Raw genomic sequence first — 50,753 nt, 5'->3', positions numbered from 1 at the left:
CGATCACTTAGCGTAAAAAGAGGGTTATGAAAAAGAACGGCTAACAGGTGATCGGATAACTCCGGAATCGCTGTTCGGAATCACCGAAATACGCAGAAGTGATCCATTAGAACAAGCTAGCCAAATATCGAATGAGTTACAACCAGTAATGACGCTTCGCTCTAGGGTGATTGCTATGCGGGAGATTGAGGCTGGCGCTTCAGTTGGTTATGGAGGTCGTTGGAAAGCATCTAAACGAGCTCGTATTGCTGTTGTAGCAGGCGGTTATGGGGACGGATATGACCGACATGCAGTCAACGGTACTCCAGTATTGATTCAGGGGAAAAGGGCGCCGGTCATAGGACGAGTTTCTATGGATATGATTACTGTGGATATTTCTCATTTAGACGATGTGTATATTGGTAGTGAAGCAGTGCTCTGGGGAATGGCATCTTGTGGAGCTTACTTATCGGTTGATGAAGTTGCTCGCTATTGCAATACGATAAGTTATACATTATTGACGGGGGTGATGCCGCGCGGGTCCCCCGAAAATACATATCATCAAAATCTTAGATATCACGTTTTATTCGTTCAGTTATTTTTATAGGTATGAGGCTCAAAAGTGACATCCGTTAGTGGTTACACTGAAAGAAAAAATGCTCTATGAAATCAACTTTTCGTAAATACGGTATTCCTCACTGAAATACGCGCGCTCTTTATCGCTTAACTCGGGGGCGGGCTGTTTGTTTTGGCTTGAGTTCAACTGTTGAGTGGGCAAAGGTTTTTGCATCAGTTCTTCGAGTCGTTTCAAGTCCTCGTTATAGCGTTCAGTTGAGCCAACAAAATAGAAAAACTTTTTGTTAAATGTTTTATAGTCGCGTTTGTAGATATTAAAAAACGTTGCGGTACCCTTGTTATTAAGCATTGTTTTAAACAACTCTTCTCGGTCAGTGATGCCACGATCCAAAAAGTGAGTCTTTATAAACTGGTAAACGTTGTCATTGTTTTGTACATCAAGCGTGTGATTTAACAATGACCAAGCACGTTTTATCGGGTCTCGCATCCATGTAATCCGCTTGCCATTGGGAAATAACTGTTTGTGCCTTGAGTGAGGTCTGAAATGGCCATGAATGACTTGCGTTGAAGCGGGCAACCAAATAGGCTCTCCGCGACTCAGCTCGTTCGCGCCTGAAAATTCATAGACTGCAAAAAAAGCCTGCTGGCCAAATGCCGTTTGCAGGGCTGAACGAAACGACGTGCCCGCAGTTTTGGGAATGTGATAAGACACCCAGTTCACACGAGCCGCGTTGGCCAGTATTCTTCGACGAGTGCGCTCAGCCAATGCCCGTTCCATTTTTTCCCGCCAACTGAGCTTATTAACGTTATCCATACTTTTAATACTACGCCTGTATTTAAATGCGTGAAAGATACCGCAAATGAACGCCTTATGAAATTGGTATCTTACTTTCGTGTTAAAATAGCTGGAAATGACAACAAAATGAACCAGATGTTATCATACCGTTAAAATTAAGGTCTCGGAGAAGGGCGATGAAAATTTTAGTGACGGGTGCGAACGGGCAAGTCGGTTTTGAACTTGTGCGCAGCTTATCGGTTTTTGGCGACGTGCTGGCCCCTTCGCGCACCGAACTCGATCTGAGTGATGAACAAGCGGTTGCTCAGTACCTTGAAGACCACCAGCCGCAATTTATAGCGAATGCGGCTGCCTATACAGCGGTTGATAAAGCCGAGCAAGAGCCAGAACTAGTGGATCGTTTAAACCATCTATTGCCAAAACAGTTTGCAGACTATGCTTTACACAGCCGTGGTTCGCTTATTCACTTTTCTTCTGATTATGTGTACCCCGGCTCTGGAGACACGGCATACAGCGAGGAGAGTAAGGTCGGTGCTTTGTCTGAATATGGACGCAGCAAGTGGGCGGGTGACCGCGCCGTGATGGGCAGTGGTTGTAATCACATCATTTTACGTACTAGTTGGGTGTACAGTGCGCGCGGTAATAACTTCATGAAGACCATGCTGCGTTTAGCCGCTGAGCGCGAGCAACTGAGTATTGTGAATGACCAAGTGGGGGCGCCCACGCCGGCTCGCTTGCTGGCGCAAGTGGCGAGCTTATCGGTACGCCCCCTACTAGAACATGAGCTCACAGGGGTGTACCATGTTGCGCCGCGAGGCGAGGCAAGTTGGCATGGCTTTGCACGAGCTATCTTTGACGGTGCAAATGCATATGGAGAAACTCTGGCGGTAAAGCAGGTAGATGGTATTCCCACGTCAGCCTATCCAACGCCTGCTAAACGTCCGTTGAACTCACGCTTAAATATCAACAAAATTGAGCGGGCATTAAAAATCACTTTGCCCAGCTGGCAGACCTGCCTAGAACAGACATTAACGGAGTATCTGGATGGCCTATAAAGGAATCATATTAGCCGGCGGCTCGGGAACCCGATTGCACCCGATAACTCGGGGTGTGTCTAAACAGTTGCTACCCGTTTACGATAAGCCGATGATTTATTATCCCATATCCGTGCTTATGTTAGCAGGTATCCGCGACATCTTGATTATTTCTACGCCCGAGGATATGGAACAATATCAGCGCCTGCTGGGTGACGGCAGTGCATTTGGTGTCTCGTTTTCTTATAAGGTCCAAGCATCGCCCGACGGGCTCGCACAGGCATTCACCATTGGTGCTGATTTTATTGGTCAGGATCCTGTCTGCTTAGTATTAGGGGATAACATTTTTCATGGTCAGTTTTTCTCTGACCAGCTTAAACGAGCTGTTAAGCGCGAGGCCGGTGCGACGGTTTTTGGTTACATGGTGAAGGATCCTGAGCGTTTTGGCGTGGTGGAATTTGATGCCGAGGGTAAGGCTCTATCAATCGAAGAAAAGCCAGCCGAACCCAAGTCGGATTACGCAGTGACCGGACTCTATTTTTACGATAACGACGTGGTGGATATTGCGCGTAACGTAAAGCCGTCAGCGCGTGGTGAGTTAGAAATCACGAGTGTTAACAATGCATACTTAGAACGGGGTGATCTGCACGTTGAACGTTTAGGCCGAGGCTTTGCATGGCTCGATACAGGCACACATGACTCGCTGCTCGAGGCAAGCTCTTATGTGCAAACGGTTGAGCACCGTCAAGGTTTAAAAATTGCCTGCTTAGAAGAAATAGCATGGAAAAACGGCTGGATAACTGATGCAGAGCTTGAAACCCACGCCAATGCCTTAGATAAGACACAATACGGGCAGTATTTGCATGAGCTGTTGAGCTAACTTTTAGAGGAACAACATGAAGTATCAACCCCTGGCGATTGCTGATGTAGTGTTAATGACACCGCAGGTGTTTGGTGATGAACGCGGTTTTTTTATGGAAACCTTTCGTCAGAACGAATTCGAGGCGCACTGCGGTAATTATTCGTTTGTGCAGGATAACCACAGCAAATCACGACGCGGCATTTTGCGCGGCTTGCATTACCAGCTAAAGCAGCCACAGGGGAAACTCGTCCGTGTGACTCAAGGCCGAGTTTTTGATGTCGCGGTTGATCTTCGTCGTGACTCTCCAACATTTGGTGACTGGGTGGGTGTTGAGCTCAATGATGAAAACCGACAGATGCTTTGGGTTCCCCCAGGGTTTGCGCACGGATTTTATGTATTGAGTGAGACGGCAGAATTCTCTTATAAATGCACCGATTATTATGCGCCAGATGATGAATACAGTCTGAGGTTTGATGATCCGACGCTCGCTATAAAGTGGCCGTTTGATGGTGAGCCGCAACTGTCCGATAAGGATCGCCGAGGACTCGCACTCGCCGACTGCCCTACCTATGATTAATGTTGTTATGTTCTGGAAACAGAACGACTCCGAACTCTATGGTCGCCGCAGTGATATGGTGGCTAAGTACTTAGCCAGCCGAAGCGATGTAGGTAAAGTACTGGTGCTTGATGCGCCGATTGACTCAGATGCGCTCGAGCAACGAAATTCGGGCGAGCGATTTGATCAAAACCCGTTTGTTTATGAAGGCACCAAGGCGATCGCCGATAACGCTCGCGACCACGGAAAACTGTACCGTCGCGTGTTTGTTTATGACAAAAGCAAACAAGGTATTGCAGACTACTTAACGTTTTTAGAGCAGTGTTTCAAAGCGCTCGATATTGATCCGGCAAAGAGTGTTTTTTGGATGTACCCCAAGTTATTATGGGGCGAGCAGCTTATTAATCACTTTAAGCCTGCCAAAAAAGTCATGGATGTTGTCGACGACCATCGTGCTTGGCCCAACGTGAACGATACCAAGCGTAAGCAATTAAATCAGCATTATGAGGCGATGCTCAGTAACGCTGATAAAGTACTGACCAACTGTTTGCCAGTAAAATTATCGATGTATGAGTTTAACCAAAATATCGCACTCGTGCCGAACGGCTGTGATATCAACCCGCCTATTACGTTGCCCGAGTCTAACCAACATTACCAACGTATTGCCTCGCATAAAGGCCCTGTTTTGGGGTTTGTCGGCAATCTAGAGGCAAAAATTGATGACGTATTGCTGCGTCGATTATCCACCGAGATGCCCGATGCGCTAATTGTATTAATTGGTTCAACGCATGCTAACCCCAGCATACGCGCATTAGAAGCGCTTCCTAATGTCGTCATGACAGGTGTTGTGCCATACCCATATATAGGAGCCTTTGTCAGGTTGTTTACTGTGGGAATGGTGCCTCATAAGCGGATGGATCTGACCGAGAATATGAACCCATTAAAGGTTTATGTTTATTTAACACATCATGTCCCCGTGGTTGCGACAGACGTACCTAATATCGCTGTGTGTGATTACGTTTGGCAGAGTTCATCGCACGACGCGTTTATTAATAATGTTAAACAAGTCATAATTCAGCGCAGCCTTTTAAATAACGAAGTGTTTGATAGCTTTACTCATTGTAACAGTTGGCAGATGCGCCTAGCCGTAGTGACCGATAGTTTATTGGATGATCGAAACAGTCAATCAGCTAACGAGGATGCTAAGCCGAATTTGCTCAGATTAGATGGGCAGGAATCTAACGCATCGATTTTTGTCATTGATAAGTCTGCGTTAAGTGATAGTTTGAAACCCTCTGGAAAAAAAGTAGCTGCAATAGTATTTACAGATGAAGCCGAGCAGGCTCTTGACTCTGCACGCCTTTTTGCCCAGCGAGCTAACCATGAGTTGGATGTGTATGTGGTGCCTGTACATCCAAATGAAGAAAAAGATGTACTGCGGCAAATATTACGCTTCACGAGCTACCGTTACATTATGTTGGCAGATCAAAATGCGTTTCCTTGTCGAGACTGGCTTCAGTTTGCGTATAATGCGCATTTAAATAGTGATGGCGCTATTGTTAGAGCGGCTTCAGGCGGCAGCCTCAACGAAAAACACAACTACCTGTTCTCGTCATGCTCTGTATTGCGTGCGATGTTATCGGGAGAATCGGTCAAAGAGGTAACCGACGCTCGTTTTCTTGTCGCTGACCTAACGTTATCGACGGATAAAGGTAGCCCGAGTGATTCGACGCCGATCTCAGTGATTGATGTTAACTCACTTGCTTCTCCAGCCCCCCAGTTTGAGCGTGATATCTGTGTTGTAATGCCTTGCATTAACGAGCAAGAGGGTATCGAGGCAGCTAAGTTATTAAAACGTACCTCCGGTATTGACGCCGACTTTGTCGTAGCGCTCGATACTCAGTATCAGGGATTCATTAAAACATTAAACCAGACAGCGCGATTATCTGCGGCAAAGTATATAGTTTACCTCGCTGAAGATGCTGTGCCAGGTCATCACTGGCTCAGAACTGCGTACGAAAAGTTAGAGCAAGCGAATAAGTCGGTGTTGGCATTCAATTGTGGTAAGTGGCATGGTCGTATAGCGGCGTTTGGAATGGTCCGCAAGGATTGGGTATACCAGTACTACGGTGATTGCATTTTATACGAAGGTTATCGGTCGCATCGAGCAGACAACGAGTTGACGGTTATTGCAAGAGCGTGTGATCAATTTATTTATGCTCCAGACGCGATTCTGTTAGAAAATGATAAGCTCAAAGACTTTAAGAAGAATGAATCTGAAGCGAGCAACTTTACTGAAGAAGATAAAAACCTATTTAAAAAAAGGTTCAAAAATGGGTTTGGTGGACTCTTAGATTATTCGTTATATGAGGCCCTTCACGACGAATATTTACGTCGCAAAAAGTTTGCAAAGTCGCAAGCTGTTTTGGTGATTGAATGATAGCTTACTTCCTATTTACCTCGGCATCGAATTTGAGATGATTGATATCGGGCGTTGTAATTAGTAGCCTATTAAAAAATTTTCGACCACAAAGGTCAATTAAATACAGGTAGTTAGCTTATGCCAACAAGTGAGGAGTTAATGCGTGAAAATGCTGAATTGCGTGAAGAAAATGAGGCGCTTAGAAAGCAAATTAAACAGCAGGCAAAGGACAACGCTAGGCTGACGGCATTCTTAATTGAATTACCTGAACACTCCCCAGCATCGCGTTTGGTAAGCAGTGAAAATGATGCGCACGCGAAATCTTCAAACCGACCAATTTTTAGCAAAATAAAGAATGTTTTGAAAAAAAAGCAACCCGACAATAGTCTTCCATCGTCAGATGTTGAGTTGTTACGGACATCTGACTTGTTTGATGCTGAATGGTATTTACTAACTTATCCAGACGTAAAGCAGTCGGGGATTACAGCAGAGCTACACTACGTTATACATGGCTCACAAGAAGGAAGAGACCCGTCGCCTTATTTCAATTCTCGATGGTATCTCGGCTTTCATAAAGATGTTGCTCAACAGGGATTAAACCCTTTAGTTCATTATCTGCGCCAAGGAATAAATGAAGGTCGAGCAATTCAACCGAGTGATAAAGCTGACTCATGAACGCAATTGAAATACTAAAAGAGTCGGGTTTTGTTCAGCGCGACTGGTACATAAAAAAATACCCGGATGTTGGTCTATTGGGTATGCACCCTGCCGAGCATTACTACAAAATTGGTGCTCGGCTGGGACGAAACCCCGGCGTAAAGTTTGATACTGAGTTTTATTTAGAGCGTTACCCCGATGTTGCCGAGAGCGGCATGAACCCTTTGTTGCACTATATTTTGCATGGCGCCAAGGAAGGGCGACACTCACGTGCTAATAAGCTGGACGTGTTAGAAGATAAAATATGGTCGGGGCATGCCATCAGTGCATGTCGTGAACTTACCAAAGTGCTTGAGGATGAGCGCGCACCGATACAGGAACGCCATCTAGCCGCTTGGTCATTGGCGCGTTACCGTGCTTTTACTGGCGAGCATAACGAGGCGTTGACGTTGAGCTTTAAAATGGCTGAGCTATTGCCGGCAAAGCGGTTAGATAAAACACGTGTGTTGCTTCAAGCGAATAGCCAGTTAAAGCTAGAACAACCCAATGAAGCCGCGGCGATACTGAACGAATTTTTAGCCACCGACCCCGATGACCCTGATGCACGGTTAATGCTCGCCAATACGTTTAGCGATGATGATAAGCGGTTGTCGTGTATAAACGAGATGTATCAACGGCATGGTTATTTGCCTGTCACACGGATTGATGACCAAAAACCGCTTGGCTTTAATAACTTAACCTCAAAGCCTGATATACAGGAGGGTACAGTTGCGCCTGATGAACAGCGCGAGAAAGTGTCTATCATCATGCCGATTTTTAAAGCGGAAGAGCGCATAGAAATAGCGATCAACTCATTGCTGAACCAAACATGGCGTAACATTGAAGTGATCGCAGTTGATGATTGCTCACCAGACGATACGGTGGCAGTGTTAAACAGCATTGCTGCACGCGACCATCGCGTAAAGGTAATACAACAGCCGCATAACCAAGGTGCTTATCCTGCGCGCAACAGAGGCCTAAAAGAGGCGACCGGGAACCTTATCACCACCCATGATGCTGATGATTGGTCTCACCCGCAAAAGCTTGAGCAGCAGGTTAAGTTACTGCGGGCACAGCCCGATGCGCAGGGCGTTATACTGAGCTGGGTTCGCGCAACTGACGATTTGCACTTTACCATTAACTGGCGACCTTCGGACAGTATCATTCATTACAGCCACTCCTCGTTTATGTTAACGCGAGCCGCCGTATCGAGTATTGGAAACTGGGATGAAGTGCGTATCAGTGCGGATACTGAATACATTTGGCGTGCGCAGCACCGATTTGGTAAAGAAGCGATATTACACGGGCTTGCTGAAGTGCCTATGGCGTTTGCTTTAGATGATGAGAGTTCGTTGACACGTACTAAAGCAACCCACGTGAGTACCGTCTACTTTGGACTTCGCCAAGTATACCGTGAAATATGCCGTTGGTATCATAAGCAGGGCTTGGATCCCACTGCAAAAACGTCTATTCCTCAGGCAATGCTGCACAAACGCGGTGATCATCAGGTATTTGATACCGTTATCGTTGCCGACTTTTTAAGTAAACGAAACAGCCGCGATGTGCTTATAAAAGCGCGCATGCTTGCTGAGCGGGGCGAAAAAGTTGCGCTGTTGCATTGGCCGAGTTTTACAAGCAAACAGTATCGTTTTGCTAGCGAGTATTGTGAGTTACTCCATGAAGGGTTAGCCGAACCTATCGTTTTCGGTGATAAAGTGAGTGCCAAGTCGCTTATTGTTGCTGATTTTGAACTGGTTATTTACCCGGTTATTGCGACCCCAGAGTTTGAGAGCATTGAGTCTGCCGTGCTCTACGACCGTGGACGCTTGCCTGAAGGGAATTACAGAGATTCACTTGTTGAGCAGGCGAAGCAAGCGCTGAACGACACATTCAATATCGTAACAGACGATATTGAAGTCAAACCTATAAAAAAGAGTAGTTAAAGTGAAGTATAGTCTTAATACCGAATGTGACTTTAGTGAGCTATCGTCTTTAACCTATGTGATTGCGACTAAGCGTAGCGGACACCATGCTTTTATTGAGTGGATGTGTTCGCACTTGTCGGACTATTTGTATCTAAATAACGTCAATGTAAATCCCGATATCGAGCGGGATAAATATCAAAAACCACATATAGAAACAGATATCGACCTCGACTTTGCAGACGCTGACGATGACGTTGGAAATATTCACTATAAAGATGCAGAGGTTGAGCATTTAATGCTGAGCTTTGAAAACAAAGCGGTTAAAGGTGTCAGCCGTGCTGGGCGGCTTAACTCATTGGCGCATTTGTCGGAGCGTGAGTCGGTTAAAACAACAGCTGTTCTTTTTTTGCGTGATCCAATTAACTGTCTTGCATCCATTGCTCGTTACAACGAAGTTAATCCTAATTTTAAAGTATCGGTCGAACAACAAGCCGAAAAGTGGGTGGCACTGGCAAAAGACTTTTACGCGCCTGAACAAGTTGAAAATTTACTCGACGCCAAGGTAAAAACAGTGCGCTATAACGACTTTATTCGCAATAAAGTTAAAGTGGCTCATTTATTGGGAAATCATGTTGAGCAAAGCACACAGCGTATGTCGAGCTTATCGCGTTTTGGCGGAGGTGGAGACTCTAAGTTTGGTAATGCAAAGACAGATATGTCGGTTGAATCGCTTGAGTCTCGCTGGCAAATGCTTGCATCGCCTGCGTTATTAAAGGAAGTCTTTGATGATAACTCTGAGTTACGCGAACTCTCAAGACGATTTTATCAAGGCTCTAAGATGTCGGGAGCGATGAAGCTGGGTGTGGAAACGTTTTTAGGGTCGTTATGAACAAAAAGATATTTTATTTAATTCGTTACTCGGTGTTGCAAGATTCTAGGCAATGGAAGATTGCTCGGGATAATGACTACGAGCAATATAAAGCGGCGCTTTTTGATGATGAGCGATTGGCACTTAAATATCGCCTTTTTAGTCAGTTAACATTACCCAGCGTTGTGGCACAGCAAAGACCTGATGAAGCTGATAACCATGAGGTGATTTTGCTCACTTCGAGTGAATTACCGACTCACCGCTTAGCGGAACTTGAGCAACTCGCCAAACAACACGCCTGCTTGACTATTTTACCGGTCGAGCCTAACCGTAGTTTTGTTAGCGTAGCGAGTCACTATCTTAAACAGCAATTTTCAGCGGCAGCTAAAGATTGCGTATATTCAACGGTTCGGTTAGACGATGATGACATTCTGCATCGGCGTTTTGAACGCCGCTTACGCTTTTATACGGCGAAAATAAACCTCAACTATATGGTTACTTTTTCCCAAGGCTATGAGGCATTTTTGGATGGGCAACAGCATTACCAGTTGAGCCAAGCTATTGATCTTTATTATCCAAAGATTGCGTTAGGTCTCGCACAAGTGGGCTTTTATTCGGCCGAGCGTAACAAAATTATGGGTAGCAATGTACACGTTTACCAGTCTGGCAAACACACGACAGTTGACCAACGTTATCACTTGATTGAAGATAAAACGCCGAATATGTTCGTTAGAGTCAGTTATGACCTGCAAGATACGCAAGCCGAAGGCTTTAACAAACGTGTTCAATCAGCGGTTGCGACGGACCTTACGGCTTTGAGAAAACAGTTTCCGGAACTCGTGTGAAGCAGCTACTAAGCGCACTTTTTAACGAACAGCACTATAAAAGTGCATATGTTGATATTCGAGACGCAGGCTTTGATTCAACAGATAAGGCATTTCTGCACTATCTAAAGCACGGTCGGTTCGAAGGTCGATGGCCCGCAGCATTTCGTTCCGTCGACAACGCCCATGCACTGTGGAGCAGCAAAGCCGCACGTTCAACGTTGACTGACCTGATACAGCACTCTGGTGAGAATGATCAGTTGAGTGCTCAGGCTGATGCGCAGTTGGCGCGGTGGTTTTTAGCGCAGTACTACGGCTCTGTTAATGAATGGGACGCGGTCGTGCAGCTTCTCGGTAGCCTCACGCAGGCAGGTGGCTTGGCGTTATTGCGAGCGTTGGTACCACACCCGGGGCCATTTTTATGTCTTTTTAATGCCTTTCTACGTACTGAACAAATAGATGCCGCGCGAGCGCTACTCGAGAGTCCGCTTTGGCCGCTTGACCAAACGCTCTATCAACATGATCACGATTTAGCGCGTTCTATGCTGACTGCATCCACGCATGAAAAGCTTGCTGCGATTAACCGCATCTATCAATCGGCAGGTATTGCGCCGCTCACGAGCGATGCTACGACATTGAGCTTTGATACTGTATCTGCATCAAGCCATGGGTCACGTCCGCAGTTTTGGCAGCGTCAACCTAAAGTCAGCGTCATTGTCCCGTGTTATAACTGTGCTGATACGCTTGAAACTGCGGTGATGAGCCTTTGTCGACAGCGGTGGCACCGTTTACAGATTATTCTGGTGGATGACGCCAGTACCGATGCCACTTTTGAAGTCATGACGCATCTCGCACAACGGGATAAACGCATCGCGGTGCTGCAGCTCACTGCGAACGAGGGGCCTTATGGTGCGCGTAACGCGGGCTTAGGCATCGCGAAAGGGCAATTAATTACGACTCACGATTCGGATGATTGGTCTCATCCTGATAAAATTGCCTGCCAAGTTGAAGATTTACTGAGGCATCCGGGCGTTATGGCTAATCGCACTGCCTGGGTTAGAGCGGATAACGATCTCAACTTTAGTCGTTGGCGGCCGGAATCGAGTTGGATTTACCCGAATGTTTCTTCTTTAATGTTTAGAAGAGCAGTGTTCAAACGTTTGGGCTACTGGGATACGGTTAAAGCGGATGGTGATACCGAGTTTTATAATCGAGTGATAGCCGAGTTTGGCGCACACGCAGTCCGAGAAGTCATGCCCGCGGTACCGCTGGCGCTGGGACGAGTGGACACACGATCGTTAACACAAGCCAAGCCCACCCATGTCAGCAGCATGTTAGCTGGCGTTCGTAATCATTACCAACGTGCCGCAACGCATTGGCATCAGAGCACTCGGTCTCGCTATTTGATGCGGTATCCCCAACAGCGGGCGTTTTTGGCGCCTTTAACGTTGTGCCGTGGTACGCCTGCCGCACAACTTGCTAACGCGCTAGACCACCTTCAGACATCGCCGTTGTTTGATGCAGACTACTATCGTGAACGCTATCCAGATATTGTCGCTGCGGGAATCGATCCAGCGCTGCATTACTTAAAGTTTGGCGGTGGAGAGGGGCGTGACCCTTCGGCACGGTTTAGCAGTTCGGGGTACGCGTTTATACAGGCGCTGGCTTCCGATGAGAATCCATTAGTGCATTATTTGACACAGCTTGAGTCTGACAATGCTGTGGCGCAAACGCCTGAGCTTTTTATTGAGCAATCTGTAAACGACTCCTCGAAACCGACAATGATGGTGGTGGCGCATAGCACCTCGGGTAATGCCTTTGGTGCCGAAAAAAGTCTCTTGGATGTACTTGCCATGTTGGGTGAGCACTATCGATTATGGGTTGTGTTGCCGGGGGCTTTGAACTCGGCGTATGTGACGCAGGTACTACAGTTGAGCGATAAGCTCAGCTTTTTACCATTGCGTTGGTGGCAATCCACACGCACAACCGATACCTCGTTAGTTGAAACGCTTGCTTCTTGGATGGATGATGTCGATCAGGTTTATATCAACACGCTCACCTTACATGAACCCTTGTTGGCGGCTCAGCAGGCAAAGCGTCGTTGCACGGTTCATGTGCGTGAGCTACCGGAACATGATCGGGCGTTGTGTGATACCTTAGCTGCTTCTCCTGAATTAATTCGCAGGCACGTGCTGCAACATGCTGATGTCCTGATTGCCAATTCACGCGTTGTTGCGGATTCGATGCAGGCACCCGAGAAGACTTTTGTTGTCCCCAATGTGATACGCGTGGAGAACTACTCCGAAGCTCAGACTGACCTGCCGGACACCGCTGCCGGGCAGCCACTGAAGGTGGCTATGTTGAGCAGTAACTTAGCGAAAAAAGGCGTTAAGGATTTTTATCAACTGGCAGCGGCGCTAAAAAATGATGTACGATTTGAATGGCATTTATTGGGTCCTGAGACGGAAGATTTAGCCCATGCACGGCAAAGCTATCCGCACGCGCATGTAAACAGCCATGGGTATGTAGCGAATCCTGTGGATGCCCTCAAGCAGTGCGATGTGGTACTTAATTTATCTCACTTTCAGGAATCCTTTGGTCGCTCGGTGTTAGAGGCGTTTGCTGCAGGTAAATTGGTGGTTGTTTACGACTGGGGTGCTTTGACTGACTTAGTCAGTGATGACGCGGGCATTCGGGTGCCCTTGGGCGATCACGAGGCGCTTGCTCATGCGCTCGTAGCGCTTTATAACCAACCTGAGCAGATGCAGTCCTTTAGGCGCTGCGCGCTTAAGCGAGCAAAGCAGTTTGCGCCTGATATCGTTAAAGCCCAATTGCTGAGCGTACTGGCGCGATCGCACGAGTCGCATAATGAATAATAAGGATATGATGGACGTTGTTTTACATATTGGTGCGCCTAAAACAGGCTCGTCAGCTATACAGTATTTTTTACATGAAAACCGTACGCGGCTGTTAAAGCATGGCTATTATTACCCAGAACATAATTTTGACGAAAATAACGTTTCTGGGGGGCATGCGCACTTTGGTGCGGCGGTCGCCGCCAATGAGCTTGAGCAAGCCAAAGGTTTGTTTGAGCAATGGTTAAACGAAGCACAGCAACAGGGTGCCAAATTATTAATTTCATCTGAGGCGCTGTATCGTCACCCTGAACGGGTAAAGCAGCTGGTTAACGGTCACTCTGTAAGTGTATTGGCGTACTTTCGTCATCCGCTCGAGTCGTTAGTTTCTAATCACAATCAGTCAATCAAACGCCATTATTCGACACAAACGTTAGATGCTTTTTTATATAAGCAAGTGGGTGTCCTTAATCGGGGAGTCAGCGGACAGGTATTTTTTGATTGGGTTAAACACTTTGGCCGTGATGCGGTTTCGGTGCGACCTTATTTGGCGAGTTGCTTTGTGAAGCAGCAAATAGAGCACGACTTTTTACAGCGGCTGGGTATAGCGGGTTGGTCGGCGCGGCGCTTTAAACGCAACCGTGTTCGTATTAATACCAGTTATACCTATGGTGCTTTGGAGATTAAGCGCTTGCTCAATGGATTACTTGATGAGCAGACTCCGCAAGAGAGCCGACGCATCGATCGCACGTTACAAGCGTACGCAGATGCGGCAAACCGGCGCTCGGGTGATGTACCGCAGGTGGTTAGCCCTACCGTGTATGATGCGATCACCCATCGCTATCAAAATGCCTTGGAGCGAGCGCAAACGCAGTTGTTAGAACGTTGCACCGATGCGTTTTATAAGCCCGTATCGGTTGTCGCTGCGAAGGATGCGTTAACCCATCGGCAGTTGCCGGAAGTCATTGAGGTATATCAGTTTTTAGTTAAGCAGTTACCCGAGTTGATGAGCCAGCTACAGAAGCGGTTGCTTACACGTTTAAGCGAGCAGTATGGTAAAGACGCGAGCGAGCCGTTGCCGTATGCACTCCTTAAGCTTGCCGAGGTGATGGGTCTCCCTGTCCCAGAACCGACGTTGCAACCTGCGTTGCCGGCAACAACGATGGATACTTTTTTGTCAGATAAGTCGAACCGGGTTGATTATTTAATCGAGGTCGCCAAGCTGCTGGAGTCGCAAGATCATATAGAGCATGCGATTGATATCCTTGAGCAGGCTAAAAAAATTGCGGTCAGTAAAAATATGACAGGGCAGCGCCTGACGAGCATTGAGCGCTATCTTGGCAAGTACAGAGAGCGCCACGACGCGTCGGTGAAAAGAGTGATGGATGACGATGATTTTGCATCCGTGGACTCGTTGACAGAATAAGTACTGCTCTTTGTATTTTGCAGAGATAAAATCTAATTCGAACAATTTCTCACAATTTAGTACACTGGATTATATACTTAGAACTAGGGTAAAAAAGACCAATGAACGAAAAACGTTTAACCCATCTCAAGGCACTTGAGAACGAGTCGATTCAAATCTTCCGCGAGGTTGCGGCTGAATTTGATAACCCCGTGATGCTGTATTCAGTTGGAAAGGATTCTTCAGTGCTATTGCACTTGGCGCGTAAGGCGTTCTATCCCGGTAAGATTCCGTTTCCACTGATGCACGTAAACACCACGTGGAAATTTAAAGAGATGATCGAGTTCCGCGATCGCATGGCAAAAGAATACGACTTTGAGTTGATTGAATACATCAACCAAGAAGGCGTGGATGCCGGCGTTGGTCCGTTCTCTCATGGCAGTGCTAAACATACCGACATCATGAAAACACAGGCGCTTAAACAAGCGTTGAATAAATATAAATTTGATGCGGCCTTTGGTGGCGCGCGCCGCGACGAAGAAAAGTCACGCGCGAAAGAGCGTGTGTATTCCTTCCGTGATAAAAATCACCGTTGGGACCCGAAAAACCAACGCCCCGAGTTGTGGAATATCTATAACGGTAAAGTGGATAAAGGCGAGAGCATTCGCGTGTTCCCATTATCCAACTGGACCGAACTGGATATTTGGCAGTACATCTACCTTGAAAATATTCAGATTCCATCACTCTACCTGGCGAAAGAACGCCCTGTGGTTGAGCGCGATGGCACTTTGATTATGGTCGATGACGAGCGTATGCCGCTTGAGCCAGGTGAAGAACCCGAAATGAAGATGGTGCGCTTCCGTACTTTGGGCTGTTATCCGTTGACAGGGGCTGTGGAGTCGAGTGCCGCAACCTTGCCTGAAATTATTCAGGAAATGTTGCTGACCAAGACCTCTGAGCGTCAGGGCCGAGTTATCGATCATGATAGCGCGGGATCAATGGAGAAAAAGAAAATGGAAGGGTACTTCTAATGAGTCACGCATCACCCCTTATTGAACAAGACATTTTGGCTTATTTGCAGCAACACGAAAATAAAGAGCTGTTGCGTTTTATCACCTGTGGCAGCGTTGATGATGGTAAAAGTACGCTCATCGGCCGTTTGTTGCATGATAGTAAGATGATCTTTGAAGATCAGCTTGCGGCGATTACCGAAGACAGTAAGAAGTCGGGTACCCAAGGCGATCAAGTTGATCTCGCGCTATTAGTGGATGGTCTGCAATCGGAGCGTGAGCAGGGCATTACTATTGATGTTGCGTACCGTTATTTCTCGACCGATAAACGTAAGTTTATCATTGCTGATACCCCTGGCCATGAGCAATATACGCGTAACATGGCGACCGGTGCATCGACCTGTGACTTGGCTGTTATTTTGATTGATGCCAGCCAAGGCGTACAAACGCAAACCCGTCGTCACAGCTACATTTGTTCGTTGCTGGGTATTAAGCACGTCATCGTCGCCATTAATAAGATGGATTTGGTGGACTACTCGCAAGAGGTCTATAAGCAAATCCAAGACGACTATTTAAAACTCGCTGGCTCGCTTGAGATTCCGGATATTCGTTTTGTGCCTATCTCTGCGCTTAAAGGCGACAACGTCGTGAACAAGAGTGAGGCGATGGATTGGTTCCGTGGCTCAACCTTGATGGAATACCTCGAGCATGCCGAAATTGAGCGCGCGCAAGATACTGACCAGTTCCGCATGCCGGTGCAATTGGTGTGTCGTCCTAACTCCGACTTCCGCGGTTTTCAGGGCACCATCACCTCGGGCAGTGTGAAAGTCGGTGATACGGTACGTGCGTTACCGTCGGGCAAGATCAGCACCATTAAATCCATTGTGACTTTTGATGGCGAGCTGGAAGAAGCCTTTGCGCCGATGGCGGTTACCCTGACGTTAAATGACGAGATTGATATCAGCCGTGGCGATATGATCGTGCGCAAGGATAACTTGCCGCATGTTTCTAACCGTATGCGCGCAAAAGTGGTGTGGATGCATGAAAAAGCCATGGAACCACACCGCGAATACTATATTAAGTTCAACTCTAAGCTGACACGCGGCGAAGTGACTGCTGTTCATCATCAAATTGATGTGAACACCTTAAAAGAGAAAGAAGCCGGCAAGCTTGAGTTAAACGAAATTGGTTTGGTCGATGTGCATGTGCATGATCCTGTGGTGTTTGATGCCTATCAGAGCCACAAAGAGACAGGCGCGTTTGTGATTATCGATCGTATGACTAACGTCACCGTTGCGGCGGGGATGGTGGATGAAGCGCTGTCATCAGAAGAGGGTGAACGCGAGTCTACTGACTTTAGTGAGTTCGAGCTTGAGCTGAACGCTTTAATCCGTAAGCACTTCCCACATTGGGGTGCGAAGGATTTGCGCAACCTTTAATATCAGAAGAGACGCGCAACTATGGGTAATACCCTGGGATTGATCACACTGCTGGTTGTGATGGTCTGTTTATTGGTTCGCTACCAAACGCATTCGGTAACGGTGTTTGGTAGCGCCATGTTAGTGACTGTCATAGCAGGTTGGGTGAGCGCTGATGAGCTATTAGCGAATGCTGCGAACCCAGGGCTTGTCACCCTGATTATGTTAGTGCTTATCTCCTTTGCTCTCGAGAAAACCTCGTTATTGCGGCGTGTGAGCCGCTTTTTATTTACCGGCTCTGAATCTGCAAGTGTAATCCGTACTATCGGCGTCAGTGCGCTTGCTTCGTCAGTGCTAAACAACACGGCAGTCGTTGCGGCGTTACTCAACTCTGTACGCAATAACAAGCGGGTCGCAGCATCGCGGCTGCTTATTCCACTTTCATACGCCTCGATCCTCGGTGGCACTTTAACGCTTATCGGTACGTCTACGAATCTCATCGTGAACTCGATGTTCACCGATACCGGGCACCCGGGTTTTGGCTTTTTTGACTTCACGCTAGTCGGGCTTGCGGTAGTGGTGGGCGGTAGTATTACGCTGTTTATCGTAAGCCGGTGGTTGCCTAATGACGGCTGTCAGCAGAGCGATATTAAAGAGTATTATGTTGAGGCTGAGCTGGATGCCGATTCGCCGTTGGTTGGCAAACATGTTGATGATGCTGGATTACGTCATTTAGATGAGCTGTTTTTAGCCGAGATTGTCCGTAAGGGTGGGCAAGAGAACTTACGTCCTGTGGCACGTTACGATGTCTTGCAAGCGGGTGACAAACTGTTGTTTTCGGGTGACGTCACCAAAGTAAAAACCCTATCGCAATTTGAGGGCCTACGGCTGTTTGCCGATGATCACGGACTTGAGACACAAGAACTCACCGAAGTCATAGTAAAAGAAGAGTCTGTACTGATTGGAAAGACATTAAAGTCATCGGGATTTCGTGCACGCTTTGATGCGGCGGTAGTCGCCATCCGTCGCGAAGGTGAAGCGATCTCGGGTAAACTGGGTGAGGTGCAGCTGCAAGCGGGCGACTTTCTCTTACTGGCGACAGGCCCTGACTTTTCTGCGCGCACTAACATCACTAAAAACTTTTATGTGTTGAGCGGTGTTGAGCCTGATTCAATGCTCAGTGGCTGGCGCGAAAAGCTCACTCTTTGGGGTTTCTTAGGCGCAATTGCTGGCTCAGTCATAACCGGTGCATCCCTGTTTTATAGCATGCTGTTTTTATTATCTGCCTTGCTGATGACGGGTTGCTTGAATACCAACGAGATTAAACGCCGCTTTCCTATCGAAATTTGGGTGATTGTATCGAGCGCGCTGTGTTTAGCCGAGGCGATGCAGGCAACGGGAAGTGCACAGTTGCTGTCTGAGTGGGCACGGCAGACGCTAAGCGATAGTTCGCCTTATGTGCTGCTGGTGGGCGTGTTTTTGTTAACTTATCTGTTAACCGAAATAGTGACAAACAATGCCGCTGCGGCGTTAATGTTTCCCATCGCATACAGTCTTGCGACTGGCTTGGGTATTGACCCCATGCCTATCGTGCTGGGTGTTGCTTTTGCTGCTTCGGCGAGCTTTATCACCCCTTACGGATACCAAACTAATTTAATGGTATTTAACGCCAGTAATTATCGGTTGAAACACTTTGCTTTATGCGGTGTCCCTGTTGCGATTACTTATGTCATCTTAAGCCTTGTGTTCATCCCCTTAGTGTTCCCGTTTTACTAGGGGCGCGCTGGCGAGTTACTTGTCGAACGACAACCTAATATTAAAGTCCTCGTTATCGCGAGTGAGGTTAACGTTGTAGCACGGGTCGTTTTTAATTTCGGCTGACCACGTTGTTCGCATGTACTCTATTTCGCGTGCCTCGCGCGCCTGTTTTTCGGGCGTGTCATCTTTACCACGCGATTTTGATTCGTAATGGTACAGTTCGGCGTAAGGTGTCCAGATGTTGATGTACCCTAATGCTTGTACTTTTAAGCAAAAATCGACATCGTTAAACGCCACTGTAAGGTCTTGTTCGTTGAGTCCGTTTACGCGTTGATATATTTTTTTATTAACGAGTAAACATGCCGCTGTTACGGCGCTGTATTTTTGCACCGCCACTAAGCGATTCATATATCCGGGCGCATGACGTAAGAAAAACTTATGTGAGTGACCAGCAAGGCCCCACAATCCCATCACCACCCCGGCATGCTGAATGGTATTGTCATGATAGTAGAGCTTTGCGCCTACGCATCCGACATCTTCCCGTAGCGCATATTGTGCCATTTCGGTAAGCCAACCGGTGTTTATTACCTCGGTATCGTTATTAAGAAGGCAGACCCAATCGCCACTGGCGTGCGCAACGGCAAAATTATTAATCGCCGAATAATTAAAAGGCGCGTTATAGGCTAAGACTCTTACTCTTTCATCTTTGGTTATTTCGTCAAACCAAGCCAATGTGTCGGCTTCGCGACTTTGGTTATCGACAATGATGACTTCGAAATTAGTGTAGTTGGTCTTGTTTAATACGCTCTCTACGCAGGTTCGTGTGACTGCGAGTGCATCGCGGGTGGGAATAATAATACTGATCTTAGGCTGCTTGATGAGCTTAAATGACGCTTTAGTCACGCCAACCGAGTAGCCTGATTCTACCGTCACGTCTCCTAACCCTTGCTGTTGGTACCATTGCTTAACAAGTGCCTGTCGTGCTTGTGTTTGTGTGGCGTTTAACCAAATACTCTGGGTCGCTGGCAGGTGCTGTAATACCGCGCTTATATTTACAATGGTTTGCGACGATGAACGAATGTGACCGCCCACTAATAAGTTTAACAGTAGTAGGTGCGGTCGACGTTTTAGCGCTTCGTTATGACGAATAAGCTGCTTAATTACTGAGCCTTTTACCGCAAATGCCAAGTCAATATAGTCGTAACTCATAAAATAGTCTGCATCCCAGCTTGGCTTAAACTGTGGTTGGACGCGGCGCCCGTCGGCAAGGTAGTCGTGATCCCAGTAGATCACAGCCGCCTGCGGGTGAATTGTTACGGTTTCGTTGAATGCGCGATTAAATTGCCGAGCGTTGGTCACCTCATCACCGAGCGGTGTGTACCAATCCGACTCGCAGATATCATCAAGGTGTGCAAATGAATTGACTCGCACTTGATTAGATTGCGGTTGGTCTATTGCCAGTTTCGGCTCGGTATATAACCGCCAATGTTGATAAGGCTCGCACGTAATTAATTGATGGGTGAGTAGCGGTTGATATTCCTGCACTAACTTTTTAAGTGCGTGACTTGTTCCTTGCCGCTTTTGACGTGCGCGCGTTATGCGATAAATTTGCGAATGCTTTTCACCCGTGTTGGACTTTCTTTTGGCCACCGATTGCAACATAAAGAACCATGCTTTAGTGGCTGTTATCGCACGATGTTTTATCGCAAAGAGTGCTTTTTGGTTACTGAGCCCGGGGCTTTCGTCTTGCCACTCTAAAATTAAATGGCTGAGTGGATTATGGCGATAAAAGACCAGCGCTAATTTACGAGGTGATTCTTTAATCAGGGCGACGCTGGCAATATTGTCATTTTGGCGAAGGTAAAAGCTTATTTCGCCTTGCAGCTTTTTTAATGCTTCAGGTGTTTTAGCAGACACTGTGACGCGCTGCCAGCCGAGCTTTTGTGGTGCAATTGCAACGAGCTTAGCAACACCAGAAGTCAGTTTTAACTTCCAGCGTTTACTTTTTACTTCGAATTTTATAGTAGATTTAATTTTAATTCGTCTTTCCACGTTTTTATGACTTCTTGTTCAGCGCGCCAGTTATGCCTTGAAGTGGCTTGATGCGTTTTATTCTGAATATGGTAGCGAGACTGCTGGGCTGGATTATAACCAAAACCCATCGCACTTGGGCGGATGTTTGCGATTCTTTGATAATTCATCAACCAATCTAAACACGCAAATCCGGCGCTCGCAGGCGCTGCTAGCTTCTCTACACTTAACTGCCACGATGCTAATGGAATGCCTATAATCGGCACGTTAGTGTGTATGAGGTGTTGCCAGTTCTGCTGCCACCAAACCATGTTAGGTCCCGTGATGAGTATGAAACGCGCGTGCTCCGGGATAGTGCCTCGGAAACCGGGCGACATCACCCAGATATCCAATTTTTTACCGATACTTTTCGAAATATCGCTGCCATCCGTTGGAGAAAACTGGTTAAAACGAATCACTAAGTCGTGCGCGTCGATAAACTCGCCTTGGTCGGTACCGAGCAGATTAGGGCTATTGCCGACCACCACCACTGATTTCGCCTGATTAAGCTCGCTCTCGAGCGTATCGCGCCACGGTGTCTGTTGTGCGCGTAACGAAAGGGCGAACCGTCGGCTATGGGCAGGCACGCCTTGTGCCGAATGCGTATTATTTTGCAGTTCATCAGCCAGGTTATTGAGTTGGCGAATTTGATGTCGGGATAAGCCCTTTAATAAAAGTTTAACATAAGCTTGTTTTTGTAGCTTGTAAAGCAGGTGCGCTTCGCTTTTATTCAGGCTGTGACCCAGATTACGTAACATCACGGCGTACCGTAAAAACGTGCGCGCCGATTGTTTGCTCTGCCAATCGTGCTTAAATGCTTCGAGCACATGCGAGGAATAATCTCCCTCGGCGGCGGCTTTGAGCCAGTGTTGCTGTTTCATTGGTTTAACTTGCATGGGCAATAGATAGCAGATCTCGGGCATGTTGATCTGCATTATAAATGTCATTAATGAGGAAGCGATAATCGAATGCGTTTTTGCTCTTGAAACAGCGCTCAAGTGCCTTTAACCAGTCTTTGTCGCTGTTGGCGAGAATCACGCCTGCGTGCTCTAAACGCAACATATCCGGGATCGGCGTGGCAATAATTGGGCGTTGATAAAAGCCTGCTTCAATCGCCTTAAGTGCCGACTTACAGTCGTTAAAGACGGAATGTTCTAATGGTGCAATGTGCACATGCCCATCATTCACCACATGTGCATATTCACTAAATGGGCGTTTAGGCTCAAATATCAGTTGTGTTGGGTTACACTCTATACACTCTCGGATGCGCTGCTCATCGATGACACCGGTTATCTTGAGCTTGGCATTGGGGTGTTGGTTTAAAAACATCGCTAAAGGTGCGTAAACTTGCGCAAAGTCGCGATCGTGACTGCGTGTGCCTGGCAGATATTTAATGATAAACTCGTTAGGGTGCGCGGCGTTTATCTCTGCGTGCTGGCGTTGCCATGATACATGAGGTGAGTTTGGCAACAGATGCGCGTTTGCGTTTTTAACCTGTTGTTGCATCGCCTCGAGTAATGGCTGAGTGGATAAGGTAAAGGCATCAAAGTGATGCAGTGTTTTTTGGTGAGCGGCAAAGTTCTTTTGGGTTTGCTTGAGGCTCACTAGACCGTTCACGTAGCCGGGACTGAATTGCGCAAATTCGGGTGAAAATACTAAGTCATCAAAATCAGCGATTAAAAAGCTACGTCGCTTTTTTAGTCGACGGATAACGCGCCGCATGTGCCACCGTGTTCGCCAGTCGCGAATATGTGGGCGGTGGAATATAACAATATCGAAACGCTTTGCGCTGCGGGCGAGATCATGCAGGTGGATCAAGGTGACATCATGGCCTTGTGCCTCAAGCGCGAGCGCTGGGTTTTCACAGCGATAGATGAATGCAGGATCCTGTAGCATTTTGTCTTTTGCTTTGTTGCCTGCAACAAAAGCAATGGTTCGAGCGCTTTTTGACGATGGCAAAACAATGTCCTCAAACTTAGATTGATCTGCTATTTTGGTGTTCTTGCTAACAAAAGGGAAGTAAAGTTTGGAATCTCCTCAGTCGTCGCCGACATATTACACAACTTCGCGTGTCCTTAAAAATATGCCCCACCTCGCCGAGCTGCTAGGCGCGACAATTAATTACGCCGCTCCGCGGTGGTCGCGAGGAGTGACTTGCCCTGCTGAGGGCGTGTTGGCGTGGGGCTATAAACCCTCTGCCGCGAAGGCTCAGAAGTTAGCGGTTAAAACCGGCTTGCCATTAGTGCGGCTTGAGGATGCATTCTTACGTTCGGTGAAGCTTGGCTTTGAATCACCACCGCTTGGGCTCGTAGTGGATCACAGGGGTATGTACTATGACCCCAACTCAGGCTCTGATTTGTTTGCCTTGATTCCTCAAGCGTTGACCTCAAAGCAGACGGCTCGAGCCGAGGCATTAATTGAGCAATGGCGAACGGCACGGGTGTCTAAATATAACCATTGTCGATCACTGCGTGTTGACTACTCGGCTCCCTTTGTATTGGTCGTTGACCAAACTTACGGCGATGCATCGATTACTCGTGGCGGCGCAGATGCCGAACGGTTTAATGTGATGCTTCAAGACGCCAAAGCCCGCTATCCCGATCACAACGTTGTGATTAAAACGCATCCTGATGTGATATCGGGTACCAAACAAGGTCATTTTGATCCGAGCGTTCTTAAAAGTGATCCGCAGATTATATTAGAAGGGCGCTCGATACATCCGCCCGATTTGTTAGAGCGCGCTGATGCGGTGTTTTGTGTGACATCGCAGATGGGGTTTGAGGGGCTGCTATGGGGTAAACCGGTGTATACCTTTGGTATGCCGTTTTATGCGGGCTGGGGGCTCACCCAAGATTACCTTGATACACCTGCGTCGCGCTGTGCTGTCTCTCTCGCGCAACTGGTACATGCGGCATTGGTTGGGTATGCCCGTTATTGGCATCCAGAGCTTCAACAGGCGTGTGAAGTGGAGTCGTTAATTGAATGGATAGCGCGGCAACGAGATTATCGTTGTGCTTTTCCCACCCAGCTGCTCGCAGAACGCTTTCCGCGTTGGAAAAAGCCGTATATTGAACAGTATTTAGATGGCACGGACTTAACTTTTTTGCCGCGTCATGCTGAGCCTCCCGAGAATACGCCTTATGTGGGCTGGGGACGTAAGGCACAGGTAGCGCGTATTTCGGTTGAGGATGGTTTTATACGCTCGGTGGGGCTGGGGGCTGACTTAACGGCGCCTAAATCATGGGTGATTGATGACCTGGGTATGTATTACGATGCGACGCGGCCTTCGCGGTTAGAACATATCCTTGAGCATACAACCTTTAGCGAGAGCGAGCTGGCTCGCGCCCAAGCGTTACAGCACCGTTTGGTGCAAGAACAAGTGAGCAAATACAATGTGGGTGATGACACGTGGCAGCGTCCGAAATTATCAAACCGAGTGATTTTAGTGCCCGGTCAGGTTGAGTCGGATGCGTCGATTCAATTTGGTTCACCGCATTTAAAAGCCAATATTGAGCTGCTTGAGGCGGTTAGGGCTCGCAATCCTTCAGCGTATTTGGTTTACAAGCCGCACCCCGACGTTGTAGCCGGTTTGCGAAAAGCCGACCGAGCGCGACAACGACTTTATACGCTGTGTGACGCAGTTATTTTGACTGACAATATGGCGACGTTGTTGAGTAAGGTGGATGAGGTGCATACCATGACCTCGTTAACTGGGTTTGAGGCCTTGTTGCGAGATATTCCGGTAACGTGCTACGGACAACCATTTTATGCAGGTTGGGGGCTTACATCAGATATTTATCCGCCGCAAAGACGCACTCAAAAACGCACCCTGGTCGAGCTGATTGCGGCGACGCTCATTCGTTACCCTCGTTATTTAAGCCGCAAGAGTGGCGCGATATGTGAAGTCGAGCAAGCGTTGGATGAGATTGCGGAGGAGCGTATTTGGGCGCAAGATGCGAGTCATTGGGCGTCTCTACAGATAAAATTGAAGCGTATATTACTGAGAATTAAGCGATTTTAGTAAAGATGTATAAGATAATGATCATAATAAAAGGTTATTGAATGATACTTATGATTGGTGCATAGTGTTACCATACTCCATTACGTACATAGTCTTTAGAGCAAATAAGCCATTTAGCGGTTGGCTTGTGATGCAATAGTAATTTTTACACATTCATTGCAGCGACTTTAATGGAATATCCGCTATAATTGAGTAACATTTTCCGTGTGTAGCTTTGCGTTTGAGCACCTTGAGGTGATAACGCAACAAACAAAAATTAACAATGACTTGAGTTGCACCCGTTCTGTTACACATCGGTCAGTTTTAGCAAGGATTTTGAATGAGCATTGAGCATTGGCTCTCGTTGCCTGTTTGTTTCATCGTAACGGCACTTGCCATTAAGCATTTCAGACATCGCGCTCGCACTTGGGGGCTGGTTGATCACCCCAATGAGCGCAAACTTCATACCGATAAAACGCCACTTGTTGGTGGTCTCGCGATCTTTTTAGGCTTGTTATTTGCCTTTGGGGTGTGGGCGCCCGAACAAGCGACCTTCCGCTTTTTTATTCTTGCCGCCAGTTTAGTGGTTGCCGTGGGCATAGTGGATGATCGCTACGATATTAGTATTCGGATGCGTTTACTCGGGCAGGTGCTCGCAGCCACGCTGATTGTTATCTCTGGTGATGCACGCATTGATTCATTGGGTAACTTGTTGGGCAATGGAGAGATCCTATTAGGACCGCTGGCCGGCGGGTTCACTGTATTTGCCGTGGTGGGTGTGATGAACGCGTTTAACATGGTCGATGGTATTGATGGACTGCTGGGTTCATTAGTACTGGTGGCTGTAGCGGCATTTGCCGTGCTGTGTTTATCTGTGGGTAACAGTATTCTGTTTTTTGTCAGCGCGATAATTTTTGCTGCGTTAATTCCTTATTTGTACGCCAACATGAAACCCGAGGGACACAGCTGTAAAGTATTTATGGGCGACGCAGGCTCCATGCTACTCGGCTTTACGATATCTTGGCTGTTCATTATGGGCTCCCAGCCCGCGGGGCCACTCCCCCAAGTCATGGAGCCGATTACGGCACTGTTTTTTGTTGCGGTTCCGTTTTGGGATCTGCAAACGGTCGTAGCACGACGCTTAAAGCAGCGACGTAACCCATTCCGAGCCGATCGCCAACACATTCACCATCTTTACGAAAAAGCAGGCTATTCTAAACGGGTCACGTTGACCTCACTGCTGATTATCGGCAGCTTGATTGCAGGCGTCGGCATTTTCATGCAATTATTGTCGGTTTCGGAGCCTACTCGTTTGCTGGTGTTTGCCGCAATTGGCGGGGGCTTTGTTTATTTGACGAAGTTTTTAAAAGATAAAATGACTAAACAAACAAAATTACAACAGGAATAAAGGATACTGATGAAGATAGCAGTTGCCGGAACGGGGTATGTGGGTTTTTCTAATGCGGTCCTTTTAGCCAAACACCATCAAGTGACTGCGGTTGATATTGTTCAGAGCAAAGTAGACGATATTAACCAAGGGCGCTCACCTATTAAAGACCGCGATATTGATGACTTTCGTGCGCAAAATGAGCTGAACTTAACAGCCACGACGAATCCGCAAGCAGGTTATGCCGAAGCGGAATTAGTGATTATCGCGACGCCGACCGATTATGATCCCGACACCAATTATTTTAATACAAAGACTGTTGAGCAAGCGATTGCACAAGTCCGTGGGGTTAATCAGGACGCACTGATCGTGATTAAGTCGACTATCCCTGTGGGTTATACCCAGTCGCTTTGCGAACAACTCGGCGATAAGCACATTATTTTCTCGCCCGAATTTTTGCGTGAAGGCCAAGCCTTGCATGATAATTTGTACCCCTCGCGAATTGTGGTTGGCGACCGGGGTAGCAACGGTGAACTGTTTGCCAATCTGATGAAGCAGGCTGCGTTAATAAGCGATGTGCCTTGTTTATTAACCGACTCGACCGAAGCCGAGGCGATTAAACTATTTGCCAACACTTATTTAGCCATGCGTGTTGCGTATTTTAACGAGCTCGATACGTATGCCTCGACACATGGTTTGGATACTCGTCAGATTGTTGATGGCATTTGTTTGGATCCGCGTATTGGGAGTCATTACAACAATCCATCGTTTGGCTATGGTGGTTATTGTCTGCCGAAAGATACCAAGCAGTTATTGGCCAACTATGATGATGTGCCGCAGACAATGATTAAAGCGATTGTTGATGCTAATGATACCCGAAAAGATTTTATTGCGAGCGATATTCTCTCACGCAAGCCGCAACACGTTGGTATTTATCGCTTAGTGATGAAATCGGGGTCGGATAACTTCCGTGCCTCTGCAATTCAGGGCGTCATCGAGCGTTTACTCGCAAAAGGCACTCAGCTCACAATCTACGAACCTGAGTTTAAAGGTGACAAGTTTTTGAATGCCCACGTTGAAAAAGACTTTGAACGATTTAAAGCAACCTGTGATCTGATTGTCTCGAATCGCCGCGAACCGGCGCTTGAGGACTGCCGAGATAAAGTCTATACCCGAGATTTGTTTGGTTTAGATTGATCCGCTGATTTTAAGAGAAACGTTATGAATGTACTAGTCACGGGCGCAGCGGGCTACATAGGTTCGCATACCTTAATCGCGTTGCTCGAAGCCGGACATCGCGTGGTCGCGTTAGATAATCTAATTAATAGCAGCGCTGAGAGCATCAAGCGTGTTGAACATATTACGGCGGCGACGATTCCGTTTTATCAAGCGGATGTTCGCGATACTCCACAAGTAAGAGAAATACTTAACTCACACGCCATTGATGCCGTGGTTCATTTTGCCGGATTAAAAGCGGTAGGCGAGAGCGTTGAGCAACCGACAGCCTACTATTCTGCTAATGTCTACGGAAGCTTGAGTTTGGTCGAGGCAATGCATGCCGAGGGTGTCAAAACAATCGTGTTTTCATCTTCGGCGACAGTCTACGGCGAAGATGCTCCGGTGCCATATCACGAGTCGATGCCACGCGGTCGCACATCGAACCCTTATGGTACGAGTAAGGCGATGGTTGAGAAAATGCTGGAAGATATCCAGCATGCGCATCCCGACTGGTCGGTCTCTTTATTACGCTACTTTAACCCGATTGGGGCTCATCCTTCGGGTCTCATTGGCGAAGATCCCCAAGGTAAACCCAATAATCTTATGCCGTTTATTGCGCAAGTGGCTGTTGGGCGCCTACAGCAGCTGTCTATTTTTGGAAATGATTATGATACGCAGGATGGCACCTGTGAGCGCGATTACTTGCACGTTGTTGATCTCGCAGAGGGCCATAGTAAGGCGCTTATTAATGCCGCTAAACCCGGTGTTCATATTTATAACCTCGGAACGGGGGAAGGGACATCGGTGCTTGATATGGTATCAACATTTGAGCATGTTAATGGTGTGGCGATTCCGTATCAATTTGCTCCCCGTCGGGCGGGTGACTTGGCCGCATTTTGGGCGGATGCAACAAAGGCAGAACAGGAACTGGGCTGGCGCACTCAGTGCTCGTTAGAGGACATGATGCGAGACACTTGGCGTTGGCAAAAAGGTTTTCCGAATGGTTATCGAACACCTATGGAAGGTTTAAAGACGACAGAAGGGAACAGCTGATGACACAAATTAATGGCGCAGGCCTTACGTTGGATGTGGCGTTTCAGAATGAAAGTGTTGATGATCTGCTCAACACAATTAAGTTACCGGATGACTTCAAGTCGTTTCGTGAGCAGTTGATGCAGGGCACATACCTCAACCAAACTGAGCAGCGCCAAGTGGTGCATTGCTTGGAGCGGGCTGCCTCGGTCGAAGGTGAACGTGCAGCTGGGCGCGAAAAGTTTAATAACATGGTGCATCAGCTACGCGGCGGTGAATGGCTCGGCGCCACCGGCAAGCGTATTACTGCGGTGGTTAACGTAGGCGTGGGTGGTTCGGATTTAGGCCCTAATATGGGGGCCTTTGCGTTAAAGGAGTTTGATGATGGCCATTTAGAGGGCGAGCATGCGTTAGATGTGCATTTCGTATCTTCTATGGATGGTGGCCAGTTATATGCGGTGTTACCGATCATTGATCCTGAGACGACCGTGTTTATTGTAGCGTCTAAGAGTTTTGGGACAATCGATACGTTCGCGAATATTGATACGGTTCGGGCGTGGGTTAAACAACATTTTTCTGAGCAGGATTGGCTAGAACACCATGTGATTGGTGTGTCATCAAACCAGCAGAAGATGCTTGATTATGGTATTCCGCTGCCTCATCAGCTGCCCTTCGATGAAGGCGTTGGTGGTCGCTTTTCGCTTTGGTCACCGATTGGTTTGAGTATTGCGTTGAGCTGTGGGTTGCATACATTTGAGCGTATGTTGGCGGGGGCACGAGCGATGGATGAACATTTTGCCACGGCACCCGACCATGAAAATATCCCGGTGCTGATGGCGTTATTCGGTGTCTATAACCGAGAGCAACTGGGCATCAATAACCTTGCAGTGCTGCCTTATGACGGTCGTTTGCGTATGTTGCCGAATTATCTTCAGCAGCTTGATATGGAAAGTAACGGCAAGCAGGCAACAGCAGATAATAGAGCGATTGATTATGCTACCGGACCGATCATTTGGGGCGGTTTTGGTCCCAATGGTCAACACGCGTTTTTCCAACATTTACATCAAGGCTTTGATCCATTTGCCGCTGATTTTGTGTTGGTACTCGAGCGGGACGCGCCTGGGTTCTCGCACCAGGTTGCAGATAAACTCGCTGAGCAACAGCAGCTCTCGGTTGCTAACTGCCTGGCGCATCGCCAATTGATGAAGTTTGGTGATACGAACACTGAGTCACCGCGTGACCATTATCCAGGCGGTCACCCATCGAACTTACTCATGATGCAACAGCTGACACCAGAGACCTTTGGCGCCCTAATTGCTGCATACGAGCACAAGGTGTTTACTCAAGGCATTTATTGGCAACTGAACTCGTTTGACCAACCCGGTGTTGAGAAAGGTAAAAAATGTGCCATTGATATACTGGCGGCGTTGAACTCTAATGACGCGCCTCAGTTTGATGCATCGACCAACGACATTATTAAAAAGGCGCGTAATGGACACTAATATTGTTTGGCATCAAGCGGCGGTTTCGCACCACGAACGTTGTGAACAAAAAGGGCACCAGCCGGCTATCTTGTGGTTTACGGGGTTGAGTGGTTCGGGTAAGTCGACCATCGCTAATGCCGTTGACCGCATGTTATTTGAGCGTGGCTGCCATACCTATTTATTGGATGGTGATAACGTGCGCCACGGCCTAAACAAAGATTTAGGTTTTGATGATGACTCACGTATCGAGAATATTCGCCGTATTACTGAGGTGGCTAATTTGTTTGCCGATGCGGGGCTTTTGGTGAGTACTGCATTCATCTCGCCCTTTGTGTCAGATCGTGCACACGCACGTGAGCTGGCGGGTGACCGTTTTATTGAGGTATACGTTGATACACCGTTGGAAATTTGCGAGCAACGGGATCCTAAAGGCCTGTATAAAAAGGCACGTAAAGGCGAAATCCCTCATTTCACCGGAATCTCATCGCCTTACGAGGCGCCGGAAGCGGCGGAAGTTCACCTAAAAACAGCCGACATGTCGATCGAAGCTGCAGCGACACAGGTTGTCGACTACCTTACTGTGAATGGCTTTATACCGAATCAATAATTAGCAAGGAATGTTATGTTCAAGAACGATTTACTCTCTATCGCCCGTGAAGCAGGGGCGGCGATTATGGATATTTACCAGAACGATGATTTTGGTGTTGAAGCAAAAAGTGATGACAGTCCGTTAACCAAAGCTGATTTAGCCGCTCATCGGGTTATTGTTAACGGGTTAAACAATCTTGAAACCGCGTATCCAATTATTTCTGAAGAAAGCTGCGATATTTCTTGGACGCAACGCAAGAACTGGCATCGCTACTGGTTAGTTGATCCATTAGACGGAACCAAAGAGTTTATTAAGCGTAATGGTGAGTTCACCGTTAATATTGCGCTGATTGAGCATGGTGAACCGATTATTGGTGTGGTGTACGCACCGGCTAAAGATGACATGTATTATGGCGAGCGCGATTGCGGCGCGGAGCTTAATGGTGAGGCGATCTCGGTCGCCAAAGATGAGCCTGAGACCTTACGTGTTGTTGGTTCGCGTTCCCACCCTTCTGAAGAGACGATTGCCTGGTTAGAACAACAAGGTAAGCCCTATGAGTTAGTGCCGATGGGCAGCTCGTTGAAGATTTGTTTGGTTGCTGAGGGTAAAGCAGACGTGTATCCGCGCTTGGGACCGACCAGTGAATGGGATACCGGAGCCGCTCATGCAGTGCTTAATGCCGCGGGGGGAATTGTTACTGAAGTTGATGGTAGTCCACTCAAATATAATCAGAAGGAATCGTTCTTGAATCCTTATTTCATCGCTAAATCAGTAACTTAAGATAAAGACTACTCCGTTAACATCGCTTTGTTAACGGAGTGTTTACAAACTGTTACATTTTGTTGGTTTTTCTTGTTACCAAATTTTAACAAATTCATGTAGCATCGGGTGTCTGGGTAAAAACATAACAATGAGGTTCCCATGACAACCAAATCTTTTAAGCTGGCCACCCTGTCAGCAGCTGTAATGTTCGGTCTGACTGCCTGTGGTGGCGATGATGACACTAATTACGCACCTGAAGTCAGTGGCGATAATGTCGCCGTTGCTCAGCAGTGGTCGCCGGTTTCCGGTTCTGTGACCGCTACTGATGCGAATAATGACAGTCTTACGTATAGCGCAAGAGTTGTTGTTCCAGAGGATTCTGAAACCCCCGGAACGGTTTCTATCGACAGTAGCGGTCACTTCACTTATTTCCCTATCACGATGGATCCTGCCACCATCGAAATTTCTGTAAGCGACGGTGAAGCAACCACTACTGCTCAAGTAATGATTGAGAGCGTTGAAGGTGATCCGCTGGCTACGCAGCAGTGGCACTTACGTAACACTGGACAGCTGGCTTATGCACAAAGCCAAGCCTTCTTCGATTTCTTGATCAACAGTTTCGGTTACACTGAAGAACAAGCGTATGAGCTGTTCCAAGATGCGACCGTTTCTCAAGCCGGTAACGACATGAATATCGCTGAGGCCCATGCACAAGGCGCATTTGGTCAAGGCATGATCGTCGGTGTTGTAGACTCAGGCTTAGAACTCAATCACCCTGATTTGCGTGCCAATATCGCGGCGAATAAATCACTGAACCTGATCAGTGGCGCTACAAACAAAGGCGACCCGACGAGCTCAAGTGTGATGGGTGACCACGGTACGTCTGTCGGTGGCTTAATTGCAGCGGCTGCGAACAACGGCCTGGGTGGTCGTGGTGTAGCGCCTCAGGCCCACATTTTTGGTGTGAACTTCCTTGGTGGAGGGGACACACAAACCACTTTAAATCGCGGTTTGAGCCATGGTATCCCGGGTAGTGGTATCAGCGAAAACGATCCTATCATCGCTTACAACCGCAGCTATGGTATTTCGGTTCCATTCGCTTTGGCATGGTCAGCGACTGATGAGTCATTTGCGACTTATACCATGCTTGGCTTGCGTGGTGGCTTAGGTGCCGTGAACGTTAAGTCTTCAGGTAACGCGTTTAATGATACCGGTAGTGCGGGCTATTTCTCAGACATCTGTGATGCAACGGGCGCTACTGAACTCGGCTTAAGTTGTATTAATGGTAACTTTGACCCAAGCAACGGTAGCTTCTTCAACGTGTCTGTTGCGGCGGTGAATGCCGATGGCACGCACACCAGCTACTCAACTGCAGGCTCAAACGTATTCGTATCAGCGCCGGCGGGTGAATATGGTGAAATCGAACCTGCGATGATCACGACTGACCAATCAACCTGTTTACAGGGTTATTCAAGCTTCCCTTATGGTGATTCACTTGATGGCCAAGTCGGTGTCCCTGGTTACTACGCAGGCATCCAGTCGTTTAACGCACCGGGTCACCCAGACAACGTATCGTGTGATTACACCAGTACCTTTAACGGTACATCATCTGCTGCGCCGAACGCGTCGGGTGTTGTGGCATTGATTGGTTCTGCGAATCCTGACCTGAGCGCACGTGAAATTCGCCATATCTTGGCGAGCACGGCAACGGTTATTGATGCAGACGATCCAGGTGCAGTGCTGACAGTCGGCGAAGGCGAGTTTGTTGCTGATGCAGGCTGGGTTGAAAACGCAGCAGGTTATAACTTTAACCTGAAATACGGCTTTGGTCGCGTAAATGCGGGTGATGCTGTCGCTATGGCAAAAGAAATGACTGCAGGCGCTTTGGGTCCATTATTGACCTCAAACTGGGTTGACGTTTCTCCAGAAGCACCGGTTGAAGTGCCAGATAACGATCCGACGGGTGCCTCTTACAGCTTCGAAATGGAAGCCGGTATGACACTTGAAGGCTTGGAATTCCAATTAACCGTTGCTAACGATGACTTCGCAGGTTGTGCTTTATCAACAGCGGGTAACGACTTGGCCGTTGAGGTGACTTCACCAGCGGGCACTACCACACAACTGTTGACCGGTCGCCAAGCCATTAACGTGGGTGCGGACGGTTTCTGTAGTCAGTATATTCTAGAAGATACACGCTTCTTAGCGAATGCGTTCTACGGTGAAGATGTTGCAGGTACTTGGACTATCCGTTTAGTCGATACCAATGGCGAAGACTTAATTGCTGATGGTCGTGCGGTAGGCGGTGTATTTGGCGACACGTTCGCTAACAACACGACACCTTCACGTCTGGAAGCTGTTTCAGTCCGTGCATTTGGTCACGAATAATAGAGCGCTAGGAGATTATTATGAATAAGGTATTTTTAATTGCAGCAGTCGCTCTGGGTGTAGCATCGACCAGTGCTATGGCACAGGATGATGGTAAATTGCCACACCGTTCTAAGGCGGAAGCGCCTGCCAAAGCATTTAACGTAGGTAATGATTACAAAACCTATCGTTTTACTAAGCTGCCTGAGGGCGCTGACCCAGTGCTTAAAGGTCGCAGCGATGCATTACTTGCTGGCACAGAAATGACCAATAGTGTGACTGGTAAGCCAGCTTTTGTATCTGGTGTTATTTCAGTACTGATGAACACCTATGATGCAGACAGCGTTGCGAATCAGCTTGGATTAACAGTTGAGCGCGTGTACCCGCGTTTAGACTTAGTACTTTTCAAGGCCGCGGAAGGCACTGAAATGCTGTCGTTACGCGAATCCATTAAGGCAGTTGAGGGCGTTAATGGTGCAGACATTGAAATCGTCGAAGAACGCATGACGGCAGATGTATTGAGATAATGTGACAACAACACTGTACAGCGGCTCATAGAGTTTTCCCTGGTGTTTTGAGTGGCTATACATACATTTGTCATATTTTCTCTGCTAAGATTGGCCCCATTATTCGTTAATGGGGCCATTTTTGTATGAAGCGTTCTATTTTAACTGCCGCGCTGGCATTATCTTTCTCTGCAGGTTCTGTATCTGCTCTCGCAAACGATCACAGTGATGATCCAAACATCATCTATATTATCGGTGATGGCATGGGCTTTGAGTATATCAGTGCTTATCGCTATGCGATGTCGGATCTTGAGACGCACACTGTTGCACCGATTGAGTTTGATGCGATGCTTACGGGTGCTGCGACTACCTATCCTGAGGATAAGACATGGGTCACTGACTCTGCCGCTGGCGCGACCGCGTTAGCGACGGGCGAAAAAACCTATAATGGCGCGATTGCGGTCGACAACGATAAGCATCCGCTCAAAACCATTATGGAAATGGCGAAAGAAAACGGCTGGGCAACGGGCGCTGTCTCTACTTCGCAAGTTAACCACGCGACACCCGCATCGTTTTTCAATCACCATCCTTCACGTTATGAGTATAACGAGATCGCTGACTTGATCGCTGAGCAGGTGGTCAATGGCAAACCTTCGTTTGATGTCTTGCTAGGCGGCGGACGCAGCTACTTTGAGCGTGATGATAAGAACTGGTTTGAGATCCTGCCTGACTATGGCCTGACCATCACCACTGATTTGAACGCTTTAGATGAAATTGACGAGACCCCTGTGTTGGGCGCGTTTGCACCCAAAGGTCTACCATTTGCGATTGACGGTGATGTAGATGCCTTAGCAAAAATGACCGATGCGGCGCTGCGTTTGCTCGAGCCAAAAGAGGGCTCATTTGCGTTGATGATTGAAGGCAGTGAGATTGACTGGTGTGGTCACGCGAATGATATCGCCTGTGCGATTCACGAAATGGACGGCCTGAACCGTGCGCTTGAAGTGGTTCGTGATTTCCAACAAAAGCACCCTAACACCTTGGTTGTGATGACCGCTGACCACTCGACTGGTGGCTTAACACTGGGTCGTGATGGTGATTATGCGTGGTATTCGGACCGTGTGATGAAGATTGAATCGTCAATTAGCGCAATGGTGTCAGATTTACTCGAGATGGATTCTGACAAGTGGGCTACCTATGTTGCTGACAAGGTCAACTATGAGCTCACTGAAGAGTATGTTGATGAGCTCATGGCTGCGGCTGATGAGAATGAAGAAGACCGCAAAGACGCATTGCATGATGCCTTAGTGTACATTACGGGTGACATCACTGGCACTGGCTGGACATCAAGTGGTCACACGGGTGTTGATGTTCCCGTGTTTGCGCGCGGTCCTCAGAGCGAAGCATTCCGTGGTTACATGGATAATACCGATATTGCTAAAGCACTGATTAACATCGTGAAGTAAGGGCTGTTAAACACCCCAATATAAAGCCGCGCATGCGTTGAGTATGTGCGGTTTTTTTGTAAATAATTGCTATATAGACTTGCAAATGAGAACCGTTCGTATTTAAATGGGTTATCCGTTGAGAGGGGGTGACTATGAACGTGTTCCAACAGCAAGAATTACTATACCAACAATTGCGTCAAGGCTCGGGATATTTAAAACGTGCCCAGTGGCAACATGCATACTCAATACTCAATGATGCGCAAGCAACAGCACTTGAGTTGTCCAATATCAATTGGTTTGCTAGCAACGCACAGCAGCACTATGCCACGGCCGTCATGCTGACTTGTGGTGCCTATGTGCATTTAGATGAGTTCGATAAGGCAAGCGCACTGATTCAAACCGCAACCCGGCAATTTGATAACTGGCTTAGCAACAGTTCAGTGAGTGAGACGCGCACTACGTTGTATGCGTGTCGTGCACAGCTCATTAAGGCGTGTCGGCATGTACATCAAGTTGCCGCGCTCCAGATACAAAAAAGCCGCACCTAAATCGTGCGGCTTTATTATGAGGCAAAGCGCTTAGAATGCGTACTTAGCCATAAATTGAACGCGGTTTAAGTCGCCATCAATACCTGCTTCGGTTTCACGCTGTGCTTTCGAGATTTCAGCACCAAAGGTCAGGTTAGACGCTGCGCTGTACATCACGTTAAACGCCAAGCGTTGCGAGAATTCTGTCGCACTGCCACCGACAAGGGTTTCTGGATTATCGGCCCAGCCACGTGAGTAAATCACGTTAGAGCGGATCTTGTCTGTCCAGAAATGGCGGTACGCAAACGAGATACCGGTTGAGTCGATCGCTTCTAAGTCACCGTTGGCATCGATTACCGCACCGTTCCACTGGTTAAGCGCGAGGTAACGACCTACACCTGACCCCGTGGTGATTGATGCGCGAATATCGTCCATGCCAAAGCTGTATTTCGCACCAAAGCTCACACCATAACCAAACTCAGTTTCATCATCGCCATCACCATTGACGTCGTAAGTTAACTGACGAAGTAATGTTGATGCCTGCCAAGTGAGGTTGTCACTTTTGCCAGTGTATTTAAAGGTGATATCTGGTACGAAACCATCGCTAGAAACAATACGACCATTACCGTTTGCTAATGTATCGGTGACGGTTGTTTCTGGGTTCTCAATTGACATGCTGAAGCCGCCAGAGGTATAGCGGATCTGTGCTTGACGGTTAAACACGATACCGTCGGTGACACCGATGAAGTCAACGGATTCACCCAAGATGTTTAAGTCTTGGAAGTTTGACCAAGTCTGACCAAAGGTCCAGTTTTTATACTTGATGAATGCGTGACGCAAACGTGGGTTGTACGAGTTTGAGATGCGCTGGTCACCGTCAGGTGTCAGCTGGAAATCCATCTCAACATGACCTGTCAGTACTTCACCGTTATCAAGTTCTGTTTCAGTACTTAGGAAAAAACGTGATTCACGTGCACTGAAATCAGTCACCATATCATCGCCATTGCCGCCGACTGGCGTCAGGCTTGGAATATACTGTTGGCGCGCAATGCTGCCACTCGCTGGCGCTTGACCATCTGTGTAGTCAGAAACCATTAAGTCGAGTTTTACGTATCCACCAAAAGATACGTCAGTGTCTGCTGCTTGTGCGCTGATTGAGGCGGTACCTAGTGCCGCCGCGATAGCCGCAGATAATGCAATAGATTGTGTAGAGCGTGCTTTTGCCATGGTGTTCTCCCGTGTGAAAGCCGTCGTTATTGTATTATTCACGCCAGTAATTCTCGGTAATTGGTCAGTTTTTAGCAATCTAGACTATGGTCTAATAGTGTTAATAAAGTGTAGTACGTAAAACAGTTACCATCTTGCGAATAAAGGAGGAAGAGGTAATGTCGCAACTGTACAAAGTTCCAGAACATATTAAAAACACTGCGAAAATTACAAACGACGATTATTTGGAAATGTATCAAGCGTCGATTAAAGACCCAGAGGGTTTCTGGCGTGAACAGGGTAAACGAATCACGTGGTTTACTCCATACACCAAGGTAAAAAACACCTCTTTTAGCCCAGGTAACGTTGATATCAAATGGTATCAAGATGGTACATTGAACGCATGTTACAACTGTATCGACCGACACTTAGCGGATAAAGCCGACAAAACGGCGATCATTTGGGAAGGTGACGACCCAAGTGTCGATAAGCACATTACTTATCGCGAGATGCATAAAGAAGTTTCACGCTTCGCTAATGGATTGAAGAAGCTGGGCGTTGGCAAAGGGGACCGCGTGGCGATTTATATGCCCATGGTGCCTGAGGCGGCATATGCCATGCTAGCGTGCGCGCGGATCGGTGCGGTGCATTCGGTTATCTTTGGTGGCTTCTCCCCGAATGCCATTGCTGATCGAATCAACGACTGTGGCGCGAAAGTGATTATCACCGCCGATGAGGGACGTCGCGGTGGTAGTACCATTGGTTTGAAGAAAAACGTTGATGCGGCGCTTGAAGGTGACGCCTGTCCGACACTGGAACATGTTGTCGTGAGCCGTGTTACAGAAGGTTCAGTGAATTGGACAGATGGTCGCGATGTATGGTGGCATGAACTCATTGCGGATGTCAGTGAAGAGTGTCAGCCAGAAGTGATGGATGCCGAAGACCCGCTCTTTATTCTTTATACATCAGGCTCGACCGGCAAACCGAAAGGCGTGGTGCACACCACGGGCGGCTACATGGTGTGGGCGTCCATGACACACGAATATGTATTTGATTGTCACGACGACGATATTTATTGGTGTGCGGCAGACGTCGGCTGGATTACCGGTCACTCGTACATTGTTTATGGTCCTTTTGCTAACGGTGCAACCTCGTTGATGTTCGAAGGGGTACCGACATACCCAGGTGTGGGTCGCATTGGTGAGATCGTCGATAAACATCAGGTATCGATTCTTTACACTGCGCCAACGGCGATTCGTGCGCTCATGGCGAAAGGCGATGAAGCCGCGAAAACGTCAACGCGTAAATCGCTGCGTGTGCTAGGTAGCGTTGGTGAGCCTATCAACCCAGAAGCGTGGGAATGGTATCATAAGCGTATTGGTAACGGTGAGTGTCCGATTATGGATACATGGTGGCAAACCGAGACCGGTGGCATCATGATCACGCCGCTACCTGGCGCTACGGATTTGAAACCAGGCTCAGCGACACGTCCATTCTTTGGCGTAACACCGGCTTTGGTTGATGGCGAGGGCAATAAACAAGAAGGCGAAGCAGAAGGCGGGTTAATCATCGAAGACTCGTGGCCAGGCCAAATGCGCACCCTGTGGGGCGATCACGAGCGTTTTGAACAGACCTATTTCTCGACCTACAAAAATGTCTATTTTACCGGTGATGGTGCCAAACGCGATGCAGATGGCTATTACTGGATTACCGGACGCGTCGATGATGTCTTGAACGTTTCGGGTCACCGTTTAGGTACCGCTGAAATCGAAAGCGCCTTGGTCGCGCACAGCGCCGTCGCCGAAGCGGCCGTGGTAGGCTTCCCTCACGATATCAAAGGGCAGGGCATTTATGTGTACATTACGCCAGTGGATGGTGTTGAAGTCACTGATGAGCTGACTAAAGAAGTGCGCAATTGGGTGCGTTCAGAGTTAAGTCCGATTGCTACGCCGGATATCTTACATTGGACAAAAGGTCTACCTAAGACACGTTCAGGTAAAATTATGCGTCGTATTTTGCGTAAGATTGCAGCCAATGAGTTCGATAATTTAGGGGATACCTCTACGCTTGCCGATCCAAGTGTGGTAGATTCTTTGATAGAACATCGCAAGAATCAATAACCTAAAGGGCTCATGGCAAAATTCCTCATAGCAGATGATCACCCATTGTTTCGCGAGGCGCTGCAAGGCGCGCTCGCGAATCATTTCGAAGAGTTGACACTGCGCGAAGCTGAAGACTTGGATTCAACGCTGGCAGCGCTCAACGAAGACGATGATGTGGATCTCTTGCTATTGGATTTGCATATGCCGGGTAGTGGCGACCTGTATGGTCTTATTCGGGTGCGGGAAGACTATCCTATGCTTCCCGTTGCCATTATTTCAGGCTCCGAAGACGCCTCGATTGTCGCTAAATGCATCGGCTTTGGTGCGCTCGGCTTCATTCCTAAATCCCTGCCTTCAGCGCAAATAGCCGAAGCGATTAGTACCATCCTCGATGGCGATACCTGGGTACCAAAAGATAATCGTGACCGACTCGATGGTATTTCGAACGAGGATCAAGAGCTGGCGCGTAAGGTCTCTGAATTAACACCCCAACAGTACCGCGTGCTGCACTTTCTGCACGAAGGTCTTCTTAATAAACAGATTGCGTATCAGTTAAATATCACCGAAGCGACGGTCAAGGCGCATATCACTGCTATTTTTCGTAAGCTTGGGGTTTATAGCCGCACACAAGCCGTCCTCGTCGCGGAGCGTTTGCAATTGTAGACTGCGCACCATGCGCGAGAAAACCACGATGCAATTACAGAGGACTCACCCATGACTTGGATACTCGTACTGGCCTCACTACTTTATGTTGTGTTTCTATTCGCCATTGCGAGTTGGGGTGATAAAAAAGATTCATGGGCGAATAAGCTGAGTCACCGTCCGTTTGTCTACGCGATGTCCCTTGCCATTTATTGCACTAGCTGGACCTATTACGGTGCAGTAGGCAACGCCGCTGTGGATGGCTGGGCATTCCTTCCTATTCTATTAGGTCCAATTTTGTTGTTTACCTTTGGGATCCGCGTCCTGAAAAAGCTTGTTTCGGTGAGTAAACAGCAGAATATTACCTCGATAGCCGATTTCATCTCTTCACGGTATGGCAAAAAACGGCGTTTAGCGGTGGTGGTCACCTCGATTGCCGCGCTCGCGATTGTGCCTTATATCGCATTACAGCTCAAAGCGGTGGGCTTGAGCTTTGCGGTACTGACTGAGAGTGACTCCATCACCAGTCAGTTCTCGTTAAAAGAGCTTGGAGCAGCGGCTTTGATGGCATTGTTTGCGATGTTATTTGGTACACGTCATGTCGAGGTGACAGAGTACCGCAGCGGAATGATGTTAGCGATAGCCGTTGAGTCGATGATAAAACTGACCGCGCTGACAGCCGCGGGTATATTTGCGTGGCACTTGCTTAGCGAACAGCCGAGTTTTGATTGGACGCAAACGTTTTCATCGACTGTGAGTCCACACTGGAGCCTGGCAAGTTTTGGCTCCTTTGAGTTTATCGTACAGACCTTTATGGCGGCTGGGGCGATTTTATGTTTGCCGCGTCAGTTCCATGTGGCGGTCGTTGATAACGTGGATATAAAACACTTGGGCACCGCGCGCTGGGGCTTTCCTGTTTACTTGGGGCTCACCGCGTTGGCGATAGTGCCCATCGCGTTGGCAGGCAGTTTACTACTGCCCAACTATCAAGATGGCTCCACGTTTGCGTTGCAACTTCCACTATTAAAAGACCAGCTTTGGCTCTCGCTGATTATATTTATTGGCGGTATTTCGGCCGCTACGGCCATGGTGATTATTGCATCGGTGACGCTCAGTACGATGATTACCAACGATGTCATTATGCCTATCTTATTGCAGCGCGAATCGCGGTTACCCTTGCGTGAGCGACGGCGCGAATATGATCGCAGTTTGCTACTGTTTCGGCGCGTGGCCATTGGCGTCACGATGGCACTGGCGTTTCTGTGCTACTACTTTTGGGCGGCACGCACAAACTTGGTGAGTATTGGCTTACTCGCTTTTTCCTTAGTCTTACAGCTGTTGCCCACGCTTATTGGGGCACTGTATTGGCGGCGTGGTCATGCCCGAGGTGTCTACGCGGGGCTCGCTGCCGGCTCAATTGGCTGGATAGTGAGCGTATTGATACCGCTGTATAGCGATGCGTTGCTCTCCGACGTTGAGATCATCACGCGTGGCACGGTGATATCATTACTAATGAACAGCTTCGCCTACGTTGCCTTCTCGCTGCTGGCGCGTCCGCGATTGGTCGATCGTATCCAAGCCACTGCATTCGTCAAACCACGGGCGTCGTTACCCGACAGTCCACTGCATAAAAATCAATCAGCCACCAACGCTGATATGTTGCTGCTGCTTAAGACCTTTTTGGGAGCCGAGCGCGCGCAACAACTCATGCGTTACTATCAGGCACCTAATGAATCGGTGTCCTTGCGCGCTGAAGCCGTGGCGGACCAAAGTTTAATTAATTATGTTGAGCGTGCTATCGCCGGCGTTTTAGGGTCTGCTACGGCGCGTTCTTTGGTCGAGGCGGCACTGCGGGATAGGCAACTCAATCTTGAGGAAGTCGTTCATTTCTTTGATGACACTACGCAAGCGCTTCAAACCCAGCAGTCGATTTTGTTTAGTTCGCTAGAGAACTTGGCGCAAGGTATCAGCGTGGTTGACTCCGAGTTGCGCCTGGTCGCGTGGAATAAACGCTATACCGACCTATTCGACTATCCAGAAGGTATGGTGAGACCGGGCCAACCGATAGCGACATTAATTCGTTATAACGCCGAGCGAGGCGAGTGTGGTCCCGGTGAGGTTGAGGAGTTAGTAAGTAAACGCTTACGCTACATGCAAATGGGTTCGGCGCACCGATTTATTCGACGTCGTGCCGATGGTCGCGTTATTGAAATGGTGGGTAACCCATTACCGAGTGGCGGCTTCGTAACCAGTTTCACCGATATTACCGAGCACGTAGAAACTCAGCAGGCGCTTGAAGACGCCAATATCGACCTTGAGCAACGCGTGGATACGCGGACTCAAGAGATCCGCGAGATAAACCAAGAGCTCACTGCTGAGATTGATAGACGCCGTGAAGTTGAGAAGGAGTTGAAAAAGGCAAAAGCCGAAGCTGAGGCGGCGAACGCATCAAAAACACGATTTTTAGCACTTGCCAGTCATGACATTTTGCAGCCACTCAATGCGGCGCGATTGTATTTGTCGGCAGTTAACGAACATGAGTTATCAGAGCGCAATCAGGGGTTATTGGGTAAGTTAGATACGGCACTGGGCTCTACCGAACACTTGTTATCGACGCTGCTCTCGATCGCCAAAATGGACCAAGGGGCACTTAAGCCGCAGTTTAAACATGTGATGTTAAGCAGTGTTTTAAAACCCTTGATTGAGGAGTATCACGTTCTGGCGGAACAGCGGCAACTTGAGTTCCGCGCGTTTTATGTGGATCGCCCGGTGTACACCGATCCGACCTATTTGCGCCGTATTGTGCAGAACTTTTTATCGAATGCCATTAAGTACACACCCAAAGGTAAAGTATTACTCGGTGTGCGTAAGCGGGGTGACTACTTACAGATTGCGGTATGGGATACCGGCCCTGGCATCGCTGCGCAGCAACAGAATAAAATTTTCGACGCGTTTTATCGGATACAGAATCAAACGGTGGATGGTGTCGGCTTAGGTCTGAGTGTCGCGCAGCGGATGAGTGAACAGCTCGGTTGCGAGCCACAGATCCGCTCGATTGAGGGTAAAGGTTCGTGTTTCTCAGTGACTATCCCCTTAGGTCACCCGACGCAAGTGGTCGCTAAACGCACCGAGCAAACTGACCAAACGCCAACCGCGGAGCTCAGTTTGTTGGTGGTGGACGATGACAAGGATAACCTCAGTGCTGTGAGCGCACTGCTAGAGAAGTGGAATTGCTGTGCGATAACCTGTCGCTCCTATGCAGATGCTGTTGCCTACGCACACGGCAATGAGCCGTTAGACGGCATGTTGCTTGACTACCAACTCGGAGGCGACGATGGCATTCAATTGGCGAATGAACTCCGCACCATTTGGCAACGAGACTTACCTGGTGCACTGGTCACCGCTATGCGCGACGACCACGTAAAGCGCAACGCGCGCCAAGGCGGCTTGCACTTCATGCCCAAACCAGTCAAACCCGCCGCCCTCAAAGCCCTGCTAAAATACATCTCCTCGCGGTAGGTCGCGCATTTTGCGCGACTTTCATTACTTGATACCGCTAGGCAAGTTCCTACACGCCTGAATGACTCAGGTGATAATGTCACGGCGTTAGATTACCAGTTCGGCTACGATGACAACCTTAATATTGTTTATCAGCATGACCATCTCAATAGTGATTTTACGTTAACCCAGCTGGCTTATGACGGCTTAGACCGGCTATTGTTTGTGAAAGGTGGAAACGGAGTTGGCACCTCGGAGTTAACTTATGATGGGTTGGGTAATATTCGTTCATACGATCAGTCGCTCTTAGATCGGGAGCTGAGTTATCATTACAGTGACTCAACCAATCGGTTAATTGCCGTTGAGGGGGCTGGCCCGGCTTACGATGCGTTCACTTACGACGCGCGCGGTAATGTGATTGACAACGGCACACGGACATTCACTTATAACCACGCTAATCAATTGGTGCAGTCCGGCGACATCCGTTACCGCTATGATGGGCATAGCCGGCGGGTGATGGAAACCAATAACGGCAGCCACCGATACAGCTTTTACCGATTAGATGGGACTCTGGTTTATCGTGAAACCGAGGCGGGTAGTATTAATTACGTTTACCTAGGCGATAAACTGATTGCTAAAGACGGTTATATTCCGGAAGACAGCGGTACGCAACATTACCAGCCTTTTGGTGAGAGTATCGAAGGCGCGGTTGATGATGTTGGATACACGGGTCACCGTTTTGATGCCGATACCGGTTTAGTTTATATGCAGGCACGATACTATGATCCAGTGATTGGGCGGTTTTACAGCAACGATCCCATTGGCTTCCGTGATGTGCATAGCTTTAACCGTTATGCTTATGCGAATAATAATCCGTACAAGTATATTGATCCCGACGGACGTGATGCTACCAGAATTGGTCAGCGACTGGACTTGCGTGTTCAAAGACTAGCGTCAGGTGAAATTAATACTCAGCAATATAATGCGGAAAATATGGCTGAGGCCGCCGGAGGCCTTGGAGCTGTTTCACTATTAATTCCCGGCCCTGAAGATATTGCACTTGCTGGCGTATTAGGACGTGCGTCAACTATAGGGAGAGGAAAGCAAGTCGGCAATATGATTAAGGCTGATGGCTCAACAAAGGCTAGTGATATAAAATCAAAAGCTGGATCAGTTGGGTTCAAGCCAACCCAAAGTGGGAATGGCCCACTTAAAATGGTTGATGAAAATGGAACTGCTAGGGTAACCATAAAAGGCGGCAGTGAGAGAGCGCCGGGTAGTCGAGGACCACATGTAGAATTAAAAGATTCAAGTGGACAGCGAGTCAACCCTGCTGGAGAACCTGTAACAAGAAGAAGCCCTGAGAATCACACGCCTATTAGGAATGATTTATGATGACAATAAATTATTACGAAATGACAGATCTAAAAAATTTATACCTTGAAGATTCGTTTGTACTCAGCATTGACGAATTTGAAGGGGAGATCGTTTTCAGCATGGATTTTGTATTAAATGAAAACCATCCACTTTATTCTGAACCCTCTTCCGAAGAGAACTATTGTTACAGGAAAGGTAAAATTAAGTTCACTGAGCCGAAAGTTGTCAGGTGGATTAAAAGAAATGAAAACAGAACCACTGACATAAATGGTGAAGTAGACTTTGGAAATATTGATACTTTTATTAAATCGGACGACGAAAAATATGTGCTTAGCGGTGATTGGGGAAAGCTAGAAATATCACCAAAAGACATAATTATTGAATATGAATAAATAACAGTTGGTAGACATTATCAGCCTTTGAATCCAAAGCCCCGCACTCGCGGGGCTTTGTTTTTTGCTCACATCAAGACAAGTCGTAGCTGTTCACTATTCAGATGTGACGGTGCAAGGTTTCGTATCAATGCCATGCTTGGTGGCAAAAGCCATCAGTTTCTTATCGTAAAAGTTCATATCCCGTTGGTAGCGGCAGAAGAACTTTATTTCTGCATTTTCTTGGTCATAGATAGCCCGAATATCGTTTTCCCCGGCATCGACTGAATAAATACCGTCGCCGAGTTGATAGGCAGCACGACCGCCGACAAAGCATTCTCTCGTGAAAGTAGACAGCACGTTTTCAACCTGCTCTGGCTTCACAAGCTTAAATTCGGTGTGGCAATATGGGGTATCTCAAACCTATCACTACGATGCACAAGACCAACTGATGAGTGTATCGGGTCGTACGCACCGCGGTAGATCGTGCATTTTGCGCGACTTTTTTACTAAATCACTACTCAACACACCATACGCGGAACTTGACGCCATTTTATAAGCTAAATAAGGGTTACTCTCCGTATTTGTCTCATCTGAACCGACAAAACCATTAATAGAGTCATAGAATTCAACGGTATCGTTACTACTGAAATAGAAGGCTCAATCTCCTTTGACACTTATACTAGCGCCTTGAACGGGACCTAATTTACACCGAGTTGGAGGGTTGACTAATGCTATAGCTTGCTGACTAAAGGCTATTATTAATCCAACGAGTATAAAGTTTCTCATGTTGAGCCTCGCTGAGTTAATCTAATTAAAGTCAAAAAAATGGTACTTTCTAAACCGCCTAACATTGGCACAGAAAGCACCATTTTCTGGTAGGTATTAAAAAACTTCGATTGGACCACCAGGTAAGGGTTGACCACTACTAGAGAACACAGGCACACCCTCTGTCACGTCAATGAACTTAGTCAAGTTACCATCACTCACGCGTACGAACACATAATATGAACCTTGGTAAGTAGGAGTAAAAGTAATATCCGGTGAAGTAGTGGTGTAAGTGAACTCTGTATTTCTGTCACGCTGATGCCGGAATATGTAGGTGATACTGGCATCGTACCCTTGTTGAGCCCGTGCAGATAAGCTATCGATATCGACGTTTGCAATATTAACTGAAATGCCCGCTCCGCTGGTTGCAGAAGCTGCACCAACACTTGGGTCATTGTGAGCGATGACTTCAACAACATCACAAAGAGGTGGATACCAGTAGTCGCCCCCCGGGCCATTCGGCTGTCTTAGATCTTCATCTTTCACAAGAACGACCGCTCGATGTTCCCCCCGAATTGGGAAAGATATCTCAACATCTTCATCAGACGTCATTCCGCGAACTAGCTGAAGAGTGGACCACTGTCCAAATGATTTGAAGAAAGCAAAGTCCCGAGTCGTTCGGTATTCGGGGACACCACCATCATAGTCCACGAAATGATTTTGCTCGGCTTCGAATGAGGCAGGTTCAGCAGTGCTGACATATCTTTTCGAACTTCCTTCAAAAATATTGCCCGTATAAACCGTTGGTCGCTGAAGCCAAGGATCATCGACTGTTGCTTGACCACAGAGGCTCTCCTTCTCCGAGTATGAAATGTCGGCATACGCACTAACACTAAAGGAAATAGTAGCAAGAGCTATTAAAGCTTTCTTCATTTTGTTCACCATTTTTTAACATATGAATATATATAATTGTCATTCAAAATGAAAAAGTCAAACTACAATCGTGATTAGTGGTTAGAACTTAAATCGCTCAGTAAGAACCCACTACGACCAAAGTCCAATTTCACCTGTATACAACTCCACCTACATTTGTTAACGACCCTAACAAAGGTTAACAATTATTCTTACAACAGGAGGGGACGTTATGGCATTTAAAAACGAAGATGATGCCAAAGCGTATTGGAAAGAGAACCTGAGCTTAATGCTTAAACTGCTCGTCGTGTGGTTTGTGGTTTCCTATGGCTTTGGAATTCTCTTAGTGGATGTGCTGAATGAAATCCGTTTCTTTGGCTTTAAGCTAGGATTCTGGTTTGCGCAGCAGGGCTCCATTATTACCTTTATCGTGCTGATTTTCCTTTACGTGCGGGGAATGGCGAAACTCGATAATAAATACGAAGTTCACGAGGACTGATGCGCTATGGATATTCAAACGCTCACATTTATTATTGTCGGTCTGACCTTTGCACTGTATATCGGTATCGCAATTTGGTCTCGTGCCGGCTCAACCAATGACTTTTATGTTGCTGGCGGTGGTGTACACCCCATTGCTAACGGTATGGCGACCGCTGCTGACTGGATGTCTGCTGCCACCTATATCTCGATGGCGGGTATCATCGCTTTCGCAGGTTATGATGGCTCGGTTTACCTGATGGGCTGGACCGGTGGTTACGTGCTACTCGCTATGTGTTTAGCGCCGTATCTACGTAAGTTCGGCAAGTTTACTGTGCCAGACTTTATCGGTGACCGTTACTACTCACAGACAGCGCGAACCATCGCGGTATTGTGTGCCATTTTGGTTTCGTTCACCTACATCGCAGGTCAAATGCGTGGGGTTGGCGTGGTATTCTCGCGCTTCCTCGAAGTTGATATTGCGACGGGTGTCATCATCGGTATGGTCATCGTGTTCTTCTACACGGTACTTGGCGGCATGAAAGGGATTACTTATACCCAAGTCGCGCAATACTGTGTGTTGATGTTTGCCTACATCGTACCTGCTGTTTTCTTGTCACTTTTAATGACAGGTCACATTCTGCCGCAAACCGGCTTTGGAGGTACCGTCTCGGACGGATCCGGCCAGTTCTTGCTCGAGCGGCTTGATGGGCTCTCCACCCAGCTGGGTTTTGCTGAGTACACCGAGGGTGTGCGTAGTAAAGTCGATGTGTTCTTTATTACCGCCGCCTTGATGGTGGGTACAGCAGGCTTACCGCATGTAATTGTACGCTTCTTCACCGTACCTAAGGTACGTGATGCGCGTCGTTCAGCGTTCTGGGCATTGGCATTCATTGCTGTTGTTTATCTGACTGCACCGACTATCGCTGCATTTGGTAAAATGAACATGATCAACACCGTTAATGGGCCAGATCTGCAAGGTGTTGAGTATGACAATGCACCAAGCTGGATTAAGAACTGGGAAAAAACCGGTCTTATTACATGGGAAGACAAAAACGACGATGGTCGTATGTTCTACTCAGGTGATGAGCGCAACGAAATGACGATTGACCGCGATATCATGGTATTGGCAAACCCAGAAATCGGTGACTTACCGGCTTGGGTTGTGGCGTTAGTTGCTGCTGGTGGTGTGGCTGCTGCATTGTCGACATCGGCGGGTCTGTTATTGGTTATTTCAACATCAGTCTCTCACGACTTGCTCAAGCGAAATCTGATGCCCAATATTACCGATAAGCAGGAGCTGATGTATGCGCGTCTCGCTGCTGCAGTGGCTATCCTCATTTCCGGCTATTTTGGGGTCTATCCGCCCGGCTTCGTGGCGCAGGTGGTTGCCTTTGCCTTCGGTCTCGCGGCATCGAGCTTCTTCCCTGCGATCATCTTGGGTATTTTCAACAAACGCATGAACAGCAAGGGCGCTATCGCTGGCATGATTGTGGGTATTGTATTCACCTTTAGTTATATTGTGTTCTTTAAGTTTATCTCACCAGAGTTAAACAACCCAGAGTACTGGCTGTTTGGCATCTCGCCAGAAGGCATTGGTACGTTAGGTATGATCTTTAACTTTGTTGTAGCACTTATTGTTCACAAAATGACAGGTGATGCGCCTCAGGACATCCAGGATTTGGTGGAATCTATCCGCTATCCTAAAGGAGCAGGCGAAGCAACGGATCACTGATTTCCCAACCAGTGAGTGAAAGAGCAAGCTCCGGTGCATCGCATCGGAGCTTTTTTTATCAGGTGGACTTATGGATATTGAACGCTTCTTAACGGATTGCCCTCCGTTTGACGACTTGAGCGAACAACAACGCACGTGGTCGGTTAAGCAAATGCAGTCAACCTACATGAATGCGGACAACTGCAATGAAATGATGCGCAATTGCAGTCCGGCTCTCTTTATTGTGCGTTCGGGTGTGTTTGATCTCAAAGGCAAAGACGGCACATTAGTCGAGCGGCTTGAGGAGGGCGATTTATTTGGTTATCCGTCGCTGCTTAGCGGTCGCGCTATTATTAATACCTTGCAGTGTATCGAAGACGGCATTGTCTATGTATTACCGCAAGTTGCATTTGATCAATTACGCAACCAATCACGTGCGTTTGAGCGCTATTTTATCAATGCCCATGGTGAGCGCTTACTGACCGAACGACGAGGAAAGACCGCCGGTTACGACGACTACGACTGGACCGAGCAATGTGTAGAAGATGTGATTCAGCGGGCGCCGATTAGTCTTACCAGCGACACAACGATTCAGTCCGCGGCACAGCTGATGTCGGAGCATAGCGTGTCATCCATTTTGGTGGTCGATAATGACCAGTTGGTCGGTATACTCACCGATCGCGATATCCGTAATCGCGTTGTCGCCAAGGGTTTAGGGTTTAATGTTACCGTCGCTGCGGTGATGACACATTTACCGGAGTCCGTGTTTGCCCATCGTTCGTTACTCGACGCGTTGACAACGATGACCGCAAATAACGTCCATCACTTACCCGTAGTGGATGAACAGTTGCGACCCGTAGGTATGATCACCGCTACCGACTTGATCAAACAGCAGCGCAGTGAACCCGTTTATTTAATCAGCTCGATTTACAAGTCGACAACCCGAGCACAACTTGTCGAGGAAGCCGAAAAGATTCCGCAGTACTTGAACAGTTTCGCCTTGCGAGTAAAGCAGACAGCCATTTTGGGACGTTTGATGGCATCGTTGACCGACGCCATGACCCGCCAGTTCATCAAGCTATTTGAAGCTGAAAATGGCGCGGCACCCGCACGTTATTGTTGGCTTGCTTTTGGTTCGCAAGGGCGCGAGGACCAAACTTTGAGTTCTGATCAGGATAATGGCTTATTGCTTGCCGATGGGCTCAGCGACAGTCAGCTCGATTGGTTCAGGCGCTTGGGTGAATATGTCTGCGAGGGCTTACATGATTGTGGTGTGCCACTCTGCCCAGGCAATATTATGGCGTCGAACCCTGAG

40 protein-coding genes (1 of these 40 only partly in view) are annotated in these 50,753 nt (G+C 47.8%); 33 read left to right on the top strand and 7 right to left on the bottom strand.

Annotation, left to right across the window (positions count from 1 at the left end; translation table 11 throughout):
• The first annotated feature begins 148 nt into the window (after positions 1-148).
• Positions 149-586 carry an alanine racemase C-terminal domain-containing protein gene (locus DFP83_RS07480; RefSeq protein ID WP_126753149.1) on the top strand — a complete coding sequence of 146 codons (438 nt, stop codon included), beginning with the start codon at positions 149-151 and terminating at the stop codon, positions 584-586.
• Positions 587-640: 54 nt separating this feature from the next.
• Here DFP83_RS07480 and DFP83_RS07475 read toward each other — a convergent pair whose 3' ends face one another.
• Complete coding sequence (locus DFP83_RS07475) at positions 641-1,369, bottom strand: hypothetical protein (RefSeq protein WP_110574417.1); 729 nt, start codon at positions 1,367-1,369, stop codon at positions 641-643.
• A gap of 158 nt (positions 1,370-1,527) precedes the next feature.
• On the opposite strand from DFP83_RS07475, the gene rfbD reads away from it, so the two are divergent.
• The 13 genes from rfbD to DFP83_RS07410 all read left to right on the top strand — a co-directional run bounded on the left by rfbD (position 1,528) and on the right by DFP83_RS07410 (position 19,002).
• Positions 1,528-2,406 carry a dTDP-4-dehydrorhamnose reductase gene (gene rfbD / locus DFP83_RS07470; RefSeq protein ID WP_110574415.1) on the top strand — a complete coding sequence of 293 codons (879 nt, stop codon included), beginning with the start codon at positions 1,528-1,530 and terminating at the stop codon, positions 2,404-2,406.
• Entirely contained in the window at positions 2,396-3,265 is an 870-nt protein-coding gene (rfbA, locus tag DFP83_RS07465; protein WP_110574413.1) for a glucose-1-phosphate thymidylyltransferase RfbA, read from the top strand. Before rfbD ends, rfbA begins: the two co-directional genes overlap by 11 nt.
• Before the next feature lie 16 nt (positions 3,266-3,281).
• Positions 3,282-3,824 (top strand): dTDP-4-dehydrorhamnose 3,5-epimerase, encoded by a 543-nt coding sequence (gene rfbC / locus DFP83_RS07460; RefSeq protein WP_110574410.1) that lies wholly within the window; start codon positions 3,282-3,284, stop codon positions 3,822-3,824.
• 7 nt (positions 3,825-3,831) lie between these two features.
• On the top strand, positions 3,832-6,243 hold the full coding sequence (locus DFP83_RS07455; RefSeq protein ID WP_157981534.1) for a glycosyltransferase family protein: 2,412 nt from the start codon (positions 3,832-3,834) through the stop codon (positions 6,241-6,243).
• 120 nt (positions 6,244-6,363) lie between these two features.
• Positions 6,364-6,900 carry a hypothetical protein gene (locus DFP83_RS07450; RefSeq protein ID WP_126753150.1) on the top strand — a complete coding sequence of 179 codons (537 nt, stop codon included), beginning with the start codon at positions 6,364-6,366 and terminating at the stop codon, positions 6,898-6,900.
• On the top strand, positions 6,897-8,864 hold the full coding sequence (locus DFP83_RS07445; RefSeq protein WP_110574404.1) for a glycosyltransferase family 2 protein: 1,968 nt from the start codon (positions 6,897-6,899) through the stop codon (positions 8,862-8,864). Before DFP83_RS07450 ends, DFP83_RS07445 begins: the two co-directional genes overlap by 4 nt.
• 1 nt (position 8,865) lies before the next feature.
• Positions 8,866-9,735, top strand: coding sequence for a hypothetical protein (locus DFP83_RS07440; RefSeq protein WP_110574402.1), 870 nt, complete (start codon positions 8,866-8,868; stop codon positions 9,733-9,735).
• Entirely contained in the window at positions 9,732-10,559 is an 828-nt protein-coding gene (locus DFP83_RS07435; RefSeq protein ID WP_110574400.1) for a glycosyltransferase, read from the top strand. The genes DFP83_RS07440 and DFP83_RS07435 overlap by 4 nt, the downstream gene beginning before the upstream one ends.
• On the top strand, positions 10,556-13,414 hold the full coding sequence (locus DFP83_RS07430; RefSeq protein WP_110574398.1) for a glycosyltransferase: 2,859 nt from the start codon (positions 10,556-10,558) through the stop codon (positions 13,412-13,414). Before DFP83_RS07435 ends, DFP83_RS07430 begins: the two co-directional genes overlap by 4 nt.
• Complete coding sequence (locus DFP83_RS07425; protein WP_110574396.1) at positions 13,407-14,819, top strand: hypothetical protein; 1,413 nt, start codon at positions 13,407-13,409, stop codon at positions 14,817-14,819. The genes DFP83_RS07430 and DFP83_RS07425 overlap by 8 nt, the downstream gene beginning before the upstream one ends.
• 101 nt (positions 14,820-14,920) lie before the next feature.
• Positions 14,921-15,829, top strand: coding sequence for a sulfate adenylyltransferase subunit CysD (cysD, locus tag DFP83_RS07420; RefSeq protein WP_110574394.1), 909 nt, complete (start codon positions 14,921-14,923; stop codon positions 15,827-15,829).
• Positions 15,829-17,247: a sulfate adenylyltransferase subunit CysN gene (cysN, locus tag DFP83_RS07415; RefSeq protein ID WP_110574392.1), complete on the top strand. Its 1,419-nt coding sequence runs from the start codon at positions 15,829-15,831 to the stop codon at positions 17,245-17,247. The genes cysD and cysN overlap by 1 nt, the downstream gene beginning before the upstream one ends.
• A 21-nt stretch (positions 17,248-17,268) precedes the next feature.
• A complete protein-coding gene (locus DFP83_RS07410) occupies positions 17,269-19,002 on the top strand; it encodes an SLC13 family permease (protein ID WP_110574390.1) in 1,734 nt (577 codons plus the stop codon).
• A gap of 15 nt (positions 19,003-19,017) precedes the next feature.
• Here DFP83_RS07410 and DFP83_RS07405 read toward each other — a convergent pair whose 3' ends face one another.
• From DFP83_RS07405 to DFP83_RS07395, 3 genes are read right to left on the bottom strand one after another with little or no spacing between them, the layout of a single operon-like run.
• Positions 19,018-21,036, bottom strand: coding sequence for a glycosyltransferase family 2 protein (locus DFP83_RS07405; protein ID WP_110574388.1), 2,019 nt, complete (start codon positions 21,034-21,036; stop codon positions 19,018-19,020).
• Positions 21,003-21,935, bottom strand: coding sequence for a glycosyltransferase family 29 protein (locus DFP83_RS07400; protein WP_157981536.1), 933 nt, complete (start codon positions 21,933-21,935; stop codon positions 21,003-21,005). The genes DFP83_RS07405 and DFP83_RS07400 overlap by 34 nt, the downstream gene beginning before the upstream one ends.
• A gap of 4 nt (positions 21,936-21,939) precedes the next feature.
• Positions 21,940-23,013 (bottom strand): glycosyltransferase family protein, encoded by a 1,074-nt coding sequence (locus DFP83_RS07395; protein WP_110574384.1) that lies wholly within the window; start codon positions 23,011-23,013, stop codon positions 21,940-21,942.
• 67 nt (positions 23,014-23,080) lie between these two features.
• On the opposite strand from DFP83_RS07395, the gene DFP83_RS07390 reads away from it, so the two are divergent.
• The 11 genes from DFP83_RS07390 to DFP83_RS07340 all read left to right on the top strand — a co-directional run bounded on the left by DFP83_RS07390 (position 23,081) and on the right by DFP83_RS07340 (position 36,392).
• A complete protein-coding gene (locus DFP83_RS07390; protein WP_126753151.1) occupies positions 23,081-25,075 on the top strand; it encodes a capsular polysaccharide biosynthesis protein in 1,995 nt (664 codons plus the stop codon).
• Between the two features lie 319 nt (positions 25,076-25,394).
• Positions 25,395-26,462, top strand: a complete 1,068-nt coding sequence (locus DFP83_RS07385; protein ID WP_110574380.1) for an undecaprenyl/decaprenyl-phosphate alpha-N-acetylglucosaminyl 1-phosphate transferase — start codon at positions 25,395-25,397, stop codon at positions 26,460-26,462.
• Positions 26,463-26,471: 9 nt separating this feature from the next.
• Positions 26,472-27,638: a nucleotide sugar dehydrogenase gene (locus DFP83_RS07380; RefSeq protein ID WP_110574378.1), complete on the top strand. Its 1,167-nt coding sequence runs from the start codon at positions 26,472-26,474 to the stop codon at positions 27,636-27,638.
• 24 nt (positions 27,639-27,662) lie between these two features.
• Complete coding sequence (gene galE, locus DFP83_RS07375; RefSeq protein WP_110574376.1) at positions 27,663-28,712, top strand: UDP-glucose 4-epimerase GalE; 1,050 nt, start codon at positions 27,663-27,665, stop codon at positions 28,710-28,712.
• Positions 28,712-30,193, top strand: coding sequence for a glucose-6-phosphate isomerase (pgi, locus tag DFP83_RS07370; RefSeq protein ID WP_110574374.1), 1,482 nt, complete (start codon positions 28,712-28,714; stop codon positions 30,191-30,193). The genes galE and pgi overlap by 1 nt, the downstream gene beginning before the upstream one ends.
• Complete coding sequence (gene cysC, locus DFP83_RS07365; RefSeq protein WP_110574372.1) at positions 30,183-30,782, top strand: adenylyl-sulfate kinase; 600 nt, start codon at positions 30,183-30,185, stop codon at positions 30,780-30,782. The genes pgi and cysC overlap by 11 nt, the downstream gene beginning before the upstream one ends.
• A gap of 15 nt (positions 30,783-30,797) precedes the next feature.
• The gene (gene cysQ / locus DFP83_RS07360) at positions 30,798-31,544 is read left to right on the top strand and encodes a 3'(2'),5'-bisphosphate nucleotidase CysQ (RefSeq protein WP_110574370.1); all 747 of its coding nucleotides are present in this window, start codon (positions 30,798-30,800) and stop codon (positions 31,542-31,544) included.
• A gap of 141 nt (positions 31,545-31,685) precedes the next feature.
• Entirely contained in the window at positions 31,686-33,911 is a 2,226-nt protein-coding gene (locus DFP83_RS07355) for a S8 family serine peptidase (protein ID WP_110574368.1), read from the top strand.
• Positions 33,912-33,931: 20 nt separating this feature from the next.
• A complete protein-coding gene (locus DFP83_RS07350; RefSeq protein ID WP_110574367.1) occupies positions 33,932-34,417 on the top strand; it encodes a hypothetical protein in 486 nt (161 codons plus the stop codon).
• Between the two features lie 125 nt (positions 34,418-34,542).
• Positions 34,543-35,862 carry an alkaline phosphatase gene (locus DFP83_RS07345; RefSeq protein WP_110574366.1) on the top strand — a complete coding sequence of 440 codons (1,320 nt, stop codon included), beginning with the start codon at positions 34,543-34,545 and terminating at the stop codon, positions 35,860-35,862.
• A gap of 134 nt (positions 35,863-35,996) precedes the next feature.
• Complete coding sequence (locus DFP83_RS07340) at positions 35,997-36,392, top strand: hypothetical protein (protein ID WP_110574365.1); 396 nt, start codon at positions 35,997-35,999, stop codon at positions 36,390-36,392.
• A 30-nt stretch (positions 36,393-36,422) separates the two neighbouring features.
• On the opposite strand, the gene DFP83_RS07335 is transcribed toward DFP83_RS07340, so the two are convergent.
• Positions 36,423-37,598 carry a DcaP family trimeric outer membrane transporter gene (locus tag DFP83_RS07335; protein ID WP_110574364.1) on the bottom strand — a complete coding sequence of 392 codons (1,176 nt, stop codon included), beginning with the start codon at positions 37,596-37,598 and terminating at the stop codon, positions 36,423-36,425.
• A 158-nt stretch (positions 37,599-37,756) separates the two neighbouring features.
• On the opposite strand from DFP83_RS07335, the gene acs reads away from it, so the two are divergent.
• The 5 genes from acs to DFP83_RS07310 all read left to right on the top strand — a co-directional run bounded on the left by acs (position 37,757) and on the right by DFP83_RS07310 (position 45,588).
• Positions 37,757-39,697 carry an acetate--CoA ligase gene (acs, locus tag DFP83_RS07330; protein ID WP_110574363.1) on the top strand — a complete coding sequence of 647 codons (1,941 nt, stop codon included), beginning with the start codon at positions 37,757-37,759 and terminating at the stop codon, positions 39,695-39,697.
• 12 nt (positions 39,698-39,709) lie between these two features.
• On the top strand, positions 39,710-40,342 hold the full coding sequence (locus tag DFP83_RS07325; RefSeq protein WP_006954150.1) for a response regulator transcription factor: 633 nt from the start codon (positions 39,710-39,712) through the stop codon (positions 40,340-40,342).
• Positions 40,343-40,393: 51 nt separating this feature from the next.
• Positions 40,394-43,840, top strand: coding sequence for a PAS domain-containing hybrid sensor histidine kinase/response regulator (locus DFP83_RS07320; RefSeq protein ID WP_110574362.1), 3,447 nt, complete (start codon positions 40,394-40,396; stop codon positions 43,838-43,840).
• Between the two features lie 204 nt (positions 43,841-44,044).
• Positions 44,045-45,214, top strand: a complete 1,170-nt coding sequence (locus DFP83_RS13670) for an RHS repeat-associated core domain-containing protein (RefSeq protein ID WP_110574361.1) — start codon at positions 44,045-44,047, stop codon at positions 45,212-45,214.
• On the top strand, positions 45,211-45,588 hold the full coding sequence (locus DFP83_RS07310) for a hypothetical protein (protein WP_110574360.1): 378 nt from the start codon (positions 45,211-45,213) through the stop codon (positions 45,586-45,588). Before DFP83_RS13670 ends, DFP83_RS07310 begins: the two co-directional genes overlap by 4 nt.
• Positions 45,589-45,684: 96 nt before the next feature.
• Here the strand turns inward: DFP83_RS07310 and DFP83_RS07305 are convergent, their stop codons facing one another.
• Both DFP83_RS07305 and DFP83_RS07300 read right to left on the bottom strand, forming a co-directional pair.
• Entirely contained in the window at positions 45,685-45,927 is a 243-nt protein-coding gene (locus DFP83_RS07305) for a hypothetical protein (protein WP_146228803.1), read from the bottom strand.
• Between the two features lie 525 nt (positions 45,928-46,452).
• A complete protein-coding gene (locus tag DFP83_RS07300) occupies positions 46,453-47,268 on the bottom strand; it encodes a hypothetical protein (RefSeq protein ID WP_110574358.1) in 816 nt (271 codons plus the stop codon).
• Between the two features lie 211 nt (positions 47,269-47,479).
• Between DFP83_RS07300 and DFP83_RS07295 the strand changes: the two genes are divergently transcribed.
• The 3 genes from DFP83_RS07295 to DFP83_RS07285 form a co-directional block, all read left to right on the top strand.
• A complete protein-coding gene (locus DFP83_RS07295) occupies positions 47,480-47,746 on the top strand; it encodes a DUF4212 domain-containing protein (protein ID WP_006954159.1) in 267 nt (88 codons plus the stop codon).
• A gap of 6 nt (positions 47,747-47,752) precedes the next feature.
• Positions 47,753-49,459, top strand: a complete 1,707-nt coding sequence (locus DFP83_RS07290) for a sodium:solute symporter family protein (protein ID WP_110574357.1) — start codon at positions 47,753-47,755, stop codon at positions 49,457-49,459.
• Between the two features lie 70 nt (positions 49,460-49,529).
• A protein-coding gene (locus DFP83_RS07285) for a DUF294 nucleotidyltransferase-like domain-containing protein (protein WP_110574356.1) crosses the window boundary here: on the top strand, positions 49,530-50,753 show its 5' portion. The gene runs 615 nt beyond the window's last position; 1,224 of the gene's 1,839 nt are visible here — the first part of the coding sequence; it begins with the start codon at positions 49,530-49,532; its stop codon lies beyond the right edge, outside the window.

Origin of the sequence: Idiomarina fontislapidosi (assembly GCF_003226255.1) — a bacterium.
GTDB classification, from domain to species: Bacteria; Pseudomonadota; Gammaproteobacteria; order Enterobacterales; family Alteromonadaceae; genus Idiomarina; species Idiomarina fontislapidosi.
The sequence above is the reverse complement of the archived record's forward strand: the minus strand, read 5'-3'. Positions and strand labels throughout refer to the sequence as shown.

What these genes read in the sequence shown, in the direction of transcription:
- DFP83_RS07290 (WP_110574357.1), top strand. Translation starts at nt 47,753, where the DNA reads ATGGATATTCAAACGCTCACATTTATTATTGTCGGTCTGACCTTTGCA.
- galE (WP_110574376.1), top strand. Translation starts at nt 27,663, where the DNA reads ATGAATGTACTAGTCACGGGCGCAGCGGGCTACATAGGTTCGCATACC.
- DFP83_RS07410 (WP_110574390.1), top strand. Translation starts at nt 17,269, where the DNA reads ATGGGTAATACCCTGGGATTGATCACACTGCTGGTTGTGATGGTCTGT.
- DFP83_RS07345 (WP_110574366.1), top strand. Translation starts at nt 34,543, where the DNA reads ATGAAGCGTTCTATTTTAACTGCCGCGCTGGCATTATCTTTCTCTGCA.
- pgi (WP_110574374.1), top strand. Translation starts at nt 28,712, where the DNA reads ATGACACAAATTAATGGCGCAGGCCTTACGTTGGATGTGGCGTTTCAG.
- DFP83_RS07355 (WP_110574368.1), top strand. Translation starts at nt 31,686, where the DNA reads ATGACAACCAAATCTTTTAAGCTGGCCACCCTGTCAGCAGCTGTAATG.
- DFP83_RS07335 (WP_110574364.1), bottom strand. Translation starts at nt 37,598, where the DNA reads ATGGCAAAAGCACGCTCTACACAATCTATTGCATTATCTGCGGCTATC.
- DFP83_RS07480 (WP_126753149.1), top strand. Translation starts at nt 149, where the DNA reads ATGACGCTTCGCTCTAGGGTGATTGCTATGCGGGAGATTGAGGCTGGC.
- cysC (WP_110574372.1), top strand. Translation starts at nt 30,183, where the DNA reads ATGGACACTAATATTGTTTGGCATCAAGCGGCGGTTTCGCACCACGAA.
- DFP83_RS07300 (WP_110574358.1), bottom strand. Translation starts at nt 47,268, where the DNA reads ATGAAGAAAGCTTTAATAGCTCTTGCTACTATTTCCTTTAGTGTTAGT.
- DFP83_RS07385 (WP_110574380.1), top strand. Translation starts at nt 25,395, where the DNA reads ATGAGCATTGAGCATTGGCTCTCGTTGCCTGTTTGTTTCATCGTAACG.
- cysD (WP_110574394.1), top strand. Translation starts at nt 14,921, where the DNA reads ATGAACGAAAAACGTTTAACCCATCTCAAGGCACTTGAGAACGAGTCG.
- rfbA (WP_110574413.1), top strand. Translation starts at nt 2,396, where the DNA reads ATGGCCTATAAAGGAATCATATTAGCCGGCGGCTCGGGAACCCGATTG.
- DFP83_RS07445 (WP_110574404.1), top strand. Translation starts at nt 6,897, where the DNA reads ATGAACGCAATTGAAATACTAAAAGAGTCGGGTTTTGTTCAGCGCGAC.
- DFP83_RS07425 (WP_110574396.1), top strand. Translation starts at nt 13,407, where the DNA reads ATGAATAATAAGGATATGATGGACGTTGTTTTACATATTGGTGCGCCT.
- DFP83_RS07320 (WP_110574362.1), top strand. Translation starts at nt 40,394, where the DNA reads ATGACTTGGATACTCGTACTGGCCTCACTACTTTATGTTGTGTTTCTA.
- DFP83_RS07455 (WP_157981534.1), top strand. Translation starts at nt 3,832, where the DNA reads ATGTTCTGGAAACAGAACGACTCCGAACTCTATGGTCGCCGCAGTGAT.
- DFP83_RS07325 (WP_006954150.1), top strand. Translation starts at nt 39,710, where the DNA reads ATGGCAAAATTCCTCATAGCAGATGATCACCCATTGTTTCGCGAGGCG.
- DFP83_RS07435 (WP_110574400.1), top strand. Translation starts at nt 9,732, where the DNA reads ATGAACAAAAAGATATTTTATTTAATTCGTTACTCGGTGTTGCAAGAT.
- DFP83_RS07350 (WP_110574367.1), top strand. Translation starts at nt 33,932, where the DNA reads ATGAATAAGGTATTTTTAATTGCAGCAGTCGCTCTGGGTGTAGCATCG.
- DFP83_RS07310 (WP_110574360.1), top strand. Translation starts at nt 45,211, where the DNA reads ATGATGACAATAAATTATTACGAAATGACAGATCTAAAAAATTTATAC.
- DFP83_RS07400 (WP_157981536.1), bottom strand. Translation starts at nt 21,935, where the DNA reads ATGAAACAGCAACACTGGCTCAAAGCCGCCGCCGAGGGAGATTATTCC.
- DFP83_RS07380 (WP_110574378.1), top strand. Translation starts at nt 26,472, where the DNA reads ATGAAGATAGCAGTTGCCGGAACGGGGTATGTGGGTTTTTCTAATGCG.
- cysQ (WP_110574370.1), top strand. Translation starts at nt 30,798, where the DNA reads ATGTTCAAGAACGATTTACTCTCTATCGCCCGTGAAGCAGGGGCGGCG.
- DFP83_RS07295 (WP_006954159.1), top strand. Translation starts at nt 47,480, where the DNA reads ATGGCATTTAAAAACGAAGATGATGCCAAAGCGTATTGGAAAGAGAAC.
- DFP83_RS07340 (WP_110574365.1), top strand. Translation starts at nt 35,997, where the DNA reads ATGAACGTGTTCCAACAGCAAGAATTACTATACCAACAATTGCGTCAA.
- rfbC (WP_110574410.1), top strand. Translation starts at nt 3,282, where the DNA reads ATGAAGTATCAACCCCTGGCGATTGCTGATGTAGTGTTAATGACACCG.
- DFP83_RS07450 (WP_126753150.1), top strand. Translation starts at nt 6,364, where the DNA reads ATGCCAACAAGTGAGGAGTTAATGCGTGAAAATGCTGAATTGCGTGAA.
- rfbD (WP_110574415.1), top strand. Translation starts at nt 1,528, where the DNA reads ATGAAAATTTTAGTGACGGGTGCGAACGGGCAAGTCGGTTTTGAACTT.
- DFP83_RS07475 (WP_110574417.1), bottom strand. Translation starts at nt 1,369, where the DNA reads ATGGATAACGTTAATAAGCTCAGTTGGCGGGAAAAAATGGAACGGGCA.
- cysN (WP_110574392.1), top strand. Translation starts at nt 15,829, where the DNA reads ATGAGTCACGCATCACCCCTTATTGAACAAGACATTTTGGCTTATTTG.
- acs (WP_110574363.1), top strand. Translation starts at nt 37,757, where the DNA reads ATGTCGCAACTGTACAAAGTTCCAGAACATATTAAAAACACTGCGAAA.